Raw genomic sequence first — 54,622 nt, forward strand, 5'->3', positions numbered from 1 at the left:
CCAACAGGCCGGTCTCGATCATGTCCTCGACAGAGACGCCCTGCTTGCCCAGATGCTCTTTCAGCGCAAAGCGCTCGGGTGGCGGCGGCGCATAGCCGAGGCGGAACTGCAACTGCGTCGCAGGCGAGATGGCGCGATCGGCGAGATAGCCCCGCGCCTTGGCGCCCAGGCGCGAAGCCAGCGTCTCGGCAAAGAACTTTGCCGCGAGCTCCATGACGTCATGCAGTGTCCTGCGGCGCTGCTCGTGCCGCGCGGCATCCGGGGTTGCCGCCGGCAGCGGCAGGCCCGCCATGTTGGCAAGCCGCTCGACCGCTTCGCCGAACGGCAGGCCGTCGGTCTCCATCACGAAGGTGATGATGTCGCCGTGCTTGCCGGAGGAGAAGTCGTGGTAAAAACCCTTCTGGTCGTTGACGTAGAAGGACGGCGTCTTCTCCTGCTGGAACGGCGACAGCCCCTTCCACTCCCGCCCCGCCTTCTTCAGCTTCACGCGCTTGCCCACGACTTCGGAGACCGAAAGCCGGGCACGCAGCTCGTCGAGGAATTGGGGCGTGAAGCGCAGCATGGGGTGATTCTAGGCGTGAGTCGGGGCCTTGTGCCAGCCCGCTAGCCATATAGGGCTGGCTCTCGGAAATACGACGGTCGTGGGGTTTCTCCCGGTTATTCACAGGGGCTCTCCCACCACGTCGCGCTTGAACCCCGCGGGGTTCCGCGCTTCCATGTCCCCATGTTCACGACGTTTCGAGGCGGCCACAGCGGGGGTTGGCGCGTCACCTCGGTCTCACCCGTCAAGGGTGATCCCCTGCCATTCATGCCGGCGCTGTCGGTGGTCGACAGCGAGGCGGCGGCGCTGCCGCTTGTGCCGTCGCGCAATTCGTGGCGGCTGGTCGGCGTCGCGAGCTATCTCCGCTACACCGAGCGCGCCGAGAAGGAGCAGCTCGTCGCGGTTCAGGCCGGTCTCGGCCGCACCGAGGCGACCAGCGCGGCGCTGATCCCGATCCGCAAATCGCAGGCCTGGTGGGACCTCACGGCCGAAGAGCGGCGCAGGATATTCGAGGACAAGTCGCACCATATCGCCAGCAGCCTGCGCTTTTTGCCGGCGATCGCGCGGCAGCTCTATCACTGCCGCGATCTCGGCGAGCCGTTCGACTTCCTGACCTGGTTCGAATTCGCGCCGGCGCACGCCTCGCTGTTCGAGGAGCTGGTCGCGATGCTGCGCACGACCGAGGAGTGGTCCTACGTCGAGCGCGAGGTCGACGTGCGCGTGGTGCGCGAAGTGCTCGCAGGCTAAAGCATGATCCGGCCCCGAAGGGCCGCGTTAGCGCAAAGTGTGAAGCGGTTTTCCCTCGCGACAAACGCGAAACGCGTTTGCGCGGAGACCATGCGCAAACAACAACCTAAAGCGCGATGACGATTCATCCTAATCTCATCGCGCTTTAGTGTTCGAGGAAACGGCCGGACGCGATGTGCGGCAGGTCCGTGACCGGCCAGTTGTAGAGGTAGGTCCAGGCCTTCTCGGTCGCGCCATCCGCAGGCGTGACGTCGATCAGCGCGCGCAAATATTCGGTCGGCTCGGGAAAGCCCTCGCCGCAGGCCTCGTACATGTCGAGCTCGCGCAGCAGCTCGTCCGGCGCGCGGAGGCGAAAGAGTTCGCCGTGCACGAGGTCGGACGCGGCCTCCGACAGCAGGAGCCCCGGATAATGCTTCACGAGAACGAGCCGGCCGCGGCAGGTCGCATCCCCAAGGAAATCCGCATGCTCCGCCAAGAGCCGCGCCATCGGATGGTCGAAGCCGCGCATCAAGGTGCCGTAGACGAAGAGACGATCGGTGGTCATGGGGTGTCTATAGCCGCCAATTGTACGGAACAACAGCGCCACTCACCCGGTGTCGGCCTGGCGAAAGCCAGGACCTATAACCACCGAACGTGGGAGCAGGCAACCTGATGACCACGGCGTCGCGCCACACTGACAATCGGGATAATGGGCTTTCGCCAGGACGACACTGAGGAGACGTTGTGCCTGACATCGTCATTGCGATCGTGACGCGACAGCTCACGCCGCCTTCACCACCTCGTCGCTGACGACCTCGAACTTCTTCAATTCCATCCGGCCAAAGCTCGTCGACAGCGCGACGTCGGCGGCGTCGCGGCCCGTCGCCATCAGGATGCGGCCGATGCGCGGGACATTGTGGCGGGCATCGAAGGTGAGCCACTTGCCGGAGAGGTAGACCTGAAACCAGCCGGAAAAATCCATCGGGAACGGTTCGGGCGGAATGCCGATGTCGCCCATATAGCCGGTGCAGTAGCGCGCCGGAATGCCCATGCAGCGGCAGAAGGCGACCGCGAGATGCGCGAAGTCGCGGCAGACGCCGGAACGGCTTTCATAGACGTCGTGCGCCGACTTCATGTGATGGGCGTGCTCATAGCCGAAGGTGACGTGCTGATGCACGAACTCGGTGATCGCGCAGACGCGCGGCCAGCCAGGTTCACTCTTGGCGAACAGCGACCAGGCGATGTCGGTGAGCTTATCGGTCTCGCAATAGCGGCTCGGCATCAGATAGAGCAGAAGCTCGTTCGGCAGGTGCTCGATCGGCAATTGCTGCGCGGTCGGCATCACCTCGTCCGGCAGGCCGGTGTCGCGCACCAGCGCGCTGCCTTTCAGTGTGACGCCGCCCGCGGGCGCGACGAGGCGGCCGCAGATATTGCCAAAGCTGTCGTGATAGAAGCGGATCGGCACGTCCGGCTCGGCCACCACCGTCTCCTTGCCGATGATGTCGGCCTGGCGCGAGGGATGGATGTTGAGCATGATCACCATCGGCGTCGGCTGTGGCGCAGCGTAAGCAATCTCGAAGCCGACCTTGATGTCCATCTACAAAACCTCTGTCTCCAGCTCCTCGTCGCTCTCTTGGTCGTCCGAGACCACCTTGATGTTCACCTCCATGGCCTCGAACGCCTCGGCCGAGCCGAGATAGACGCCATGCAGCGGGATCGCCTGGCGGGGATCGCGGGCCACCGCGACGCGGATCAGATCGCGCGTGCCGACGATGCCGTTGGTCGGATCGAGCTCGATCCAGCCCGCGCTCGGCAGGTACACCTGCACCCAGGCATGGGTCGAGCCGCCGCCGACATGGCGCGTCTCGAGATCCTCCGGCACGAAGATGTAGCCGGAGACGAATCGCGCGGCGATGCCGAGCCGGCGCAGCGCCTCGATCATGAACAGCGCGTAGTCGCGGCAGCTGCCGGTGCCCGTTTGCAGCGTGTCGAGCGGATGCTGCGTGCCCTGCTCATGACGCTTGCGATATTTGAAGGCCTTGCGGATGCCGTGCGTGATCCCGCTCAGGATCTTGAACGTCGGCGTCGGCGCCTCCTCGTCGAGGAAGCTGCGCGCCCATTCCGACAGCTCGCCGTCGGCATCGGCATATTGCGGCGTGATGTAGTGGACGAGGTCGGGGAATTCCTCGTCGTCATAGACGAAGGGATAGAAATAGGCCGGATCATCCGGCGTCAGCGCGAACTCCTCGACCGGATTGTGCTCGACGGTGACGTGCCAATCGAACGTCAAGACCTCCGCGCGCTCATCGAAATTCGCGATCGCGACCGAGTTGCCGAACACGTCGTGGATCCAGTGCAGCGACATCGGCTGGGGCGAAATATGAAGCCGGCTGTCGAGCACGCGCAGATCATGGCTATCGCGCGGGCGCAGCATGATGCGATGCTCGCCGAACGCCACCGGGCGGTTATAGCGATATTCGGTCTTGTGATGAATCGTGAGCAGCGGCATCGTGGGCAATCATGGTGATTTTGGATCGGCTAATCTATAGCGTTGGCTGCCCAATTTTAAGAGCAGAGTGCATTTTCCATAGGCAGTCAGGATGACCTTAGAGGCGGCCGGCGCGACGAATCAGCTTCTCGGCAAGGGCGACATTCCGCCGGTGCATGAGACGAATGCGGCAGGAAGCGCGCCCTTTCTGCTCATTTGCGATCATTACGGGCGGGCGCTGCCGCACGCGCTCGGCGATCTCGGTGTCGCCGAGAGCGAGCTGACACGGCACATCGCCTGGGACATCGGGATCGCCGGCGTCGCCGAGCGGCTGGCACGGATGCTGGATGCACATCTGATCGCGCAGCGCTATTCGCGGCTGGTGATCGACTGCAACCGCCCGCCAGGCGTCGCAAGCTCGATCCCCGTGATCTCGGAGGCAACGGTGATCCCGCGCAATGAGGGGATGTCCACCGATGAGCGCGACGCCCGGCGCCGTGAGATTTTTGATCCCTATCACGGCCGCATCAATGCGGTGATCGACGCGCGTGTTCACGCCAGGCGGCCAACGGTGCTGGTCGCGCTGCACAGCTTCACGCCGGACTATGCCGGCGTCGCGCGGCCCTGGCACATCGGCACGCTCTATCACCGCGACACGGTGCTGCCGCACCTCTTGCTGAAACATCTGCGCAGCGAAAGCGATCTCGTCGTAGGCGACAACGAGCCCTATGCGGTGAGCGACCTCACCGACTACACCATCCCCGTCCACGGCGAAGCCCGCGGCCTCTTCAACACCGGCATCGAGATCCGCCAGGACCTGATCACGGACCAATCCGGCCAGCAGCAATGGGCGGAACGGCTGGCGAGGATTTTTGCAGAGATCGAGAAAGAGCTGAGGGCGGAGGGGCTGGTGTAGCCGCGGCTCGACGCAAGCCGCTGCTCATCTCTTCAATGACCGTGTCGCAACACGACACGCTGCGAGAGGCTATTTGGCGCGGGTCAGCGCCAGCCAGATACCGCCGCCGATCATGAAGCCGCCGGAAACGCGCGACATCATCCGCGTGCGGCGCGCCGAGAAGAATTTTCGGGCGCGGCCGGCAGCGGTGGCGTAGAGCGCGTCCGTCATCGCGGCCGTCACCATGAAGGTCGCGCCCAGCAGCGCGACCTGCGGGAAGTGATCGCGGTTCATGTCCATGAACTGCGGGATGAAGGCACCGAAGAACACCAGCACCTTCGGGTTCGACAGCAGCACCAGGAAACCTTGCAGGAAGAAACCGCCGCGCGGCGGCGCCGGCGGCTCGTCGACCTTGACACCCTCGACCGGCGACCAGATCAGCTTGATACCGAGCCAGATCAGATAGGCGGCACCGGCAAAGCGCACCCAGTCGAACCAGTAGCCCATGGTCGCCATCAGCGAGGTCAGCCCGATCGCGACGACGCCGATCACGATCGCAAGACCGGCCTGCGCACCCGCGACGTTGGTCAGCGCCGCACGGGTTCCATGCCTCAGACCATTGGCGATGACGAGCGTGACGATCGGACCAGGCAAAAGCGCCAGCGCAATGCAGGCGGCAACGAAGGCGAGATAGGCTTGCAAGGACATCATGGGGAGGACTCGCTGAGGGAGTTGCGGGTTATTAATGCATGTTTGGCGCGGGGGCGAAAGCTCGACATGTGCGGCACGCAAACGCCACAAACACCGTCGTCATACCCCGCCACCGGGCCTCGCCTCCGGCGAGCCCGACGACAGGCTCCGGCGCGGTATCCAGTACGCCGCGGCCCCTCCGTATCCCATGACTGTCTCTGGGATACTGGATCACCCGCTTTCGCAGGTGATGACAGCAGCATGGGCGGCGCGATCGCGCCACCCTCACCTTCCATCCAGCGCAGCGATCATCCATCGCTTCAACTCCGGGGTTTCCAGGAACTCCAGCGCCGCGCGCTGCATCGCTCGCACTTCGCCTGCGCCCTGCACGACTGCGACAAGGAGATCGCAGCGACGCGACAGGGCGATGCCGGTGGCGTGGCGCGTGCCGTCGGGCATGTCGAGATCGTAGCGTCTGGCGCGACCATGCAGCTCGCCGACGCGCGACCGGTCGCCCGGCGCTGTCGCTACGAAACGCGGGCTGATCAGGTCGAGATCGGCGACACGATCGACCTCGTCGTCATCGACTACGCCGCGGTCGCAATTACAGAAGCCGAGCTTTGCACGGACATATAGCTCGGCGCCGGCGCAGGCCCCATCGCAGCGGAACGCACGGCCCGCGGGCCAGCCGTCGCGCGGGAACGGCCAGGCGATCTCGCGCCAATGTGCGGATGTCTCCACTGGTGCCGGCGCGAGTTGATACGCGCCGACGCCGGAGGCGCCGAGCGCGATCGCCGCAACCGCTATCGTCGCCGCGCGCCGCATCGTCAGTTCTTCGGCAGGCCGGCGACGGCGCGCGCAGGTCCAGTCAGCTCCAGAACGTGCATTCCGGTATTGGCGCGATCGACGATATAGATGTAGCCGCGGTCATCGGTCTCGACATTGTTGGTCTGGATCGCGACCTTGCAGCGCTCGCCACCTTCGATCGGGATGCAGCGCTTGTCGGTTGCCTGCGTGATCGCCGGGATGAAATAGCCGACCTCCTTGGGGTGATAGGGATCGCGGATATCGAGCGCGCGCACGCCGGCATTGAAGAAGGCGATGAAGGCCATCTTCTTGTAATAGACCGGCGCCATGCTCTCATTCGACGAATGCGAGCCGAAGCGGCCGCCGCGCTGGCAGAACTGCCCGCTCGCCTCGGGCACCGTGTAGCTCGAGATCATCATCGGCCGCGTCTCCGTCGTGACGTCGGCAAACCACACCATCTGCCGCGCCTCACCGCATTCGTTCAAAATCGCCTCGTCGACGATCATCACGATATCGCGGGTCTTGCCGTCCTTGTCCTCGGCGAACTCGGCGACGGGCATGTCGAGCATCGGGAACGTCGTATGCGCGCCGTTGAAGGCGGACATCGGCAGGCGCGCGATCTCGGGATAGCGCAGGTTCTCCGGCGTCGGCTCCTTGCCGCCGTTCAAAAGCTTCTCGCGATCGACGATCTGCAAGATGCCGCCCTTGTTGGTGCCATAGCCGAAATAAACGCGGTTGCCCGTCGGCCCGGTCGAAATCGGTCCGTGCAATTCGGTCGGCACCGCGCCGGTCGCGCCGGGTTCCTGGCCGGGCAGGCCGAAGTCGCGGATCTTCTGCGGATGCGCGGGATCACTGAGATCATAGACCTGCGTCATGCGGCGCGTGCGCCAGTCCGGCGCGCCCGAGACGAGATAGGCAATGCCGGTGTCGCATTCCCACCAGCTCTTGTGCGTGTCCTTCAAGCCACTGATGCGCGTGACGAGCACGGGATTGGCGGGATCGGCGACGTTCCAGATCTCATGCGCCTCGCTGCCGAAGGTGCGGAGCAGATAGACGGCGTTGGCATCGCCCTTTGGCAACGACTTGCCGTCGCAGACCCGCACCATCTGCGCGCCGCCGGATTCATACTTGCCCTCCTGCCCCGGCAGGTGGCGCAGATATTTGGGATGCGCGGGGTCCGTGACGTCGACGATCGAGGTGCCGTTCGGCTCGGCCTGACCCGTCAAGGGATTGACGGGATTGGGCACGTCGTCGGTGCCGCCGTGATGGCCGATATAGGCGATCCAGCGATCGCCCTGATGATGAATGGTCGGCTGATAGGCGCTGCGCGCCTGAAGGTCGTTAAATCCGACCAGCTTCATGTTGGAGGTTTCGGGCGGCGCGCCGATCACCTGCTGCTTCTGGGCGTGGACGCTGCTGCATGCAAAAAGAACGAGGCAGGCAGCAAGTTGGACGCGACGAAACATGTTTCCTCCCGGAACCAATCTTCGTTGGCTGAGATAGGACGCTAACACAGGGACCGTGCCGAAAACATGATCTCGTGATCAAGGCAGTCATTCCGGAAACCGCGTAGCGGTTATCCGGAATCTCGAGATTCCGGGTTCATCGCTGCGCGATGCCCCGGAATGACGACACGCTTGACAGGCAACCATTTGGTTGCATATTATCATCGGCATGGATGAGGTCTTCAAAGCGCTGGCCGACGCCTCGAGACGGTCGCTCTTGGACAGGCTTCACGCCAAAAACGGCCAGACGCTGAACGAGCTCTGCGAAGGCCTGGAGATGACGCGCCAGGCCGTCACCAAGCACCTTGCCATTCTCGAAGAGGCCAATTTGGTCACTACCTTCAGGCATGGCCGCGAGAAGCTGCACTATCTCAATCCCGTGCCGATCCATCAGATCGGCGAACGCTGGATCAGGAAGTTCGAGCGCGGGAAACTTGCCGCGCTCAGCGAGTTGAAACGTCAACTGGAGAAGCGCGATGAGTAAGCCGAGTTATGTCTACGTGACCTATATCGAGACCTCGCCAGAGGCGCTGTGGCAGGCGCTGACCGACGGCGATTTCACCGAACGCTACTGGTTCGGCCATCGCATCGCCTCCGACTGGAAGGAGGGCGCGCCCTACCGCTTCACCAACAACGGCAATCCGACGGTGGAGGGCGAGGTCATCGCCTTCGATCCGACGCGGCGGCTCGCTTATAGCTGGCACAATCGCAAGGCCGAAGCCGCGGGTGAAGGGATCTCGCGCGTCACCTTCGATCTCGAACCACGCGGCAAGGTCGTCAAGCTGACGGTTACGCATGACGAGCTCGGCGAGGACGGCAAGACCCTGCGCGACATCTCCGGCGGCTGGCCGATGGTGCTGTCGAACCTGAAGAGCCTGCTCGAGACCGGCCGCACCATCGAGATCGTGCCGCCGGGTTATTCAAAGAAGGACGCCGCGTGATGCCTCGGCCTGGATTCATCTATGCATTAGCGATCCCGCCGGCCGCGCTGGGCATCGAAGGATTTGCATAATGAATCTCGATCAGTTCAAGCCGCTCACGGTCTACACGATCTACATCGCCTCCACGCCCGAGAAGGTGTGGGAGGCGCTGACCTCGGCCGAGTTCAGCCGGATGTATTTCTTCGGCAATGCGGTCGAGGTCGAGCCGCGGCTCGGCGGCGCCTTCACCGTGCGCACGCCGGACGGCGCGTTGCACATCAGCGGTAAGGTCCTCGCATACGACCCGCCGCGAAAACTCTCGGTCACCTTCAACGTCAACTGGCCTGAGCTGATCGAGAAGCTCGGGCCGACGCTTGTCACCTACGAGATCGAGGAAGCCGGCGACGCGGTCCGACTCACCATGAGCGAAGGCCACGACCGGCCGCTCAGCGACGACATCCTTGCCGGCGGACGGCAGGGCTGGCCTGCGATCCTGTCGAGCCTCAAGAGCGTGCTCGAGACCGGCAAGCCGCTGGTGGTCAAGATGGGCCCGCCGCAACGGATGCTGGACGCGCTGAAGGCGATGGGGATCAAGACGCCGTAGGCTGATCGACGTCATTCCGGGACGCTCGCAAAGCGAGCGAACCCGGAATCCGGAAGTTTTGGCGCGAGATTCCGGGTTCGCGCTGACGCGCGCCCCGGAATGACCGCGCTTAGGCCGGCACCGGCGCCACGATCCGCCGATACAGGTGCCACGTCGCGTGGCCGAGCACCGGCAGCGTCACGATCAGCCCGAGAAAGTACGGCAGCGCCGAGACGATCAGCAGCATCACGATGACCGCGGCCCAGCCGATCATCGGCAACGGGCTGGTGACGACGGCGCGCACGCTCGTCACCATCGCGGTGACGAAATCGACCTCGCGGTCGAGCAGCAGCGGAAACGACACCACGGTCAGCGAGAACAGGATCAGCGACAGCGCGGCGCCGACCGCATTGCCGATCGCGAGGAACAACAGGCCCTCATTGGTGGTGAGCACCACCGTCATGAATTCCTGGAGGCTCGAGAACGAGGCGTGCAGGCCGAGCAACAGCGCAATCAACAGCCGCACCTGATACATCCAGACCACGAACACGAACAAAGTGACGAACGCCATCCAGCCGATCTCGCTGCGCGAGCGTATCGTCGACCAGATCGCACCAAAGGAGACGGGCTCGCCCGCTTCGCGGCGACGGCTGACTTCGTAGAGGCCGATCGCGACAAACGGCCCGATCAGCGCAAAGCCCGCCGCGAGCGGATAGACGAGATAGATCAGCCCGAACGCGGTGAGGCAGAGCATGATGGCGATGCCGCCGGCGGCATAGAGCACGCCGAAACAAAGCCCGTACAGCGGCAGCGCCTGGAAATCCCGCAGGCCTTCGACCAGCGCCTCCGCGATGTCGGTCGCGGCCACAGCGCGCACCACAGGATCGACTTTGCCTGAGATGGACATTGGCTTCCTCCTCATTTGCCGGCGCGATCTTCGTCGCGCGCGGCACTCTTGGCGCCAATGTTAGCCCTCTCTCGAAACGCTTGCACGAGAGAGTTGAGCGGTCAGCAGATACCGCGATTGCCTTTCAGGCAATGTACCGCGCGATCCTCGCCCTTGTCAGGAGCGCAACGCGAGCAGAAGTGCCACACCGAGATTGGCCACGAACAGCGCCGCGTCGATGACGAAGATCCTGAGCATAGGCCCCTTCAACACGGGCCAGTAGGCCACGCCGACGCGCCCACCGCGCATCAGGACCGGAAGATTATAGGCAAACTGGCTGAAGTGGCAGGCGGCGAAGAACAGGAACAAGACCAGCTGCGCTTCGATCGGCTGGAAGAAAGGCGGCCGAACGGCCAGAAGATAGAGCGAAAGAATTCCGATCGGCAGATTGATCCCGCCCAAGAACGCCACGCTGGCCGACAAGGTCGGCGCGATCGGATTGCCCCGCTCCTCGCGCGGCACGAGAATCTTCAGCGTATTGCGCTGGGCAATGCTGAACTGGATGAAGGCACCGCCGAACCAGAGCGCGTTGAGCAGCAGGACGAAATCTGAAAGACGCATTGCTATTTTCCGTAAAAGGCTTCGCTTCGCACGACACGACCGGCATCATCGAAGTCCATGAACTCGCTGGCGCGCGTGTCGCCCAATTGCCACCACACCGTGAGGCGCGCGATCGTGTCGTCCCAGCTCCAATTCAGGATCTTCAGGTCGGCGCTTTCGATGCTGCCATAGGCTTTCCGCCAGTAGGCGCGGATGTTCTCGGCGCCGGTGACGATGGGGGAGTCGGTCAGTTTGAGCGCCAGAGGGCTGCGCATCTCCGCATCGTCGGCGAAATGCGCGACGACCGCGTCGATATCGACCCTGCACCAGTTCGCGCACCATGCCGCGACAAACCGCTCGGCGGCAGCGCGATCCATTATCTGTCCGCTCATGACAACGGGCCCTCCCCTGGCCCGTTGTCAAAAGAGTGGCAAAGCTCGCTTCTCATGTCAACTAAGTTGACTTGAAAATCCGTCAGTTGTTGTCGGCGATCGTCTCCATGACGGCCATCCATGCGGCAGCACCCGGCGTCCCGACGCGATCAAACGCTTCGCGCAGGACCTTGCGCTCATGGTCCGATGCCCTTTGCTCGATGCGTTGCCCCGCTTGCGTCAGGCGCAACTGTTTGGAGCGATGCTGCTCGGGCGACCGCTTCGACGTCAGGAGCTTGCGCTCCAGCAACAGGTTGAGCGGCCGGTTCAAGGCCTGCTTGGAAATGCCGAGTATCTCGATCAGCGTGCCGATTGCGATATCGGGCCGGCGCGCCACCACGTAGAGGATACGATGGTGCGGACGCGACAGGCCCTGCTTCGCAAGATACTCGTCGGCCAGGAGCGTCATCCCGCGCCAGCCGTAATACATGAGCTCCAGCGCCGCATCCAGATCGTGCAGCTTCTCGAGTGAGGCGCGGTGAAGCCCCGCGGCTTGAGACGTCTTTGGCATCATCTGACTGCGTCGAATTGAAAGAATTTATCCCCGCGTCCGCACCGTCGCGAAAAACTTTCGCACGTCGCGCACGAACAACTCCGGCTGCTCGAAGGCGCCAAAATGGCCGCCCTTCTCGATCTCGCTCCAATGGGTGATGTTGGGAAAATTGGGCTCCATCCAGCGCCGCACCGGCGTAATGATCTCCTTGGGAAACACCGCAACTCCCGTCGGCACGTTGACCACCGGCGTCGTGCGGCGCTTGCCAAAGCTCTCCCAATAGAGCCGCGCCGAGGAGGTCGCCGTCTCCGTCACCCAATAGAGCATGACGTTGTCGAGCAGCTCGTCCCTGCTGAAGATGTTTTCCGGATGACCGTTGCAATCGGTCCAGGCCCAGAACTTTTCCAGGATCCACGCCGCCTGCCCGCTCGGCGAATCCGTGAGGCCATAGCCGAGCGTCTGCGGCCGCGTGGATTGTTGCTTGGAATAGCCGGAGTCGAGATCGACATAATGCTTCAGCCCGGCGAGCGCCCGCTTGTCCTCCGCCGTCGGCTCGCCCTCGACCTTTGGTGCCGCATTGAAGGCGAGCGTGATGTGGATGCCTGCGCAATGCTCACCGTCCTGCGCGCCGAGCGAGGTCGTCACCGCCGAGCCCCAATCGCCGCCTTGCGCGCCGTAACGCGCATAGCCGAGGCGGTCCATCAGCTTGGCCCAGGTGGCGGCGATGCGGTCGACGCCCCAGCCGGTCGTATTAGGTTTCGCCGAGAAGCCGAAGCCCGGCAGCGAGGGACAGATCACATGAAAGGCATCGGCGGGTTTGCCACCGTGTGCGGCGGGATCAATCAGCGGCTCGATCACCTTCTGGAATTCGACGATCGAGCCGGGCCAGCCATGGGTGATGATCAGCGGCAGCGCGGCAGATTCTTTCGAGCGCGCATGGATGAAGTGGATATCGAGCCCGTCGATCTCGGTGGTGAACTGATCGAAGCGATTGAGCTTTGCCTCGCGCGGCCGCCAGTCATATTCGTTGGCCCAGTAGCCGCAGATCTCCTTGATCCACGTCAGCGGCGCACCCTGGCTCCAGTCGTCGACCAGCTCCGCCTCCGGCCAGCGCGTGCGCGCAAGGCGCGATTTGAGGTCGGTGAGGATGTCATCGCTGATAGCGATGCGGAACGGCTTGATCGCGCTGGTCATCGGTTGCCTCCCGATTTGTGTAAGGAGAAACTAGGACGGATCGAGGCCGCATCAAAGGTGTCCCTTCTCCCCTTGCGGGAGAAGGTGGCGCGAAGCGCCGGATGAGGGGTTCTATCCGCGCATTCGTTGCGGCAGCTTCATTCGCGGAGAGAGACCCCTCACCCGGCTTCGCTTCGCAAAGCCACCCTCTCCCGCAAGGGGAGAGGGTAAAAGGGCTAGCCCGTCAGCGCCGCCTTCACCAAACCACTGGCCTTCGCGAAATCCATCTGCCCGGTGTACTTCGCCTTCAGCGCCGCGATCACCTTGCCCATGTCCTTCATGCCGGCGGCGCCGCTCTCGGCGATCGCATCGGAAATCGCCTTCTTCACGTCGTCGTCGGACATCTGCTTGGGCAGATAGGCCGAGATGACGGTGATCTCCTCGCGCTCCTGCGCGGCGAGTTCGACGCGGCCGCCCTTCTCGTAAAGCTCGACCGCCTCCTGACGCTGCTTGATCATCTTCTGGAGCACGCCGAGCAATTCGGCATCGCTAAGCGGCGGCTTGCCGTTGCCGCGCGCCTCGATATCGGCGTTCTTGATGGTCGAATTGACCATGCGCAGCGTGCCGAGCTTGCGCTCGTCCTTGGCCTTCATGGCCTCTTTCACCGCAGCGTTGATGTCGTCGCGCATCATGGTCCTGATCCTTTCGATGTATTGTGCCTGATCTAGGCCGTTCGCAGGCCGTACACAACTCAGTTCCTCAGCCATTCCGAGAGCGCCGCGGCGGTCGCCTCGGGCTGCTCGGGCTGGGGCAGGTGCCCGCACTCCCTGAGGATCACGAGCCTGGCGCCGGCGATGCCCTCGGCCATCTCCTTCGAGAGCGCGTTCGGGATGGTGTTGTCGGCGTCGCCCGTCAGCACCAGCGTCGGACATTCGATCGTCGCCAGCATGGGGCGCGAATCGACACGCGCGATGATCGCGGTCTGCTGCCGGAGATAGCCCTCGACGCCGACGTCCTCGTCCTGCGCATGCACGAGCCGCAGCAGGTTCGCATCATGGCGCCGCGATGGATGCACCAGCTCCGGAAACATCTCCTCGCGCACGGCGCGAAGCTCGCCGCGCTCGGCGCGCGCCATGTGCGCACGGCGGCGTGCGGTCGCCTCCGGCGTATCGGGTCGCGCCTGCGTATTGATCAGCGCGAGCTTTGCCACCCGCTCCGGCGCCTGCCGCATGATCTCGAAGGCGACGTAGCCGCCCATGGAATGGCCGGCGAGTGCAAAGCGCGGCGGCGCCTCGGAAAGGATACGCCGGGCGATCGCCGCCATGCTGTCGTCGCGGATATGGTTGGCAACCATCACGGGGCCGAACCGCCACAGCGCGGGAATGACAGGGGCGTAGATGCGGTGCGAGGACGCCAGTCCAGGAACCAGCAGAAGCGGAGTGGTCTGGTTCATTATTGCCTCGCAAGCCCCCGAATTTGCCGGAAATTGTCGATTCCAGCTTAAGTGCCCGAAGAGGCCTGTCAAATATGCAAAAACGCATGTGAATCCGCGCTTCTCCGCTTTGACGGCAGCGCCGCGCCGGACTATGTAGCGGGCTCATGACACAATCCGAAAACGATCCCGCCTGGCCGGACCACAAACCGACCGCGCTCCTCGTGCTTGCCGATGGCACGGTGCTCGAAGGCTTTGGCCTCGGCGCCGAAGGACACGCCGTCGGCGAGGTCTGCTTCAACACCGCGATGACCGGGTATGAGGAGATCCTGACCGATCCCTCCTATGCCGGGCAGCTCATCACCTTCACCTTCCCGCATATCGGCAATGTCGGGACCAACGAGGAAGACATCGAGACGGTGAACATGGCCGCGACGCCCGGCGCGCGCGGCGTGATCCTGCGCACCGCCATCACCGATCCCTCGAACTACCGCGCCACCCGCCATCTCGACCAGTGGCTGAAGGCGCGCGGCATCATCGGCCTCTCCGGCATCGACACGCGCGCGCTGACCGCGCTGATCCGCACCAAGGGCATGCCGAACGCCGTGATCGCTCACGCGAAGAACGGCGAGTTCGACCTGCACGGCCTGAAGGAAGAGGCGCGCGAATGGCCCGGCCTCGAGGGCATGGATCTCGTGCCGATGGTCACCTCGGGTCAGCGCTTCACCTGGGACGAGATGCCCTGGGAATGGAATAAAGGTTTCAGCCGCCAGGAGAATCCTGCGTACAACGTCGTCGCCATCGACTACGGCATCAAGCGCAACATCCTGCGCCTGCTCGCCGGCGTCGGCTGCAAGGTGACGGTGGTGCCGGCGACGACGTCGGCCGATGACATCCTGGCGATGAAGCCGGATGGCGTGTTCCTGTCGAACGGCCCGGGCGATCCGGCTGCGACCGGCAAATATGCCGTGCCGGTGATCAAGGAAGTGATCAAATCCGGCACGCCGACATTTGGCATCTGCCTCGGCCACCAGATGCTCGGCCTCGCCGTCGGCGCCAAGACCAAGAAGATGCATCAGGGCCATCACGGCGCCAACCATCCCGTGAAGGACGAGACCACCGGCAAGGTCGAGATCACCTCGATGAACCACGGCTTTGCCGTTGACGAGAAGACGCTGCCCAAGGGCGCGACGCAGACGCACGTGTCGCTGTTCGACGGCTCCAATTGCGGCATCCAGCTCGACGGCAAGCCGGTGTTCTCGGTGCAATATCACCCCGAGGCTTCGCCCGGCCCGCGCGACTCGCACTATCTGTTCCAGCGCTTTGCCGATCTGATGCGCGAGAGGAAGCGGGCGTAAGGTTTCACGCAATCACTGCCACGACGTCATGCCCGGGCTCGCCCCGGGCATTTTTGTCATTCCGGGCTCGACGCTGCGCGTCGCCCCGGAATGACGGGGAACGTCGACTGACATGCCTCGTTGAACCCTGCTATCCTGATGCAGGAGCCCGCCATGTCCGTCGTCCACGACAATGCCGAGCCGCTCGAGATCGTCTTCGAAGACGACGGTCTCGTGCCGAACAACATCCTGCCGTTCCTGGTCTATCAGGGCGCGGTCAAGCTCGATCCGAAGCGTCCCGAAGAAACCATCGAAGGCCTGTTCGCGGCGAACAGCTGGGGTGGCACCTGGCGCAACGGCGTCTACGATTATCCGCATTATCACTCGACCGTGCATGAGGTGCTCGGCGTCGCACGCGGCCACGCCCGCGTGCGCTTCGGCGGCGATCACGGCCAGCAGCTCGACATCAAGGCCGGCGACGTTGCGATCCTCCCCGCTGGCACGGGGCACCAATGCATCAGCGCAAGCGACGATTTTTGCGTGATCGGCGCCTATCCGCCCGGATCGAAGATGGAGGTCACGCGCCCAACGCCGGAGAACCACGCCAAGGCGCTGAAGACGATTCCGAAGGTCGAGCTGCCGCCGAGCGATCCGGTGATGGGCAAGCACGGGCCGCTGCTGCGGCTGTGGCAACGTCCCTAGCGCCGTTTCAGCACCGTGCTCAGGCGCAGTACAACCGATAGAGCGTCTGCAGCACTTCGCGAACTTCAGGGCTGGCGAGCCGGTAATAAATCGTCTGTCCGTCCCGCCTTGTCGTGACCAGATCCAGCGCGCGCATCTTGCCGAGATGCTGCGACAATGCGGCCGAGGACAGCCCGACAAGGTCGGCGAGATCGCCGACCGACCGCTCCCCGTCGAGAAGGTTGCAGAGCACCATCAACCGCTTTGCGTTCGCCATCGCGGTGAGCAGGCGCGATGCCTCCTCGGCCTTCTCTTCGAGGGCCACTGCTGCGGTTTCGGGAACCTTGCGCTTGTTGTGATTCTTCATGCTTGATAATTTAGAATATTCGAATATAATAATCAACTATAGTTTCTAAGGAGCACCCCATGCCGACTATTTTCACACCGCTGGCCTCGCTTGCGGGCGGGGTCCTGATCGGACTTTCCGCGGTGATGCTGATGGCTGTCAGCGGTCGGATCGCCGGCGTCAGCGGCATCGCCGCGCGCCTGCTGCCGCCCTTCGGCGATAACGCAACCGCGGGCCGCTTCGCCTTCATCGCCGGGCTCATCGCCGCGCCCGCGCTTGCGCGCCTTGTCACCGGCGAGTTTCCACCGCAGGCCATCGAGACCGGCGGCGTGCTGCTGGCTGTTGCCGGCGTGCTGGTCGGCTTTGGCTCGGTGTGGGGAAGTGGCTGCACCTCCGGGCACGGCGTCTGCGGCATATCTCGCCTGTCGACCCGCTCGATTGTCGCCACCCTCGTGTTCATGACCACCGGCTTCGTGACGACCTTCGTCGTCCGGCATCTCGTGTGAGGCCTGCCATGTCCGTCCTGATTCAATTTGCCATCGGCCTGATATTCGGAGTCGGACTCTTGATCTCTGGCATGTCGAATCCCGCGAAGGTTCTCAATTTCCTCGATCTCGCGGGATCGTGGGACCCGAGCCTGATGTTCGTGATGCTGGGTGCCGTCGCCACCGCTTTCATCGGCTTCCGCCTGGTCCTGAAGCGGCAACGGCCGCTGCTCGGCGACACCTTCCATCTGCCGGCCAGGAACGATCTCGATCCGCGCGTCATCGTCGGGCCGGCGATTTTCGGCGTCGGCTGGGGTCTCGCCGGCTTCTGTCCGGGCCCCGCCTTCGTGGCGCTCGGCTACGGCACTTTGGTTTCGGTCCTGTTCGTGATCGCGATGATGGTCGGCATGGCCGCTGCCCGCGCGCTCGCGGAGCGGCAACCGACGCTAGCGACGCCATCCTACGAGTAACGGAGTTCCCAATGTCAGATCTTCCCGCTGCGGTCGATCCATCGGTGAAGCCGGTGATCACCCCGTTCTTTGATCCGGCAACCAATACCGTCAGCTATGTGGTCAGGGATCCCGGCTCCAAAGCCTGCGCCATCATCGATTCCGTCATGGACATCGACTACGCCGCCGGGCGCATCTCCTATCACTCTGCCGATGCGATCATCGACTTCGTTTTGCAGAACGGCCTCACGCTCGAGTGGCTGATTGAGACCCACGTTCATGCCGATCACCTCTCGGCCGCGCCCTACATCCAGGGCAAGCTCGGAGGCAAGATCGGCATCGGCGAAAACATCACCGTGGTGCAGGAGACCTTCGGCAAGGTGTTCAACGAGGGCACCGAATTCCAGCGCGATGGCAGTCAGTTCGACCGGCTGTTTGGGGATGGCGACAGCTACCGGATCGGCGTGATGACGGCGGTTGCCCTGCACACGCCCGGCCATACGCCGGCCTGCGTGACACATGTCATTGGCGATGCCGCCTTCGTCGGCGACACGCTGTTCATGCCCGATGGCGGCTCGGCGCGCGCGGATTTTCCGGGCGGCGACGCTCGCAGCCTTTACCGCTCGATCCGGCGGATCCTGTCGCTGCCAGATCAGACCCGCCTGTTCATGTGCCATGATTACGGTCCGAATGGCCGCGATATCCGTTGGGAAACCACGGTCGCCGAGCAGCGCGCCCACAACATCCATGCCCGCGACGGCATCTCGGAGGAGGAGTTCGTGGCCGCGCGCGAGGCACGCGACCGGACGCTGGAGATGCCGAGGCTCATCATCCCGTCACTGCAGGTCAATATGAAGGCCGGCCAGCTTCCTTCCCCCGACCCCAGCGGAAAGCGCTTCCTCAAGGTGCCGCTCAACGTGCTGTAGCGCACAAGAATAGTGGCAGCGTGTCTCCCGCACTGATGCGTGGGGAATCTCCTGGAGCATGAATTATGGTTGCGCTCTCGCTGGCGCGAATGACGCTCGGTTCGCTCTCCGGCTCACTCGTCGGCTTCTCACTTGGGCTTGTCGGTGGCGGCGGATCGATCCTGGCCGTCCCGCTGATGGTCTATCTCGTCGGTGTCGCTAACCCGCATCTCGCGATCGGAACGAGCGCGATCGCGGTGGCGGCGAATGCGGGGATCAATCTGGCGAACCATGCCAAAGCGGGCAATGTGAAATGGCCATGCGCGAGCGTCTTTGCGGTGGCGGGCATTGTGGGCGCGCTCGGCGGCTCGACACTCGGCAAGATGCTCGACGGCCAGAGACTGCTGCTGATCTTCGCGCTGTTGATGCTCGTCGTCGGAGCATTGATGCTGCGCAAACGCGCGGGCGATGGCGATTTTGCCGTGAGGCTCGGTCGCGACAATTTCCCGGCGCTCCTGGGCCTCGGCCTTGTGACCGGTGCCCTGTCGGGCTTCTTCGGAATCGGCGGCGGCTTCCTGATCGTGCCCGCCCTGATGCTGGCGACCGGGATGCCGATCCTCAACGCCATCGCCTCCTCGCTCGTCTCGGTCACGGCCTTTGGGCTCACCACCGCGACCAACTACGCTTTCTCCGGCCTGGTCGACTGGAGGCTCGCGATCGTTTTCCTTGCGGGGGGCGCCGTTGGCGGCCTGCTCGGCGCGCGGCTGGCCAAGCATCTCGCCGGCAAGAGAGGCGCGCTCAACAACGTCTTCGCCGCGCTGATCTTCGCCGTCGCGATCTACATGCTCTATCGAAGCTGGATGGCCCTTGGCCAATAGACCTAGAGCCTAGCTGGCCGACGCGCGCCCACCATTTTCCACCGTGCAGTGGCACGGCGTTGAAACGGCTTTGTTGCGGCGGAGTACGCCTACGCCGCGTTGCTGCCTTCCTGACGCGAGGCCTCGAACAGGAACCAGGTCCGGCGCTCGGTCTCGTCGATGAAGACCTCGAGCAGGCTCGCACTGGCGACATCGCCGGCTTCGTCGCACACCTCGTGGGCTTTGCGCATCGCGGCTGCGACGTGCTTGTTGTCCTGCATCAGCTCATGCAGCATCTCGCGCGGCGGGACGTAATCCTCGTCATTGTCCTTGATGGTCTTGAGCCTGGCGACCTGGCCGATCGACTTCAGCGTGGCGCCGCCGATCTTGCGGACGCGCTCGGCGAGCTGGTCGGTGGTGGCGAAGATCGCTTCCGACTGCTCGTCCAGCAGCAGATGATAATCGCGGAAGTGCCGGCCGCTGACGTGCCAGTGGAAATTCTTGGTCTTCAGGTACAGCGCAAAGGCGTCGGCAAGCAGCACGTTGAGCGCTGCCGAAACCTTGTCGACCGAGCCGGGCGCCAGATCGGTCGGGGTGTCGAGATCGGATGAGATCTTGTGGTTATCAGGCTTTTTGCTCACGGGAGACCTTCCTGTTAGGACGCGGACATTGACGGCGCGCCGTCGCACCCCTAACGCAGGCGAGCAGCGCCGGTTCCTCCCACCGGAACCGCTTTGCCGGGACCTTCGAAGACCATGGACGATTGGATCGACTATTACGACTCCACGCACACGATCTATGTCAGCAAGCTGCATCGTGATTTGCACTTCCAGATCATCGCGCGGGACATCATCGGCTATATCTCCTCGCCCGACGCGACGGTGCTGGACTATGCCTGCGGCGAGGCGCTGTCGGCGGGCGCGGTGGCGAATGCCTGCGGCAAGCTGATCCTGGCGGAGCCCGCGCCGGGCGTGCGTGGCCGGCTGATCGCGCGCTTTGCGCCGAACACCAAGATCCGCGTCCGCTCGCTTGAAGACGTGCGCAAGATGGCCGAACAGTCCATCGACCTCGTGGTGGTGAACTCGGTGGTCCAATATATGACGCCGCAGGAGCTGGACTCCGCACTCATCGTGATCCGCCGGCTCCTGAAACCTTCAGGCAAGCTGGTGCTCGGCGATATCCTCCAGCCCGAGGTCGGCATGTTCAGGGACGTGATGGCGCTGCTCAGCTTTGGCGCGCGTCACGGCTTTCTGAGGGATGCGCTGGTCGGACTGGTCTCGACCGCGCTGTCCGACTACCGCCACCTGCGCTCGCGCATCGGACTCCAGCGCTACAGCGAGGACGAGATCACCGCAAAGCTTACGGCGGCGGGATTTTCGGTGCAGCGCGCGCACACCAATATCGGCCACAACCGCTGGCGCATGACCTTCATCGCGCGCCCGCCCTTTGCGCGCGGTTAGGGTTAACAGGGAGTGGAGGTAGCCTGCCCGACTGCGATCGGTAATGATCCAGTCGGCCCGGTGGCGGAAGCGTCAACGCGAGGGCGGTGCATCGCTCTTTATCCTGGTTCAAATCCAGGCCGGGTCTCCACGCTTCGCCCCTGCGGGGCTACGCGTGGCGCAGCAACGCAAGGCCCGCAGGGGCGAAGCGTAGCTGGAGCGGAGCGAAAGCGAAGACGGACTGCCCCGCCCAAAACCTCAATCCGCTTCCACCACTTCGCACGCAGAAGGCAGCTGCAGCCGGTCGGCATCTTTAGCTGCCGAGTTGATCACGGCGTCGAGCAGGCCCGGGAAACGCGTGTCCAGATCCTCGCGGCGGAGCCGCATGAAGCGGTTGGTGCCGGCCACGCGCGTCTGCATCAGGCCGCATTCGCGCAACTTGGCGAAGTGGTAGGCGAGATTCGACTTGGCCCCGAGGCCGCTGAAGTCGCCGCAGCAGAGTTCACTGCTGACGCGTTCCTGCTGGGCTAGTTGGTAGATGATCGCCAGCCGGATCGGATCGCTGAGGCAATCCAGAACCATCGGCAGCTCGATCTGCTCGCGGGTAGGGTGGAGAGGTGTGCGGCTCATGACCTGAGAATCATAGCGAAGCGGCCCCAATGTTCAATAGTTCTTGAATCAATTGACTCCTCCCACCTGCGCATTCAATAGTTCAATAAATGTTGAACATAGGGATGTTGTCCAATGAGCGTATTCTGGCTGGCCCTTGCGGCGTTCGCGATCGGCACGGAAGGCTTTGTCATTGCAGGACTTTTGCCATCGATTGCCACTGACCTTTCGATTTCGGTCTCGGCAGCCGGCCAGTTGGTCACCGCTTACGCCCTCACCTATGCGGTTGGCTCGCCGATCCTGGCGGTGACGCTGAACAACATCGACCGCCGCACCGTGCTGGCACTGGCGCTATCGACCTTCATCGCCGGAAATCTCGCTGCGGTGGCGGCATCCAACTACCCCCTGCTGCTGGCCTCGCGGATGCTGATGGCGCTGGGCGCCGGGCTCTGCATGCCGACGGCGCTGGCGGTGTCCGTGGCGATCGCATCGCCCGAACGGCGCGGCCGCGCGGTGGCGCTGGTCACCTCAGGCCTCACGGTCGCGACCGTTGTTGGCGTTCCCGTCGGCAATCTCGTCGGCAGCCTGCTCGGCTGGCGCGCGACCTTCGCCATGGTCGCCCTGCTCGGCGCCGTCGCGCTCGCTGGCCTGCTGTTCGGCCTGCCCCGCGGCCTGCCGCGCAACACCGCTTCGCTCAGCGAACGGCTGGCGGTGGCACGGCACAGCAACGTCTTGATTGCGCTTCTGATCACAATTCTATGGGCGCTCGGCGGCTTCACCGTGTTCACCTACTTCGCGGTCCCATTGCGCGGCCTTGGCTTCGATGCCTCCCAGATCAGCCTCGCATTGCTGGTGTTCGGCGGCGCGGCCGCGATCGGGAACATGCTCGGCGGCGTTCTGGCCGACCGGCTCGGCACGCTCACCACCGCAGCGCTCGGGCTTGCGGGCATGGCGACGGCGCTGATCCTGCATTCGCTGGTGTTGAAGCTGATGCCGGGACAGGCGCATTACGCGGTGCTGGGCGCGATCTTCCTCTGGGGCATTTCGGGCTGGGCGTTCTATCCGGCCCAGATCGCCAGCATCATCCGGATCGAGCCGCAGGCCTCGATGATCGCGCTCTCGCTCAACGCCTCCGCCATGTATCTCGGCTTCGCCATCGGCGGGGCCCTGGGCGGCGCGGTGCTTGCCGCACTCTCACCGACCGACCTCGGCTGGGTCGGCGGATCGAGCGTTGCGGCCTCGCTTCTGGTGCATCTTGCCAGGGGCTGGCAGGCGCGGCCAAAACCCGTGAAAATTGCCGGTTGATGGGCATTTTTCGGGGTTTCGCCGCCCCGAAAACTGGTCTAAGACCCACCCGCGCGCGAGGGAAACCCGCGCTCTCGGCTAAAGGGGACGCGCGGCAAAGCGCGCCCTTTTTTTGTGCCCAAAATCCAGCCCGCGAGCGGTGATGCCCAAACGAACCGACATCTCGACCATCCTGATCATCGGCGCCGGTCCCATCGTGATCGGCCAGGCCTGCGAGTTCGACTATTCGGGCACCCAGGCCTGCAAGACCCTGAAGGAAGAGGGCTATCGCATCGTCCTCGTCAATTCCAACCCGGCCACCATCATGACCGACCCGGAATTGGCCGATGCGACCTATATCGAGCCGATCACGCCCGAGATCGTCGCAAAAATCATCGAGAAGGAACGTCACGTCATTCCCGGCGGCTTCGCGCTGCTGCCGACCATGGGCGGCCAGACCGCGCTGAACTGCGCGCTGTCGCTGCGCCGGCAGGGCACGCTCGAAAAGTTCGGCGTCGAGATGATCGGCGCGACCGCTGACGCCATCGACAAGGCCGAGGATCGCCAGCTTTTCCGCAACGCCATGGAGAAGATCGGGCTGCAGACACCGAAGTCGCGGCTTGCCAACGCCTCCGAGCTGAAGAAGTCCTTCCGCGACAAATATCTCGCCGAGCGCGAGAAGCTGTCCGGCGAAGCCGTGGAAAAACTCGACCAGCAGTGGGCGCTCGGCGAGAACGAGCGTCGCAAGCGCTACCAGGAATATGCGCTGGGCCAGGCGATGATGGCGCTGTCCGAGATCGGACTGCCCGCGATCATCCGGCCCTCCTTTACGCTGGGCGGGACTGGCGGCGGCATCGCCTACAACAAGGAAGAGTTCCTCGACATCATCGAGCGCGGCCTCGATGCCTCCCCCACCAACGAGGTCCTGATCGAGGAATCCGTTCTCGGCTGGAAAGAGTTCGAGATGGAGGTGGTGCGCGACAAGAAGGACAATTGCATCATCGTCTGCTCGATCGAGAATTTCGATCCGATGGGCGTGCACACCGGCGACTCCATCACGGTGGCGCCCGCGCTGACGCTGACCGACAAGGAATACCAGATCATGCGCGACGCCTCGCTGGCGGTGCTGCGCGAGATCGGGGTCGAGACCGGCGGCTCGAACGTGCAGTTCGGCATCAATCCGGCCGACGGCCGCATGGTCGTGATCGAGATGAACCCGCGTGTTTCTCGCTCTTCGGCATTGGCGTCGAAAGCGACGGGCTTCCCGATCGCCAAGGTCGCAGCCAAGCTCGCGATCGGCTACACGCTGGACGAGATCGCCAACGACATCACCGGCGGCGCGACGCCGGCCTCGTTCGAGCCGACCATCGACTACGTGGTGACCAAGATCCCGCGTTTCGCCTTCGAGAAGTTCCCCGGCGCCTCCCACACGCTGACGACCTCGATGAAGTCGGTCGGCGAGGTCATGGCGATCGGCCGCACCTTCCAGGAAAGCCTGCAAAAGGCGCTCCGCGGGCTCGAGACCGGGCTGACCGGTCTCGATGAGATCGAGATCGAGGGCCTCGGCCAGGGCGACGACAAGAACGCGATCCGCGCCGCACTCGGCACGCCGACGCCGAACCGGCTGCTCCAGGTCGCGCAGGCGATGCGGCTCGGCTGGTCCAACGAGGAGATCTTCAACTCCTGCAAGATCGACCCCTGGTTCCTCGCCGAGATGCGCTGCATCGTCGACATGGAGGACAAGGTCCGCAAAAACGGCCTGCCGCAAAATGCCTTCGGCATGCGCACGCTGAAGGCCATGGGCTTTTCGGACGCGCGGCTCGCGGTGCTCTCGGAGAGCACGGAGGCCGATGTGACGGCGAAGCGCCATGCGCTCGGCGTCCGCCCGGTGTTCAAGCGCATCGACACCTGCGCCGCCGAGTTCGCCTCGCCCACCGCCTACATGTACTCGACCTATGAGGCGCCGTTCGCGGGCGCAGTTGCGGACGAAAGCGAGCCGTCGGACCGGAAGAAGGTCATCATCCTCGGCGGCGGTCCGAACCGCATCGGCCAGGGCATCGAGTTCGACTATTGCTGCTGTCACGCCTGCTTCGCGCTGCATGACGCCGGCTACGAATCCATCATGGTCAACTGCAACCCGGAGACGGTGTCGACCGACTACGATACCGCCGACAGGCTTTATTTCGAGCCGCTAACGGCCGAGGACGTGCTGGAGATCATCGCGACCGAGCGCAGCAAGGGCACGCTGCATGGCGTGATCGTGCAGTTCGGCGGCCAGACCCCGCTGAAGCTCGCGCGTGCGCTCGAGGCCGCCGAAGTGCCGATCCTCGGCACCTCGCCCGACGCGATCGATCTCGCCGAAGACCGCGACCGCTTCAAGCGCGTGCTCGACAAACTTCGTCTCAAGCAGCCGAAGAACGGCATTGCCTATTCGGTCGAGCAGGCACGGCTCGTCGCCGCCGATCTCGGGCTGCCGCTGGTGGTGCGTCCGTCCTACGTGCTCGGCGGCCGCGCGATGCAGATCATCCGCGAGGAGAACCAGCTCAACGACTATCTGCTCGGCACGCTGCCGGAGCTCGTCCCCGCCGACGTCAAGGCGCGCTACCCCAACGACAAGACCGGGCAGATCAACACCGTGCTCGGCAAGAACCCACTGCTGTTCGACCGCTATCTCTCTGATGCCACCGAGGTCGACGTCGACTGCCTCTGCGACGGCAAGGACGTCTTCATCGTCGGAATCATGGAGCACATCGAGGAAGCCGGCATCCACTCCGGCGACTCCGCTTGCTCGCTCCCGCCCTACTCGCTCGATGCCCAGACGATCGAGGAGCTGGAGCGGCAGACCCGCGAGCTCGCGCTCGGCCTCGATGTCGTCGGCCTGATGAACGTGCAATATGCCATCAAGGACGGCGAGATCTACGTGCTCGAGGTCAATCCGCGCGCCTCGCGCACGGTGCCGTTTGTCGCCAAGGTGAGCGGCATGCCGGTCGCCAAGATTGCCGCCCGCGTCATGGCCGGCGAGAAGCTCGCCGACTTCAAGCTGAAGAAGGCCCAGCTCAAGCATGTCGGCGTCAAGGAATCGGTGTTCCCCTTCGCCCGCTTCCCCGGCGTCGACACGGTGCTCGGCCCCGAGATGCGCTCGACCGGCGAGGTCATGGGCATCGACCGCTCCTTCGAGGTCGCATTCGCCAAGAGCCAGCTCGGCGGCGGCACGCGGGTGCCGCGCAAGGGCACGGTGTTCGTCTCGGTGCGCGACAGCGACAAGAACCGCATCGCGGACGCGGTGCGGCTGTTGCAGTCCGTCGGCTTCAAGGTGCTGGCGACGTCGGGCACCCAGCGCTTCCTGGCCGACCAGGGCATTCCGACCGAGAAGGTAAACAAGGTGCTGGAGGGCCGGCCTCACATCGTCGACGCCATCACCAATGGCGACATCCAGCTCGTCTTCAACACCACGGAAGGTCCGCAGGCGCTCGCCGACAGCCGTTCGCTGCGGCGCGCGGCCCTCTTGCATAAAGTGCCGTATTACACCACTCTTTCCGGGGCCGTGGCGGCCGCGCAGGGCATCCGCGCTTATCTGGGCGGAGACCTTGAGGTTCGTACCCTGCAGAGCTACTTTTCGGAAACCTGATCGCTAGCGGGGGCTAGGCCCTCGCTAAGTGATTGGCAATGAAGCCACAATGGCCGGAGGAACTGTCCGGCCATTGTGGTTGTTCTGTTCCGGCGCCAGCCCCACATAACGTTCCGGTGGCCGCGTGTTCAGCCCCGGAAATATCGACGAATCAAGGTTGCCGCGCCCTCTGTTTTGTGGGGCGTGCAGCCGAAGGACGAGAGAAGAGATGGAAAAGGTTCCGATGACTTCGGCCGGATTTACCGCGCTCGGGGAAGAATTGAAGCATCGCCAGTCGGTGGACCGTCCGCGGATCATCGAGCATATCGCCGAGGCGCGCTCGCACGGAGACCTGTCGGAGAACGCGGAATATCACGCCGCGAAGGAAGAACAGTCCCACAATGAAGGCCGCATCGCCGAGCTCGAGGACAAGCTCGCGCGCGCCGACATCATCGACATCTCCAAGCTCTCCGGCGACACCATCAAATTCGGCGCCACCGTGACGCTGGTCGACGAGGACACCGAGAAGAAGACGGTGTGGCAGATCGTCGGCGAGGTCGAGGCCGACGCCAAGAAGGGCCGCATCTCCATCACCTCACCGCTCGCGCGCGCGCTGATCGGCAAGAAAAAAGGGTCGACCGTCGAGGTCAATGCACCCGGCGGCGCCAAGGCGTACGAGATCACCAAGGTCGAGTGGCGGTAATCCGTGCCGCGGTACCGAATGGAAAAGCCGCGCGGCAAGCGCGGCTTTTTTGTCTCTGGGTCGTTGCGCGATTGTGAACGGCCGCAATTGTGAACGACGACGTCCTCCGTCATGCTCTCTTGGCTGCATCAAGGGAGGACACGATGGACGTCGATCGTATCGCCGCGCAGAGCCAGCCCTATCTGCTCAGCCTGTTCCGCTTCATCACCGGACTTCTGCTGTTCCAGTTCGGCGTGGCAAAACTGTTCAAGTTTCCGCCGGTCGAGATGTTCGCCGATGTTACGCCGCTGTCGCTCTGGGGCATCGCCGGCATGATCGAGCTGGTGTTCGGCGGCCTGCTGATGCTGGGCCTGTTCACGCGCCTCGTCGCCTTCGTCCTGTCGGGCGAGATGGCGTTCGCCTATTTCATCGAGCATCTGCCGCATAGCTTCTTTCCCCTCGTAAACGAGGGGACGCTGGCGATCCTGTTCTGCTTTGCCTGCCTTTATCTTGCAGCCACCGGCGGCGGTCCGATCAGCGTGGACGCGATGCGGCGCGGATGAGACTTGCGTCAGCGCCGTCCCTTCACCTCGAGCGGCACGGCGGCTTCGTATTTCGAATTGTGCAGCACCAATGACGTACGCACGTTGCGCACATGGGGCGCCGCGGTCAGGTGGGTGACGAAATCCTGGAACGTCGCCATGTCAGGCGCGACGCATTTCAGGATGAAGTCGACCTCACCCGACAGCATCCAGCATTCGCGTACCAGCGGTTCGGCACGCACGAACTCCTCGAAGGCGCGCAAATCCGCCTCCGCCTGGCTCGACAGATGAACGGCAGCGAACACCGTGACGTCGAAGCCGAGCTTTCGCGAATCGAGCAGCCCGCGATAACCGTGGATGTAACCCTCCTCCTCCAGCGCCCGGACACGACGCAGGCAGGGCGGCGGCGAAATGCCGACACGCTTGGCCAGCTCGACATTGGTGATTCGGCCGTCAGCCTGGATTTCGGCGAGAATTTTGAGGTCGATCTCGTCTAGGTTCCGCGACACGTGATTGGAACTCCTGGCCTTATCTGCGGTATCGGGTGGGTTCGTCGCAATCCTCATAACCAGTCCCGCCAAGATGCGCAATTTTATTGCGCGTGCAGCGCAACGATCTTTTGTTCCCGGGGGGAAAAATCCGCCGACATGGGCTGCAATTCTTGCATAGCTCGCCAGAAGGCTTAGATTAGCACTGACATTTCAGCGCCTCCGCGGCGCCTTCCCAGGCACTATCCGCGCCCGCGCTGCAACTCCCCCAAGAGAGAGGCACCGGTCCACATGCGCGCGCCCATCCATGCCAAGGTCGTCATCATCGGCTCCGGCCCCGCCGGCTACACCGCGGCGATCTACGCCGCGCGTGCGATGCTCGAGCCGATCCTGATCCAGGGCATCCAGCCGGGCGGCCAGCTCACCATCACCACCGACGTCGAGAACTATCCGGGCTTTGCCGACGTGATCCAGGGCCCCTGGCTGATGGAGCAGATGGAGAAGCAGGCGGTCCATGTCGGTACCAAGATCGTCACCGACCTCGTCACCAAGCTGGAGACCGCTCAGCGGCCTTTCCGCCTCACCTGCGACAGCGGCGACGTCTATCTCGCCGACACCGTGATCCTCGCCACAGGCGCGCAAGCGCGCTGGCTCGGGCTGCCGTCCGAAGGGAAATTCCAGGGCGGCGGCGTGTCGGCCTGCGCCACCTGCGACGGCTTTTTCTACCGCGGCAAGGAAGTCGTGGTGGTCGGCGGCGGCAATACCGCGGTCGAGGAAGCGCTGTACCTGACCAACCATGCCTCGGAGGTCACCATCGTGCATCGACGCGATCACTTCCGCGCCGAGCGCATCCTGCAGGAGCGTCTGTTCAAGCACCCGAAGATCAAGGTGATCTGGGACTCAGCCGTCGACGAGATCTGCGGCATCGAGAACCCGAACAAGGTCACGCATGTCCGCCTGAAGAACGTCAAGACCGGCGCGCTCACGAACGTGAAGGCCGACGGCGTCTTCATCGCCATCGGGCACGCGCCGGCGACCGAGCTCGTGAAGGGCCAGGTGAAACTCAAACCGTCGGGCTATGTCGAGGTCGCCCCGAACTCGACCGCAACCTCGGTGCCCGGCCTGTTCGCGGCCGGCGACGTCGCCGATGAAACCTATCGCCAGGCCGTCACGGCCGCAGGCCTCGGCTGCATGGCCGCACTCGAAGCCGAACGTTTCTTGGCCCTGCGCGCCAGCGAGCGCGCGGCAGCGGAATAACGACCATGCCTCGAACACGCGACGGATTTACCGATATGGACTGGGACAAGCTGAAAGTATTTCACGCGGCGGCGGAAGCGGGCAGCTTCACGCATGCGGGCGAGCAGCTCGGCCTGTCGCAGTCGGCTGTGTCACGCCAGGTCTCGGCGCTGGAGCAGGAGCTCTCGGTCTCGCTCTTCCACCGCCATGCCCGCGGCCTGATCCTCACCGAGCAGGGCGACCTGTTGTTCCGCACCGCGCATGACGTGTTCATGCAGCTGCAGGCAGCGCGCGCCAAATTGACCGACAGCCGCGAGCGGCCGAGCGGCGACCTCAAGATCACCACCACGCCCGGCGTCGGCATCAACTGGCTGATCCCGCGGCTTGGCGAGTTCACAGCACTCTACCCGGAGATCCGCATTTCGCTGATCGTGACCGACGAGGAGCTCGACCTGTCGATGCGCGAAGCGGATGTTGCGATCCGCACCCGCAAGCCGACGCAGCCGGATCTCATCCAGCGCAAGCTTTTCGCGATGGGCTTCCATGCCTATTGCTCGCCGGAATACATCAAGCGTTTCGGTACGCCGCGCACGCTCGAGGAGCTCGATGCTCACCGCATCATCACGCTCGCAGATGGCAACTTCGCCCCGCATTTGCAGAACCGCAACTGGCTGGTCGAAGCTGCGCGCAACGGCTCGGGTCCGCGCGAGGCTTACTTCAAGGTCAACAACATCCTTGGCCTCGTGCGCGCCTGTCAGCAGGGCCTCGGGATTGCGGCGCTGCCGGATTACCTCGTCGAGGAACAGAGCCGCCTCGTGCAGCTGTTCGGCGAATCGGACTCGATTCAACTCGATACCTATTTCGTCTATCCTGAGGAGTTGAAGACGGTCGCGCGCGTGCAGGTGTTCCGCGACTTCGTGGTGAGCAAGGCGCAGCGCTGGCCGTCCTGATTTCCGCATGACTGACATGCGACCTCGGCTGTTGCTGCAACGCTCTCGCCAAGCTCATAATGCGTACGCACTGAGCCTTCGCGTTGCGCATTTGTCCCCCTCCTCCAGTGGCGCGGGAGTTCAGTAATCCCTCTTGGAAGGTGATTGTGTCGGCCTCACGTGGCCAATACCTAAGCCGGGCTCTTTCGGGCCCGGCTTTTTTTCTGCCAATTCGGCCTTCGCTTTCCGCGTGTATTGACAGTTCCACATATCCCCCGCATCATTTGCACACGATGATCACGAATTCGTGCGCAATCCTCTCGAAGGCGATCGCCTCGAAAAAAGGCCCCCATCCGGGGCCAAGGGATATTTGCGCGCGCTAGACCTTCGTCATCGTCGCGATCCCGAAAACCCCGCCGTCTGGACGGGGTTTTTTCATGTGCCCTCCGTCTCAGACCTCAACTGAAAAGGAGATGGAACATGACCGACCTGAGACAACAATTGCAGGGCCTCTGGCTGCCTCTGGTGACACCGTTTCGCGACGGCCGTCTCGATGAGCGCTCGCTGCGGCAGCTCACGCGGCACTACGCCGCGCAGGAGGTGCGCGCGGTGGACGGCTTCATCCTGGGCGCGACCTCCGGCGAAGGCATGACGCTGAAGGGCGCCGAGCTCGAGCGCCTCGTCGCAATCGTGCGCGAGGAACTGGCCGCACACCGCCGTAGCATTCCGATCGTTCTTGGCCTCTCCGGTGCGGACACCGCGCGGCTGAAGGAAAGCCTGGATGAGACCGCGGACTGGCCGATCGACGGCTATCTGATCGCGAGCCCGTACTATCTGCGGCCATCGCAGCGCGGCCTCTTGGCGCATTTCGAGGCGCTCGCCGATCACGCCGCCTGGCCGATCGTGCTCTACAACATTCCGTATCGCACCTCGGTCAATCTCACGAACCAGACGCTGCTCCGCCTCGCCGAGCATCCCAACATCGTCGGCCTGAAGGATTGCGGCGCGAACCGCGAGCAATCGATCGCGCTGCTCCGCGACAAGCCGGATCACTTTCGTGTGCTGACGGGCGAAGATGCGCAGACCCATGAGGCGCTGAGTGACGGCGCCGACGGCGCCATCCTGCTCTCCGCCCACATCGAGACCGCGACCTTTGCTGCGATCCAAGCCGAGCTGAAGCGCGGCAATGCCGATGCGGCGCTCGCGCGCTGGCGGGAGGTGGCCGAGCTGACGCGGCTGTTGTTCACTGAACCGAGCCCGGCGCCGGCCAAGTACTGGCTGTGGCGAACAGGCCTCATCGACAGTCCCGAGGTGCGCCTGCCGATGGTCGAGGTCGGAAGCGAGCTTGCCGCTGCACTCGACAGAGAGATCGCGCGGAGGTTGGAAAAATCGGCCGATGGAGAAGCGCCGGTGGCTCCACGCCCTGACCGCCGCATGGCAGCGCCTTTCATGCAGACCTGAGCATGGACGAATAGAGACATTTCCGATGTCCGATTGGCTGCGGCGCGATATCGGCCTGACCGAAGACGTCATGACATCGGCATTGGAGCGGATCGACGACATCAGGCAGAGGCACTACGGATGGCTCTAGTGGATGCGAGCCAAGATGCAGTTGACTGCGCAACCTTCACCTCTCCCCGCGCACACTGCTGTCCCTTCTCCCCTCGCAAGGGGAGAGGGGAAGAAGCGTGTCCATGGTTAACCCCGCGTGAGCGGCCTTCGCAGGCGCCGCATGGCGCATCCACGGCTCGTTTACGCATCGCGCCCTATCGTTTCTCCCAAGGACCAATCCATAGGGGGAAACCATGGGACATCGTACCCGGCCGACGGCCGCGGAAGACTTCGCGCCCGCCGATCTCATGCAAGGACTTCTGGTGATCTCGTCGTTCGGCTTCTGGGCCGTGATGCTCGGCCTGATGCCGGTGCTGCTGTTTCGCGTCTGGCTCGCCGGCTGACGCGAGGATAGTTAATCGGCGGTAGCGTCCGTGTTCGAATTGTACGGGAACCAGCGAGGCGGATGTTAAAACGTTTCTAGTATCACTTGACCCCACAAGCGAAGAACTCGCGGGGGCGTTTAGTGAATACTCAAAATGATATGGCGCCTGGTTATCAGGCCGCCGCGCAGCAGGGCTTTACCACCGAGGACATCCTCTGGGCCGCCGGCATCTGGTCGGTGATCCTCACGCTGTCGCCGGTGATCGTGTTCTACATGCTGATGGTGGCGTAACTCTCCTGTGCCAAGCACTCTCCCCTCATCCTGAGGAGCCGCGGAGCGGCGTCTCGAAGGATGGGCCACGGGCGATATCCGGGCCTTCATGGTTCGAGACGCGCGTTCCGCGCTCCTCACCATGAGGGTCTTGCCGGCTCCTGAAACGCAAAACGCGCGGGCCAACCGCGCGTTTTTCGTACCCAGAAAATGAATAATAAAAAAACTACGCGGCCTGCTTGTGCATTGCGCCGGATGCCGACGCCGTGCCACGGATCGCCTTGACCGAACGCTCGATCGCGGCCCACAGCCTTGCGATCTCCTGCGCGGCGCGGCTCTCCGCCTGATATTCCCGTGCACCCTCGCCGTGGCTCAGCGCCATCAAGAGATCCGAGCGGTTGGTGATCTGGCCGCCCCAGACCGGCGCGCGGAACTTGGCGAGCGCCTCGCGGGCGATGGTGACGATCGGGCTTTCGGCTTCGTCGCGGCGGGCGGGTGCGCCGTTGAGCACGACCGCGTAGGGCTTGCGCGCGGCGCGGCACATCTGGATGGTTTCCTGCACCGCGTTGACGTCGAACACGCCAGGCCGCGCCGGAATGACCACCATGGTTGCGTTCTTGATCGCGTCGTCGACCACGGCCGACAGATTCGGCGGCGTGTCGATCAACACCCATTCATAGCCGTCGCGCTTGGCAGCGGAGACGATGCCGCTGACCGAGTTCACGGCGGCCTTGATCTGCGGTTCGTTGGTGCCACGCAGCTTGTGCCACAGCGTGAGCGAGCCCTGCGGATCCGCATCGACGAGCAGAACAGGCTTTGTCGCCTTGATCTGCGCGGCAAGATGAGCAGCAAGGGTACTCTTGCCCGAGCCGCCTTTACGCGATGCAAAAACAATAACGTTCATACCCTTGGCCTCCAGATTGACCCCAGGTACCGAAAATGAATCAGCGCGCTGATTCGTGAAAGAAAAATTTACCGGGAGTTGCGCCAAGGCCACGAAATAACAAGGCGTGTTGGCTTTTGAGTCACACTGCATGCGGCGTCGAGGACATGAACCGCAATGAATAGCGGTTCGCGAGCGCAAATCGTGCGTTTTCTGGGCAATCGTTCGGCAAACAGCGAAACGCAACCTGGCCGAGTAAATCGATTCCCGGCTCTTTTCCGTCGGCCGAGGGCGGAATTGCCGCAAGGCTTCGCGGCGGAGCGTGAACAAAAGGAGTCCTTCAGCTGACGTCACACATCATCACTGAGTCATTTTGATTCAACCCGCCACTTTGGAGGTGCGAGCCGTAGTCTCGGTAACCTCCCCCGCTTGCGGGGGAGGTCGCTGCGCTCGAAGAGCGCGGCGGGTGGGGGTCTTTCCTCTCGGGGGCTCGATTGCGGAGACACCCTCACCCCAACCCTCTCCCGCAAGCGGGAGAGGGAGCGCAGCCTTTATTGCGATGTCAGCTGGCTTCCGATGAGAGCTCTAACAGGCTGTTGAAGAAGTCTCTGGCGAAGCGTTTTGGATCGTGATTCCCTAGGATCAGGATTTTGCTGGGGTGGCACGATGCGGGGAAGTGACGAACGGTCTGGCTCGCTGTTCAGTTATGTTGACCTGGAGGCTCGGGTTCGCGTCGACCACCCGCTGCGGGCGATCAGGGATCTGGCAAATGCGGCGCTGGGCGATCTTTCTGGGGAGTTTGGCAAGCTCTACACGGACTTCGGTCGGCCCTCGATCGCACCGGAGAAACTGCTTCGGGCGATGCTCCTACAGGCGTTCTATGGGGTTCGCTCGGAAAGGCATCTGATGGAACGGATGGAGTTCGATCTTCTGTTCCGCTGGTTCGTCGGGCTTGGGGTGGACGATGCGGTTTGGGACCATTCAACCTTCTCGAAGAACCGCGACCGGCTGCTTGAAGGTGAGATTGCGGCCAAGTTCTTGAACGCGCTTTTGGCGCAGCCGAAGGTGAAGCGTCTTTTGTCGAGCGATCACTTCTCGGTGGACGGCACGCTCATTGAAGCCTGGGCTTCGATCAAGAGCTTCCGGAGGAAGGATGGCAGCGACAAAGATCAGGACGGTCCGGGACGCAATGCCGAGCGCAGCTTCCACAAGGAGAAGCGATCCAACGAGACCCATGAGAGCACGACCGATCCTGAGGCCAGGCTCTATAAAAAGGGCGACGGCCAGCCGGCCAAACTCTGCTATATGGGCCATGCGCTGATGGAGAACCGCAATGGTTTGGCGGTTTTAGGTGGAGTGAGCCAAGCTACTGGCACCGCCGAACGAGAGATTGCGCTTGCCATGATCGACAGGCGCGGGTGTGCGAAGCGGGTCACTCTGGGGGCGGACAAAGCCTACGACGTCACGCAGTTCGTGCATGACCTGAGAGATAGATCGGTTACTCCGCATATCGCGATCAATGGACATCTGAGTAAGACCGGCAAGCGGCGCAAGACGGCGGTCGACGCGCGTACCACGCGTCACGACGGCTATGACATCAGCCAACGCTGCCGCAAACGCATCGAAGAAGTCTTCGGCTGGATCAAGAGTTCCGCTGGCCTGGCCAAGGTCAAGCTGCGAGGCCGCGACCGGGTGGATGCCGTCTTCGTCCTGGCGCTTGCGGCCTATAATCTGATCCGGCTGCCCAAGCTTCTGGCGGCACCGGCATGAGCATCCGAGGTAGATGGCGGGTCGTCGAGACACCAGGCTACGACATGGCCGTGGCGGGCGCCTACATCCTGTTCGATGACGACGGCGGCGAGTTCGCCTTCGATTGCCTCACGGGCTGCATTCATGGAGCCTGTGACGGCGATGCCGTCCAGTTCGGCTGGCAGGGAAACGACGAAATGGAGCCAGCCAACGGTGATGGCTAGGCCGAACTGCGGGATGACGGCTCACTCGAAGGTGAAATCAGAGCTGGCCCCGGTTGTTTGGACAGCGCCCCGCGAAAATTAAGTGGATTCCTGCCGGGTTATGCTGAAGGCGGGGCTTTACGATTTTGCTGTGGCGTCGGGAGGGCGTAAGCCCGACCAGAGCCGCAGCAAAATCGTTGGCGACGATCATGCGGCCGTCACCATCGTTTGCGCGCCGAAGTAAGCCTCGTCGGGCGTGCGTTCGTCAAGGCTCGAGTGAGGACGTCCTCGGTTGTAGAACGCCAGATATTTGGAAATCGATGCTCGCGCCTCGAGCACGCTGTCGTAAGCACGCAGATAGACTTCCTCGTATTTGACAGTGCGCCACAGCCGCTCGACGAACACGTTGTCGCGCCAGGCACCCTTGCCGTCCATGCTGATGGCGATGTTCGCGTCCAGCAGCACGCCGGTGAAGTCGAGGCTGGTGAACTGGCTACCCTGATCCGTGTTGAAGATCTCGGGCCTGCCGTGCTTCGCCAACGCCTCCTGGAGCGCTTCGACGCAGAATATCGTCTCCATCGTGATCGATACGCGATGGACCAACACCCGTCGGCTGAACACATCGACGACCGCCGCGAGGTAGACGAATCCACGTCGCATCGGAATGTAGCTGATGTCCATTGCCCAGACCTGGTTCGGCCGCTCGATCTTCAATCCGCGCAATAGGTACGGGTAGATCTTGTGGCCCGGTGCGGGCTTGCTCGTGTTCGGACGGCGATAGATCGCCTCGATCCCCATGCGCTTCATCAGCGTCGCGACGTGGCGGCGGCCAATCTGCATGCCCTCACGCTGCAACAGCGATCGCAGCATGCGCGCCCCTGCGAAGGGATAATCGAGGTGCAGCTCATCGAGCCGGCGCATCAAGACAAGGTCCTCGGCCGAAACCGGCCGAGGTTCATAGTAAACCGTACTGCGGGCAAGGTTCAGGACCTTCGCCTGGCGCACGACAGACAGATCATGGTCGCGGTCGATCATCGCTTTGCGCTCAGCAGGCCCGCCTTGGTGAGCGCGCCGGACAAAAAATCGTTCTCCAACGCAAGCTCGCCGATCTTGGCATGTAACGCCTTCAAATCGACCGGCGCCTCGGCCGGTCCGTTGTCCTGCCCAAACACTCCGGCGGCGCCTTCCAGGAGTTGGGTCTTCCAGGTCGTGATCTGGTTCGGATGGACATCAAACAATTGCGCCAGCTCGGCCAACGTCTTCTCCCCCTTCACGGCCGCCAAAGCCACCTTTGCCTTGAATGCCGGAGAATGCGTCCGGCGACTCCTCTTCGTCATCTTCGCTCCTGATTCGCGGCAAGAAGCCTCGCCGCTCTCAGGCAGAAAATCCACTCAAGCTACTGTCCGAATTTGCGGAGCCAGCTCTATCTGCCTCCTTAATGGCGACGACATCCCATTTATCGCGCGTCGCTCGAAGACTTCTTCAACAGCCTGCTAAGTCTCGTCGGCCTTGGATTTCTTCGGCTTCTTGCTCGCCGTCGTCTTCTTCGCGGCCGGCTTGCTCGAGGTCTTCTTCTTCGCAACCGGCTTGAGGTTGACGGGCTGGCCGGTAGCCGCCTCGCCAGGTTCCGGCCCCTCGCGGAAGAATGCCCGGCACTGGGGCGAGAGCTGCGACTTCTTCTGGATCATGCAGGCGGTAATTGCATCGACGTTCGGAACGAACTCGCCGCACAGCCGCATCGCATCGGGCGTGCAGGCCTGCTGCTGCTCCGGTGTATAGGCGAAGCTTGCGCGGGGCTGGACGATGACGGCCAGGGCGATCGCGGAGATCGCGGCGGCCAGGAACCTCTCGAAACGAAACGCCAGCATGATCCCCCCAATCTTTCCGAGTCGGTGGGAATAGTGGGTGAAGCCTTCCGCCTTGGCAACCGAGCCGCGAAACGAAAACCGGATGCTGTGCGCTCCATGCAACAGAAGGGTCAGCCCAAAACCGGGCTGGCCAGGGGGCTTAGGTTGGATCGACGTCCTATCGCGAAGCGCCGGGTGGGGACTCTTTCCACATTGAGGGAGCCCCGTTGCGGAAACACCCTCACCCCAGCCCTCTCCCGCAATCGGGAGAGGGAGCGCCACGACTGCCAAAACAAAAACCTCGAAAACAACCCCATGCAAAGTAGCCGGCGGGGCCGGCGCGGAATTTACGGATTTTACGAAATCAATTTGACACGTCGGGCAAATCAGGGGCAATATGCCATCATCGAAAAGCGTGTGGGGTGGTCAGCGGATATCCCCTTAAGGTGAGGGCCGCATGGCTATCGTGTTGATCGTCGCGCCGGTGTTTGCCCTGATCGCGGCCGGCTATGCCGCGGTGCTGTTTCGCTTCGTCTCCGAGACCGCGCACAAGGGCATCTCCGAATTCGCCTTCAGCATCGCCATCCCCGCCCTGCTCTTCCGCACCATCGTCGTCTCGGAATTCCCGTCGATCAGCCCCTGGCGGATGTGGGGCGCCTATTACGGCGCGCTGGTAATCACCTGGATCGCGGCGCTGGCGCTATCAGCCCTGCTGCGCGAGCGGCGCGAGGATCGCGAGGACGGAGTCGTGTTCGCGATCGGCTCGGTCTACGGCAACATCGTGATGCTCGGCATTCCCCTCACGCTCTCGGCGCTGGGCAACGAGGCCGCAGGGCCGATGGCGCTCATCCTGTCGGTGAACACGCCGCTGCTGTGGCTGTGCGGCACGCTGCAGATGGAGTTGGTCGACCGCAAGCAGAAGGGCTCGGCGCTGTCGGTCATCCTGCCCGTCATTCTGGATCTTTCGCGCAACCCGATCATGCTGGCGATCGGCTTCGGCCTTATCTGGCGCCTTACCGGATTCGGCCTGCATCCGGTCGTCGACAGGACGATCGAGCTGCTGGCGCAGGCGGGATCGCCGGCAGCGCTGATCGCGCTCGGCATCAACCTGTTCCGCTTCGAGGTCAAGGGCGAGAAGCTCGGCATCGTCGTGATGTCCGCGCTCAAGCTGCTGGCGATGCCGGCGGCCGCGTTCGTGTTGGCCAAGCTGTTGAACCTGCCGCCGCTGGCGGCCGGCGTGGTCGTGCTGTTCGCGGCCATGCCGACCGGCGCGAACGCGTATATCTTTGCGGTCCAGTATCAGCGGCTGGTCAACCCGGTGTCTGGCGCGGTTGCGCTGGGCACGCTGCTGGCTGCGGTGACGCTGCCGGTGGTGGTGGTGATCGTGGCGGGGTTGAATTAGGGACCAAGCGATAGCCGCATGCACACGCGCAATCGATTCTGGTCGCTATAGCGGCCCTCAGCTTGCTGCCCCTTTTTACAGATCGTTGCGCCGAGTTGAGCGGCAATCGAGAAAGCGACAAGGCCGTTGCAGATTGCAACCAAGCGATATTGGACCAATCGGCAACTTAGGTCAGCACAACGATTTCGACGCGGCGGTTCTTCTCACGCCCATAAGGATTGTCTTTTCCGTCCGGCCGCGTATTGGGTTCGATAGGTTTGGTCTCGCCCTTTCCGATCACGATGACGTCGGCGGCGGTGCAGTATTTTTCCGCAATGAACCAATTCGCCACGGCTCGGGCGCGTCGCAGTGAAAGGCCCATGTTGTATTCAGGGCTTCCGATGCTGTCAGTATGCCCGGTAATCTGGACCTTGCCTCCGGTGTCTTTGAATGTCCTGATCCAATCTCCGGCGTCCTGAAGCGCCCATACCGCCGTTTGCTTGAGATTATCCCTGTCAAAATCAAAGAGAGCATCGGACGGCACTTTGTATCCGATCTGCGCACTGAACTGGGCTTTCGTGCGCACGTCTTCCTTCTGCTTCAAGTTTATGTTGATCTCGATATCGACGTCTCCAACCGGCTTCCCGTCGCTGAACATGATTTCCGTGATGCCGTGTTGTTTGCCCGCACCGGGAAGAGCCCAGGTCCGCCCATCCATTTTCGTTGTTCCAAGGACCGGACTGGTCGGCGAAGCACCGTCCCGAAAAGTCACCTTGTTCCATGCATAGACGGCCAGATTCAGCTCGCCCACTTCGACCCAGATCCCGTTGAAGTCGTGAAAGTTCACTTCGCGGCTGGTCTTGAAGTAGCCGTAGGGGGAGGCACTGAAGGAAGCTGAAACGGGAAGGGAAACGCCCGCGCCGCCGCCTTTCATCGCCATTCGGTGGGCCCGACCGGTTTGCCGATTGACCAAATCGAACATGCCCAAGCCCGCACTCGCCACGCCTACGCCGACACCGACCGATGCAAGTGCCGAGACAGCCCATAGCGTTGACTTCTGTGCATCGATTGGGAGCGGCTTGCGCTTATAGTGCGTCATTGCCGGGTGCCTTTCAGGCTCGCGGCCCCATGCTGATCTGTCGCAACGCCACCGCGCGCGGTTCAACTTACCGGACGGCAGGACGGCCAGTTCCGGTGCGCACAGTTTGCGAGGTTTGCCAAAGCGGCTGCTCGCATCAGATGGGCAAGCCACACTCCGACCAATCCGCCAGCGAACTGCACAGCGATGTAGGCGGAAGCAGTCTTTCAAGCGATGCGGTTCCTGATCGCAAACGCCAAGGTCACCGCTGGATTGAATGAGCGCGCGCGGCCGATGTCAGGCCGCGCGCGCCGAGCGATGTGCGAGGACTTCGTTCAGTTCTGCATCAGCTGCTTCGCGTTGTCGGGCGTGATCGCGGTGGTCGGCACGGTCACCACGGTCGGCACCTTCTCGGCGCAATCGAGCAGAACCGACTTCGCCATCTCGATCGCCTCCGGGCCTCCGGTCGGATAGGTGAAGGTTGCCGCCCACTCGCCTTCCGCAACTGCGCGGATGCCGCCGGCAGGCCCGGGCAAGCCATCGGTCCCGAGGATCTTCACTTGATCGAGCTTACCGGCGCCCTTCGCCGCGAGACGCGCACCGGCGGCCATCATGTCGTTGCTCGCATAAACGGCCTTGATGTTCGGATGGGCCTGGAGCATCGCGGCGAACGCGGTCTGCGCCTTGTCCGGCAGCCAGTCGGCGGCCTGCTCGGCGACGACCTGGACCTTTGGATTGTCCTTCACGCCGGACTTGAAGCCGTTGAGCCGTTCGACGGCGGGCGTCGAGCTTGGCAGGCCCTGGAGCACCGCCACTTCGCCGCCTTGCGGCAGGAGCTTGTCAGCGACGTATTTGCCCGCCTCCTCGGCGATCTTGAAATTATCCCCGCCGATGAAGGCCGTATATTCCTTGCCGGCCTCGCCGACCGTCTTGCGGTCGAGCTCGATGACGGGAATGCCGGCCTTCATGGCCCGCGCGACGACCGGCGTCAGAGGCGCGGCCTCGAACGGTGAGATCAGGATCAGGTCGACCTTCTGGGTGATGAAATTGTCCATCTGCGAGGTCTGCGTGTTCACGTTGCCGGCGCCGTCGGCAATCTGCAGCTTGAATTGCGGCACTTTCTTCGCCGCAGCGGTCAGCTGGTCGTTGACGTGCTGGCGGTAGGGCTCGGCATTATTGGCCTGCGAGAAGCCGATGACGAACTCCCCGGTCTTACTGCACTCCTTGACCAGCGGCGCCGCCTGCGCTGCACCAGCGACGAGCGTCGCCGTGCCGGCGCCCAGCACCAGATTGGACCAGAACCTTGCCTTCCTAGATGCGCGTCGCATGATTTCACTCCCCTGTTTGCTTCGAACATTCCGCCACTGACGAGCGGTCTCCTCCCGGCGGGGCTTCGCCGCCCGGTCTTTACGTCGCCATTGGGGTCAACGACCCAATCCCTCGCGGCGACGAACGAGAGATTGAAGAACCGCGGCCACGACGATGATCGCGCCGGTCGCGAGCAGTTGCAGGGCCGCATTGATGTTGTTGAGCTGGAGGATGTTGGCCAACGCGCCGAGCATGATCGCACCTGCGATCGTACCGATCATCGAGCCTGCGCCGCCGAACAGGCTGGTGCCGCCGATGACCACCGCCGCGATCGCGGTCAATTCATAGCCCGTGCCGTCGTTGGCGCTGCCGAAATTGAACTGGCCGGCGTGGACGATGCCGGCAATGGCCGACACCAGACCCGTGATCGCGTAGACCGAGATCTTGACCAGCGTGACCGGCACGCCGGACAGCCGTGCCGCCCGCTCATTGCCGCCGACCGCGAAGACGTAGCGGCCAAAGCGCGTGAAGTTCAGCACGAAGGTGGCCACGATCGCGACGACGAGAAACACCAGTGTCGCGACCGGAACCGTGTTGTTGAACAGACGATCGCCCAGCACCGAGAAAATCGGCGGCGCAAGACCCGGACCATTGCCGTAGGAGATGTTGATGTACTGGTTGTTGGAGATCACCAGCGCCAGGCCGCGCGCGACCTGCAGGCCCGCCAGCGTCACGATGAACGCCTCGAGGCGGAAGCGGGTCGAGATCGCGCCTTGCGTGCAACCGAACAGGGCGCCGCAGGTCATCACGAACAAGAGGGTCGGAACGAGCCCCCAGCCCCAGGTCGTCATGATCGTGGCGGTGAGCACGCTGCACAGGCTGAGCAGCGCGCCGACCGACAGATCGATCCCCGCGGTGATGATGACGAAGGTCATGCCGACGGCGATGATGCCCGTCTCGGAAATCGCCCGTACGATGTTCGCGATGTTGTCCGGCGCCACGAACAGGATGGAGCCGTGCCGCCGCGGCGAGAAGATGATGCCGCCGATCGCAACAAGGATGAGGCCAATGACGCTCTGAAAGCGGACCGCGATGGCGAAGAAGTCGAGACGGCGTGCCCGTGCGGGCTGCACGCGCGTGGATTTCACGAGTGTTGCGGCGTCATTCATCGCTGTCATCCTGACTGGATTCGGCTACCGCAAGGATGTCGTCCTCTGCGGCACCACCGGGAAACTCGGCAACCGTACGCCCGCCCCGCAGCACGACGATGCGATCGCAGAGGCCGATCAGTTCCGGCATTTCGCTGGAGGCGACGAGAATGCCGACGCCTTGCGCGGCGAGTTCGCGAATCCTGGCGTAGATTTCGCCCTTCGCGCCGACATCCACGCCGCGCGTCGGCTCGTCGAGCAGAAGCAGGCGCGGCTCACCAAGCACCTCCTTGGCAAGCGCGACCTTCTGCTGGTTGCCTCCGGAGAGGGCGCCGACCGCGAGCTCCGGCCGCGGCGGCCGCACGTCGAACGCCTTGATCGCTTGACCGGCAAGCCTGGCCTGGCGCGCTTGCGACATCAGAAAGAACGGCGACACGCGCCGTAGCACCGAGGCGACGAGATTGCGTTCGACGCTGTCGCGCAGCATCAGGCCGGCGCCCCGGCGATCGTCACTGACAAAGGCGACGCCGGCGCGGCGAGCCTCCGGAATCGAGGTCAGCCTCGCCGGCCGTTCCTCGACCTCGACGCGGCCCGACCAGGCGCCGGGACCGCCCGCGCCATAGAGCGCGGAGAGCAACTCGGTCCGTCCTGCTCCCATGATGCCGGCGAGCCCGACGACCTCGCCGGCGCGCACCTCGAGCGAGACCTCGCGCGGCGCGCGCCAACCGGCCCGATCCCGGCGCGGGCGCCAGGCGGCCCGCTCCAGATGCAGCACACGGCGGCCGAATGCGCCGCTGCGGCGCGGATAGAGCTCCGTCAACGGCCGTCCGACGAGTAACGCCACCAGATCGGATTGCGGCGCAGCCGGCGGCGCCGTCCCTGCGATCCTGCCGTCGCGCAGGACCGTCACGCGGTCGGCGACGCGCGGAACCTCTTCCAGCCGATGCGAGATGTAGACGATGCCGACACCGCGCCTTGCGATGTCGCGCATCACATGAAACAGCCGCTGCACCTCTGCGGCGGTCAACGCGGCCGTCGGCTCGTCCATCACGAGTATCCGCGACGCGTAGGTCAGGGCCTTGGCGATCGCGACGATCTGCCGCCGACCGACCGACAATTCACCGACCGGCTGATCGACGTCCACATCGAAGCCGATCTCGCCAAGCCTTGCCCGCGCCGCGCGGCGCATCGCGCCGCCATCGAGCACGCCTGCCCGCGTCAATTCCCGGCCGAGGAACAGGTTGGCAGTCACATCGAGGCTCGGGACGAGATCGAGCTCCTGAAAGATCGTCGCGACGCCGGCGGCCTGCGCGGTACGTGGATCGGTGAAGCGGACGGCGGCCCCGTCGATGCGGATCTCGCCCTGATCCGGCGCGATGACGCCGGAGAGAACATTCATCAGGGTCGACTTGCCCGCGCCGTTCTCGCCAAGCAGCGCGTGGATTTCCCCGCTCTTGAGATCGAAATCGACGCCGCGCAGCGCCTGTGCACCGCCAAAGCTCTTGACGATGCCACGCATGGCGAGCAGCGGGGTCTGGGCGCCGGTATTCATTGCGGCCTCCCGCAGGATTCGCGCTCGATGATAACAGCGTCGAGTTGAATGGTGCGCCGCGCCCCTTGCGGAGCGGCAATGCGCTCCATGAGCAGGAAGGCGGCGCGCCGGCCGATCTCCGCGCAGGGCTGCGCGACCAGCGTCAGGCGCGGCTCGAAGCAATCGGCCCATTCGAAGTCGTCGAAGCCGACGACCGAGATGTCTTTCGGCACCCGCAATCCGCGCCTGTGGATCGCTTTCATGATGCCGATCGTCGCGAGATTGTTGCCGCCGACCAGCGCGGTCGGCGGCTGATCGAGATCAAGCAGCCGCTCCGTGGCCTGCATCGCGCTGGTCGTCGTCGCGCTGCCGGTGACGAGAAGGCGTTCGTCGATCACGTCGCCGGCGCCGGCCAGACCCTCGCGATAGCCGGCAATACGCTCGAGCGTGGTCGCGAATCCGGGATTGCCGCCGACATAGCCGATACGGCGATGACCGAGCGCGGCGACCCGCGCGACGAGATTGCGCATCGCCTCGCGGTTGTTGATGCCGACCTGATCGAAGGCGGGATCGGGCATGCGATCGACAAGCACACAGGGCAGCCCGACGTCGCGCAGATAGGCCAGCGCGCGACGCCCGGGATCGGGGCTGGGCGCGAGAATGATGCCGTCGACGCGCCGCTGATGCAGCGCCATGACGACGTCGAGCTCACGGCCCGGGTCATCCTCGGTGTCGGACAGAAACACCATCATGCCGAGGCGCGCGCACTCGGTTTCGATCGCACAGATGATGTCGCTGAAATAGGGATTGGAAATCGAGGAGATGGCGATGCCGACCGAGCGGGTCGAAGCGGCCTTCAGGCTCCGCGCCATGATGTTGGGACGGTAGCTCAAGGAGGTGATCGCCGCTTCCACCGCGCGCGCCGTGTCCGGCGCGACCCGCCGCGTGCCGTTTACGACATGCGAAACGGTCGAGACCGAAACGCCCGCTTTGCGGGCTACATCGGCGATGGTCGCCACGTCCCCTCCCGTGCCTGGATCTTGTTGAGCGATCCAAATTCTCAGGGATTATGGCATACGAAAACGTTTGCGCAATCGTTTTTCTGGCTTTTTATGAAATCGTCCGCGAGGGATGGCCTCCAACCCTTCGCATTGCGTGCGCCCGCGCGACGGCTCAACGGCAGAGCGGTTGAACCTGCCGGCGCTAGCGGCCGGCGTGGTCGTGCTGTTCGCGGTGATGCCGACCGGCGCGAACGCAAAATTGGCGCCCGGTGTTACGATTTTGCCTTTGCACGCGAAGGTAGCTACCCTGCCCTGAGGCGTGTTGGAGGAGGCGGATATGGGACATCGCGAAGACATGCTCGACGTCATCAGAAGCGCTTACGCGGCGCGCGGTCGCGGCGACGCAAACGGCCTCGTGGCAGCTTTTCATCGCGAGGGTGTGTTCACCTTGGTCGGCGACAACAGCGCGCTCGAACTGACCGGAAGCGCTCAGGGGCACCCAACCTTGCAAGCGGCTTTCGGTCAATTCATCGCCAATTTCGAGTTCGTGGAGCGCGATATCCTGGACGAGTTGGTTGACGGGGAACGGGCTGCAGTACGGTCGCGCCTCCTCGTCCGATACGTTCCGACCGGGAAAACCTTCAGCACCGAGGTCCTGGATCTGTTCAGATTTCAGGATGGCAAGATCATTGAGCTGATCGAGTTTGCGGACACTGCGCAGATCAAGGCCGTGATCTCATAGCGCCAACGCTTGCTCAGGCGCATAGGTCGCCAAGCAGTTTTTCCGCTGCCGACAGCTAAAGACGAAACCAAGGCAGGGTGAGATAGACGCAAGCGATCATCGAGAGCGTAGGAATTACCCACACCCAACCCAACCAAACGTATCGCGCCGGGCCTCCGCGGAACGACGCAGCAACAAGGCCAACCATCAATGCCCCGAGTGCGGCCGTCGCAGCCCACCCGTACCAATAAATCGCCGGAGCAAGAAACCCCATCGCAGGGTCGGCCACGTCTCGTGAGTGATGCGTGCCCGCGAGCACGATGCCGAGCGACGGGAAAACGGTGAAGAGAGCAAGGTCCTTGGCAAGTGCGACCACGTAGAGGAAGGCAAACGTGGTCCCGAACGCGAATGCAAAGCGTCTGAATGGGGCTGAGGAGGTCATGAGCCGAAACCCATGATGTTGTTAGCGACGTGACCGGACAGAAAGCCCCACCAAATGATGAAGGCAAGTATCGAGGTGAGCGCCGTGCGCGTCTGAGCAGGTTCGTTGGCAAGCGGCCGTCGCCAGCAAACCCAGTAGGCGGGCAGCAACGCCAACCCGATTGCTGCGAAATGTTCCTTGAGGTCGAAGAAGCCGAGGACATGCCAGTGACCCGCACGCTCTAATTCGGGCCTGACATCCACACGGAAATAAAGGTAAATGATCCCGCCCAGCAGCGTGGAAACGGCATACAGGACTACCACGGCGTTGGCGAACGAGGCCGACGGTATGGAACGAAAGCGGCCAAAGAACGAGCCGGGTCGCGCGTCCGCCGACCCCCATGCCGCTAAAGTCTGGTGTGTTATCGCGCCAAGCAGTGCGACCGCGACCAAGCCGTGAATGATCAGAATAGCTGTCGCCAGAACCTCACTCCCGTAAACACTGGCATCCTGCTCACCTAAAGAGTTCCTCAGTCCCGAATGGCTCTGCCGACCACGGCCGGAAGCGATTGAGGGTGAATTTCGTCTTCTGGCCGGGTTCAACGTCCACCAGCACGTAGTTGTACTCCTCTTGCGGAGGCTGGCCCTTCCAGTAAAGGTCCTGGGGATAGTCAGCGGCCACCTTGATGCTGGTTCGCCCCGGCAGGATTGGGTCTTGTTCTGCGCCCCCACCGCCCAACATCAGATACCTTACGCCATCTACGTCGTAGATTTCCGTGGTGTGGACGTGCCCGTTCAATACGACCACCTCCATGTCCTTGGCATACGACGCAATCACCTTGTGCGGGTTATCGGGAGCCGGGATCGGGCCTAAGCCTGACCGCGCAAACACGGGATAATGGAAGACGATAAACGCCTTCCGAATGCCATTGGCCTTCGCCTCGTCCATCCACTTTTGAAGCTGGGTCATCTGCTCGGCATATTTTGGCCGATCAGCGTCCCACAGCGACGGCGAACGGTAATCGTACTTGCCACTCCAGAGATAGATGAAGCGGGTGCCCTTGAAGTCGAATTTGTAGATGAGGTTTTCCGGCGTGACGCCGAATTTTTTCAGATACGGCACAGCCGAAAGAACGCCCTCAATCTTTGGGTCGGCCCACACCTCATGATTGCCCACACTCATGAAAAAGCGCCCATCCAGACCGGCTGCGCGCATCTCGTCATCGGGCGCGGGTAGCTTCTTCAACATCGTATCATTCACGCGCTTCCAGTATGGGCTGTCACTGACGGTCAAGCCCTGATTGCCCCACCAGACGGCGTCACCGCTATTGACCACGAATTTGGCGCGACCGGATTGAACGTCCTTCACGATTTCACGGGTCACCCATTCGCCGCCCTGAAGCCGGAACATCGTCCGATGCACTCCAGGAAGCAGTTTCAAGTCTTCTACGGATGCCTCGGTGACCCAACCTTTATCTACCGTCAGGGTCATCACTTCCGTCTTGGATGCAAACGGCATGACTACCTTGATCAGGTCCTTTGTGACCGGATCGAAGATCATCTTCACATCCTTCGCTACGACGGCCTCGGCAACCTTTTCCGGCATGACCAACCCGAACATCTCGACGAAGAACTTACTGAGGTCCGGTTGTCCCTCTTTCAACGGTAGGTACATCATCGGTCGGGTATCGCCGACCGCCGCGAACGAAAAGCCGCTCCCGGTGGGAACGGGTGCTTGCGCGGTTGTTGTTTGAGCCTGCGCATTGGCAATGAGCGGCACGGAGAATGCTGGCAGAGTTGCAAGTGCGCTGAGAACAAGGCGACGACTTGCATCGTTCGGCCGGGAGTATGGCATGATGATCCCCGCTGATTGAGGGAGCGAATACGCCACCGCACCGTTCGCGGCTCATTGGCATTGTCGAGGCGGTTGCTGTCACACCCTTGAGGCAAATCAACGCTTTTGCGCCGGCTGCCCGCTTGGTTGGGTGAGTACCGCCAAACCCCAGCATTCACATTGATAAGACTTAGGAATTTTTGCTGCCTTGAATTTCGTTTGTATCAGGTTTTTGTATTCTGCGAAACTGGCCAACGGGGGGTCGTGTGCCGCGCAACCGTTACGATGAGACTTGGCATCGTTTGCTCGAATGGACGAAGGGTCAAACACCGTCAGAGCGACTGGCGGCGCAGGTTTTGATCTATGAGAAGTTCACCTCTTTAGACCCGAGCCATCCCCTTGGTGGCCCTGATGGAGGCAAAGATGCGCTGGCAAGGCGAGAAGGTCGCACCTTTGCGATGGCCGTGTATTTCCCCCGGGGACGCCAATCTTTCTCTGCCATCGCGTCCAAGTTTCGATCTGATCTCGCAGGGGCGATAAAGTCTGGAGCGGACGGCATCGCGTTTGTCACCAATCAGGAATTGACACTCGGCGAACGTGAAGAACTGGCAGAAACTGCCGGGACGATGGTCACCGAGCTTTTTCATCTGGAGCGGCTCACTACCATCCTCGATGATCCGTCGATGGCCAAGGTTCGCGAGCAGTTCTTGGACATAGCGGCCGATCAAGCGCCTCCTCTTCAGCTCGGCGGTATTGGCGGTTTAGCTCTCGGCTCTGGCGGAGGCGGTGGAGCGGCAATAGGCGGCAATGCGTCTGGCGGGGCCGGTGGACCAGGCGGCAACATAACGTTCCTCGAAGGTAGTCCAGGACAGGCACCCGGTGCCGGTGGCGGGGGAGCGGGCGTGGTCGGCGAGGGAGCCATCGGAGGAGAAGGTGGCGGCGGCGGAGAAATCGTTCAGGGAGTTTTCGGCCCTGAAGAACTCGGCGGAGTTCATCACCTTCAATTTCACGTTGGGGATGGCGGCAAGGGCGGCCCCGGCGAAGACACCATCGTCAACCTTTGCGCGGAGGACGGTACTGTTCTGCGTCAAATCCGGGCCAAGGGCGGCAAAGCGGGCTCAGCGCCCTACTGTCCGCAATCAAGTAGAATGCCTACGCAAGACGATTTGGATGCAGGTTTGAAGGTTACGGGGATGCTGGCGGCTGAATTCGTTCGGTCGCGCGACGGCTTGTGGACGGTCGTTGAAGGTGGTTGGGACTGGATACAGGTAACGATAGTCCCATTTCGTCAACCGCTGCCTCTCTTTGTCGAGTTGGAGACTGGCACGATAGATCCACCCGGCACCAACCTTGAGCTCACTCTAGTCGTCCTGCGTCCCGATGGCTTCGAGGCCTTCAAGGAGAGCCAGATCATTAGAGTGGAGGACGGCCTAGTTAGGCGTTCGCGTTTCGCCAGAGCTTTGGAGCTTGTTGGTTCTCAAGGAGGGATTTGGCATGCGCAGGTGAGAGCGGGTCAGAAGGTGATTGGCGACTTTCCAATTGAAGTGCGGCTTCCCGAAACAACAGCTGACGTTGCGCATGCAACCGAGAAGTAATGGTCCCGTTATCCGCGTCTCGACCTCGGCGGACCACTCGGCAAGCTGCTTCTTCGCTTCATGCTTTGCCGTCTGACCGGGTATCCGAAGCTGTGCTTCCCATCGCACGCCGTGCAGGCGCTCGTACTCATCTCGCACATCTGCCGGGATGCCTTTTCGAGCAAACCACTCGCCATTTTTCGCTCGACTTAACCCGACCATCCGCAATGCCATTTGTTGCGCCTTTTGTATTTTAGGCGGCGCAAATACGTCAGGTCTATCAGTAAGATGCTGGAGATGCGGGGCAATTCAACTGCGCTGGTACAGTTGGGTGGGCTCGAACCACCGACCTCCTGTTCCACAGACAGTATCTTGCCGCCGCCGCATTTGCGAGCCACCACGCCTGAATTCTATTAATATAGATATTTCAATAAAATAGATCACCACCACCACGCTGTCATTCGCCTCGTTTTGCGCTACCGTGGTAGCTATTTGGTAGCTAGCGGCACGAACGGGAGTTCGCATGGCATCGGCAAGTATCACGATCAGGGCTGTGCAGGGCCTCGCCCCGGGTGAAGCCATCTGGGATGCGGGTCATAAGGAGGCGGTGCGCGGCTTTGGCGTACGGCGTCAGCGCGACCAAGCGACCTATGTCCTCAAGTACCGGTTGTTCGGCCGCCAGCGGTTCTTCACGATCGGACCGCACGGGTCGCCCTGGACGCCTGAGAAGGCGCGCCGGGAAGCCAAGCGATTACTGGGACTGGTCGCGGACGGGAAGGACCCGGCAGACACCAAAGCAGAGGCCAACCTCCAAGCGGCCGACACACTCCGCAAGGTTACGGACGAATACCTCGGCGTTGCAAAGAAGAAGCAGCGACCCCGGACGTACTCCGAGACCGAACGCTACTTGTTGATCGCGTGGAAGCCCTTGCACTCAATCTCGGTGTTCAAGATCACCCGCCGCCATGTTGCGGCGCGAGTCGCTGATGTTGCAGCGCAGCAAGGGGCGGTCTCCGCCGCTCGCGCTCGGACAGCCCTATCCACACTGTTCAATTGGGCCATTCGAGAGGGCCTCGACATTCCGGGAAACCCGGTCCTCGGCACCAACCGCCCCGATCAGCCGACGTCCCGAGACCGGGTGCTATCCGATGCAGAACTAGCCGAGGTTTGGCGGGCATGTGGTGATGACGACTACGGACTTATAGTGCGCTTGCTGATCCTGACAGCTCAGAGACGGGACGAGGTCGGGGGAATGCAATGGCCCGAGCTCGACGCAGCAGCCGAGCGTTGGAACCTCCCCAGCGCTCGGACCAAGAACCACCGTGAGCACGTACTGCCACTCGTCCCAGCTGCCTTGGCTCTGTTACCGTCCCGCCGGGATGATCGCGACTGGGTCTTTGGTGATGGTCCTCGCCGAAAGGGCGACAAACACCGTGGGTTCTCCGGCTGGTCGAAATCAAAGGCCGCGCTTGATAGGCGCATTCTTGCCGCGCGGCAGACGGTAGATGAGGACGCTAAGCCCCTACCCCATTGGACCGTACATGATCTCCGTCGCACGGCTGCAACCGTGATGGCGGATCGGTTGGGCGTCTTGCCGCATGTCATAGAAGCGATCTTGAACCACGTGAGTGGCCACCGAGCAGGCGTGGCCGGGATTTACAATCGGGCTCGTTACGAAACCGAAATGCGAGATGCGCTGGAGCGCTGGACTGAACACCTAGCTTGGATTGTGCCGCAATGCGGTGCTCTATCGGCAGGCCCGCCACCCAACGAGCCAAGTGGCTAATTCCGTTCACCGGAAGCGCTCCATCACTCGCGATCGCGGAACGGAGATAGGTTCAAATCATGGAGACGTAACACCGATTTCTGCGGAATGGGGTCGCAAACCTGGAATCGTCGGAACCGGTGGTTTAGGGTGCTCGGAACAACAGATTTCTGCAGTTGGTCGAATGCGAAGTCCCGAGGTTCGCTGCTCGATGGCTGGACTTTCCTGTGAACCGCAGCAAACGAGACAGAGCGCACCGAAAGCAGAGCCAACCACGGTTAGACTAGGCGACCGAAACGACGTTTATTGGGTGGCGAGCCAGGACATCGCGCAGAGTCTGGAACACCTCGGAGAGTGCGACAATATCTCTTGCCGCGCCAAGGCAGATGCGGGTTGCGCTGGGATCCTCCTCGCCGACCGCGGACGCGATGCGTGGGATCACAAGTATGCCACGACCTCGGGCGGTGGCAGTTCGTTTCTCGAAGCATTGTTGTGGATCGCACGCACGGCAGCCCGTGGAGAGACCTTCCGCCAGTTATATCCAGCCAGGGAGGCATTTCACCGCGCGCCAGCAGCGCTGTCGTGCATGGTTTCCAGTCTCAGCCCCGGTGTCTCGTCCGAAAACCGCCCCCAGCTTAGCCGCATTGCCTGCGACCATGACGTTGGTGGCCTCGTGTCCGTTCAGGACCCGCGCGCTAGCGACGGAGTCCAATCGCCCGGTTCGGGTTTCCGCATTAGGTAGCTGACAACCATGTCGACGAGATGGGCCTGCCGGCGCTCGATATTCTCGGGCGCCCCCAGCTTTCGCTTGAAGAGGATGGATAGCGTGTGCTGGTTCGACAGATAGAAGTATCCCAGAGCGGACATAGAGATGTACAGCTCGACAGGATCGACGCCTTGGCGAAAGATTCCCTGCTGGACCCCGGCTTGCAGAATTTCGCGCAGGTTTTCCGATAGCTTGTCGTACATCGTCCGGATGATCGTTGATTTAACAATGTGCTTGGCGCGATGCAGGTTCTCGGTATTCAGGATCACGATGACGTCAGGCTCTTCGACAAAGACCCGAAAAGTGTTCTCGCACAAGCGGATCATCGCATTGAGTGGATCGAGGCCATTGACTGACACGTCGCTCTGACGCCTGCGCAAAGTCTCATAGGTCCGCTCGAGAATGCGGATGTAGAGATCCTCTTTGCTGCGAAAATAGTGGTAGAGCAGATTCTTGCTGATCTTGGCCCGCTCCACGATGGCGTCGACACGGGCGCCATCGAATCCGCGGCGTGCGAACTCGACCTGCGCTGCCGCGAGGATCTTTTCCTGCGTTCGGATCGAATCTCGGATAGCGGGTTTTTCCGCCATCTGCCCTCCATCGTTTCAACCGACAGTGCGCTCAGCACGGAGCCTTCTGTCGTTCACCGACCAGCGGCGCGCAGCGGTCGACCGCCACGGCAACTGTTTCGTCACCATCACGAAGCCACCAGTCGAACTTGGAAAACAGTTCGATCTCGAACGGCCCGTCGTAACCCATCTCGTCGAGAACCGCTCGGTAAGCCCCAAAGTCGACTACACCATCGCCGACCATGCCTCTGTCATGGTATACATCGCGCGTCGGCACAAGCCAGTCGCCCAGATGGAACGTCAGGATATTTTCCGGCCCCGCCTGGCGCAGCCCCGGCACGAATTCCGGATCCCACCAGCAGTGATAGGTGTCGGCGACGATTCCTGTTCCTTGGCCAAGCCTGCGGCAAATGTCGAGGCACTGAGCAAAGGTGTTCAGACAGGAGCGGTCTGCGGCATACATCGGGTGCAGGGGCTCGATGCCCAAAACCACACCGACCTCCAGCGCATAGGGTAAGAGCTGTTCGAGCGCACCAAGGACCCGCGACCGCGCCGCGGGCAGATCCTTTTCACCGGTCGCAAGGCTCCCGGGAACGACAACCAGGGCCGTTGCCCCGATCTCGGCGGCCGCATCGAGACGCCTGCGGTTCTCCGCGACGGCGGCATCAAAGCCGGCGCGATCCGCAATATTGACCCAGGCGCTCGTGCAAAGGCTGGGCACGAACAGACCAGCATCGCGGATCAGCCTTGCGCCCTGACGAACGCCACAGGCATCCAGGTATTCCATCCAGACACCGATGCCGGCGACGCCCTGTCGGGCATAGCCGTTCACGGCTTGCTCGAGGGTCCAGTCCCGTGTCGTGATCTGATTGATCGCGAAACGACGCAAGTCAGCCATCATGCCATCTCCGTCTGCAGGTTGCGCAGGTCGGCGGTTGCCTTTTGGTCGATGCGACCGTCCTTGATCACGACGCGGTAGTATTCGCTGGCGAATTCCGGTGTGATCTTGCCATCAAGCGCGTCGTCCAGCACCGCTTCCAGCGGGCGCTTCATCGGGTTGCCGTAGCCGCCCCCGCCCGCCTGCTCATGACGGATGACATCTCCACGCGAAACGTTACGCGTCACCTTGCTATCCAGCAGCTCGAACTTGCTGCCGTCGACGCTGAGCAAGTTGCGCGAAGCCGCTCCCTCGTTGCCGCCGAAAAGCCCGTAGGGACGATGGTGGTAACGGTCCGAGCGCAGCTGCATGACCGCGTCTTCGGCCAGAAGGCGGTACTGCCGGACCACGCCGAGCCCGCCGCGACGCTCGCCGGCGCCGCAGGAGTCGGCGCGCAGGGCATACTCCTCGATCCGGATCGGATAGGTCGATTCCATCAGCTCGACCGGCATGTTCGACATGTTCTGCGAGGGATTGGTGATCGCGTCGATGCCGTCCTTGGTGGCGCGCGCTCCCAGCGCGCCATTGATCATGTCCACCATGACGAACGGCAGCCGCGTCACCTTGTCATAGCCGCCAAGGCAGACGACCGAGTTTCCACCCTCGCCCGCCGCCGCAACACGTTCGGGAACGATCTGAGCCAGGGCGCCCAGCACCGCGTCGACGACACGATAGCCGGTCAACGCGCGTGCCGCGACAGGTGCCGGGAAGTGTGGGTTCAACAACGTACCGAGCGGTGCCGATACGTCGATCGCACGGTAGACGCCGGAGTTGTTCGGCACCTCGGCGTCGAGAACGCAGCGGATCGCCAGATAGCTCGCGGACTTCACGAACGACAGCGTCGAGTTGATCGCGCCCTTCACCTGAGGCGAACTGCCGTTGAAGTCGACATCGAGGTGGTCGCCCTTCACGGTAATCGCCACCTTGATCGGGATCGGCGCCTCATCGAACCCGTCACCGTCGATGTAATCGGTGAACTCGTAGCGCCCGTCGGGCCAGTTTGCGATCTCGTTCCGGGTCAGACGCTCGCCATAGTCCAGGAAATCTCCCAGGAAGCGGTTGAACGCAGGTGCGCCATATTTGTCGACGATGCGCAACAATTCTCGCTCGCCCATGGCGCAGGTTGCGAGTTGCGCCTCGAGATCGCCGATCACCAGATCCGGCAGGCGAACGTTCCGCCCAATGATCTCGAAAACGATCTCGTTGCGTACGCCACGATCATAAAGCTTGAGCGGCGGAAGACGCAGGCCTTCCTGGAAAATCTCCGTCGAGTCGCTCGCATTGGAGCCGGGCACGCGGCCGCCGACGTCGCAGTGATGGCAGATCACCACCGAAAAGCCGATCTGCTCGTCGCCATGGAAGATCGGCTTGAACATGAAGATGTCCGGCAGATGCATGCCGCCCTCGTACGGATCGTTGAAGATGATCACGTCGCCGGGGTGCAGATCGCCGCCGAAGCGCTTCAGCAGCGCATCCATGGCGTCCGGGACTGCGCCCAGATGCAGCGCCACGGTCTTCGCCTGCGCGAGGATACGGCCCTTGGCATCGCACATCGTTGTCGAGTAATCGAGAACGTCGCGGACGATGGGCGAACGGGCCGTTCGCATCACCGTGTAGGCCATGTCATCGACAATGGATTCGACGGCACTTTTCAG

The 54,622-nt window shown here is 62.8% G+C and carries 59 protein-coding genes (2 of these 59 only partly in view); 27 read left to right on the plus strand and 32 right to left on the minus strand.

The features are described from left to right. A protein-coding gene (dnaG, locus tag NLM33_RS23900) for a DNA primase (protein ID WP_254099302.1) crosses the window boundary here: on the minus strand, window positions 1-562 show its start. It extends 1,448 nt beyond the left edge of the window; the window shows 562 of its 2,010 coding nt (coding positions 1-562); the start codon lies at window positions 560-562; the stop codon falls past the left edge of the window. A 162-nt stretch (window positions 563-724) separates the two neighbouring features. Here dnaG and NLM33_RS23905 point away from each other — a divergent pair, with 162 nt between their 5' ends. Further along, complete coding sequence (locus tag NLM33_RS23905) at window positions 725-1,288, plus strand: chlorite dismutase family protein (RefSeq protein ID WP_254099304.1); 564 nt, start codon at window positions 725-727, stop codon at window positions 1,286-1,288. Between the two features lie 145 nt (window positions 1,289-1,433). On the opposite strand, the gene NLM33_RS23910 is transcribed toward NLM33_RS23905, so the two are convergent. From NLM33_RS23910 to NLM33_RS23920, 3 genes are all read right to left on the minus strand, one after another. Next, window positions 1,434-1,832: a gamma-glutamylcyclotransferase gene (locus NLM33_RS23910; protein WP_254099306.1), complete on the minus strand. Its 399-nt coding sequence runs from the start codon at window positions 1,830-1,832 to the stop codon at window positions 1,434-1,436. A gap of 216 nt (window positions 1,833-2,048) precedes the next feature. Next, a complete protein-coding gene (locus NLM33_RS23915; protein WP_254099308.1) occupies window positions 2,049-2,864 on the minus strand; it encodes a transglutaminase family protein in 816 nt (271 codons plus the stop codon). Continuing rightward, window positions 2,865-3,776, minus strand: a complete 912-nt coding sequence (locus NLM33_RS23920; protein ID WP_254099316.1) for a transglutaminase family protein — start codon at window positions 3,774-3,776, stop codon at window positions 2,865-2,867. Between the two features lie 91 nt (window positions 3,777-3,867). Between NLM33_RS23920 and NLM33_RS23925 the strand changes: the two genes are divergently transcribed. Next, a complete protein-coding gene (locus NLM33_RS23925) occupies window positions 3,868-4,671 on the plus strand; it encodes an N-formylglutamate amidohydrolase (protein ID WP_254099318.1) in 804 nt (267 codons plus the stop codon). Between the two features lie 69 nt (window positions 4,672-4,740). On the opposite strand, the gene NLM33_RS23930 is transcribed toward NLM33_RS23925, so the two are convergent. The 3 genes from NLM33_RS23930 to NLM33_RS23940 all read right to left on the minus strand — a co-directional run bounded on the left by NLM33_RS23930 (window position 4,741) and on the right by NLM33_RS23940 (window position 7,613). Next, window positions 4,741-5,361: a LysE family translocator gene (locus tag NLM33_RS23930; protein ID WP_254099320.1), complete on the minus strand. Its 621-nt coding sequence runs from the start codon at window positions 5,359-5,361 to the stop codon at window positions 4,741-4,743. Window positions 5,362-5,625: 264 nt separating this feature from the next. Continuing rightward, a complete protein-coding gene (locus tag NLM33_RS23935) occupies window positions 5,626-6,165 on the minus strand; it encodes a hypothetical protein (RefSeq protein WP_254099322.1) in 540 nt (179 codons plus the stop codon). 2 nt (window positions 6,166-6,167) lie between these two features. Continuing rightward, a complete protein-coding gene (locus NLM33_RS23940; RefSeq protein WP_254099324.1) occupies window positions 6,168-7,613 on the minus strand; it encodes an LVIVD repeat-containing protein in 1,446 nt (481 codons plus the stop codon). Between the two features lie 208 nt (window positions 7,614-7,821). Between NLM33_RS23940 and NLM33_RS23945 the strand changes: the two genes are divergently transcribed. From NLM33_RS23945 to NLM33_RS23955, 3 genes are all read left to right on the plus strand, one after another. Next, entirely contained in the window at window positions 7,822-8,136 is a 315-nt protein-coding gene (locus NLM33_RS23945) for a helix-turn-helix transcriptional regulator (RefSeq protein WP_254105869.1), read from the plus strand. Beyond that, window positions 8,129-8,593 carry an SRPBCC family protein gene (locus NLM33_RS23950; RefSeq protein ID WP_254099325.1) on the plus strand — a complete coding sequence of 155 codons (465 nt, stop codon included), beginning with the start codon at window positions 8,129-8,131 and terminating at the stop codon, window positions 8,591-8,593. Before NLM33_RS23945 ends, NLM33_RS23950 begins: the two co-directional genes overlap by 8 nt. A gap of 70 nt (window positions 8,594-8,663) precedes the next feature. Beyond that, on the plus strand, window positions 8,664-9,176 hold the full coding sequence (locus tag NLM33_RS23955; protein ID WP_254099328.1) for an SRPBCC family protein: 513 nt from the start codon (window positions 8,664-8,666) through the stop codon (window positions 9,174-9,176). Between the two features lie 109 nt (window positions 9,177-9,285). Here the strand turns inward: NLM33_RS23955 and NLM33_RS23960 are convergent, their stop codons facing one another. From NLM33_RS23960 to NLM33_RS23990, 7 genes are all read right to left on the minus strand, one after another. Beyond that, on the minus strand, window positions 9,286-10,062 hold the full coding sequence (locus NLM33_RS23960; protein ID WP_254099330.1) for a DUF2189 domain-containing protein: 777 nt from the start codon (window positions 10,060-10,062) through the stop codon (window positions 9,286-9,288). 156 nt (window positions 10,063-10,218) lie between these two features. Next, complete coding sequence (locus NLM33_RS23965) at window positions 10,219-10,662, minus strand: hypothetical protein (RefSeq protein WP_254099332.1); 444 nt, start codon at window positions 10,660-10,662, stop codon at window positions 10,219-10,221. 2 nt (window positions 10,663-10,664) lie between these two features. Then, on the minus strand, window positions 10,665-11,033 hold the full coding sequence (locus NLM33_RS23970; protein ID WP_254099334.1) for a nuclear transport factor 2 family protein: 369 nt from the start codon (window positions 11,031-11,033) through the stop codon (window positions 10,665-10,667). Window positions 11,034-11,115: 82 nt separating this feature from the next. Further along, window positions 11,116-11,583, minus strand: a complete 468-nt coding sequence (locus NLM33_RS23975; protein ID WP_254099343.1) for a MarR family winged helix-turn-helix transcriptional regulator — start codon at window positions 11,581-11,583, stop codon at window positions 11,116-11,118. A 27-nt stretch (window positions 11,584-11,610) separates the two neighbouring features. Further along, a complete protein-coding gene (locus NLM33_RS23980) occupies window positions 11,611-12,759 on the minus strand; it encodes an epoxide hydrolase family protein (protein ID WP_254099345.1) in 1,149 nt (382 codons plus the stop codon). Between the two features lie 215 nt (window positions 12,760-12,974). Next, the gene (locus tag NLM33_RS23985; protein WP_254099347.1) at window positions 12,975-13,430 is read right to left on the minus strand and encodes a GatB/YqeY domain-containing protein; all 456 of its coding nucleotides are present in this window, start codon (window positions 13,428-13,430) and stop codon (window positions 12,975-12,977) included. Between the two features lie 59 nt (window positions 13,431-13,489). Continuing rightward, window positions 13,490-14,191 carry an alpha/beta fold hydrolase gene (locus NLM33_RS23990; protein ID WP_254099349.1) on the minus strand — a complete coding sequence of 234 codons (702 nt, stop codon included), beginning with the start codon at window positions 14,189-14,191 and terminating at the stop codon, window positions 13,490-13,492. Between the two features lie 146 nt (window positions 14,192-14,337). On the opposite strand from NLM33_RS23990, the gene carA reads away from it, so the two are divergent. Next, window positions 14,338-15,528, plus strand: coding sequence for a glutamine-hydrolyzing carbamoyl-phosphate synthase small subunit (gene carA / locus NLM33_RS23995; RefSeq protein ID WP_254099351.1), 1,191 nt, complete (start codon window positions 14,338-14,340; stop codon window positions 15,526-15,528). Between the two features lie 153 nt (window positions 15,529-15,681). Beyond that, entirely contained in the window at window positions 15,682-16,209 is a 528-nt protein-coding gene (locus NLM33_RS24000) for a cupin domain-containing protein (protein WP_254099353.1), read from the plus strand. A gap of 19 nt (window positions 16,210-16,228) precedes the next feature. Here NLM33_RS24000 and NLM33_RS24005 read toward each other — a convergent pair whose 3' ends face one another. Next, entirely contained in the window at window positions 16,229-16,555 is a 327-nt protein-coding gene (locus NLM33_RS24005) for a helix-turn-helix transcriptional regulator (protein ID WP_254099355.1), read from the minus strand. 59 nt (window positions 16,556-16,614) lie between these two features. Between NLM33_RS24005 and NLM33_RS24010 the strand changes: the two genes are divergently transcribed. The 4 genes from NLM33_RS24010 (at window position 16,615) to NLM33_RS24025 (ending at window position 19,251) form a co-directional block, all read left to right on the plus strand. After that, complete coding sequence (locus tag NLM33_RS24010; protein WP_254099357.1) at window positions 16,615-17,040, plus strand: YeeE/YedE family protein; 426 nt, start codon at window positions 16,615-16,617, stop codon at window positions 17,038-17,040. Window positions 17,041-17,048: 8 nt separating this feature from the next. Further along, on the plus strand, window positions 17,049-17,489 hold the full coding sequence (locus NLM33_RS24015) for a YeeE/YedE family protein (protein WP_254099359.1): 441 nt from the start codon (window positions 17,049-17,051) through the stop codon (window positions 17,487-17,489). 11 nt (window positions 17,490-17,500) lie between these two features. Then, on the plus strand, window positions 17,501-18,394 hold the full coding sequence (locus NLM33_RS24020; RefSeq protein ID WP_254099361.1) for an MBL fold metallo-hydrolase: 894 nt from the start codon (window positions 17,501-17,503) through the stop codon (window positions 18,392-18,394). 65 nt (window positions 18,395-18,459) lie between these two features. Further along, entirely contained in the window at window positions 18,460-19,251 is a 792-nt protein-coding gene (locus NLM33_RS24025; protein WP_254099363.1) for a sulfite exporter TauE/SafE family protein, read from the plus strand. 89 nt (window positions 19,252-19,340) lie between these two features. On the opposite strand, the gene NLM33_RS24030 is transcribed toward NLM33_RS24025, so the two are convergent. Next, window positions 19,341-19,871, minus strand: a complete 531-nt coding sequence (locus tag NLM33_RS24030) for a Dps family protein (RefSeq protein ID WP_254099365.1) — start codon at window positions 19,869-19,871, stop codon at window positions 19,341-19,343. A gap of 114 nt (window positions 19,872-19,985) precedes the next feature. On the opposite strand from NLM33_RS24030, the gene NLM33_RS24035 reads away from it, so the two are divergent. Continuing rightward, a complete protein-coding gene (locus NLM33_RS24035) occupies window positions 19,986-20,690 on the plus strand; it encodes a class I SAM-dependent methyltransferase (RefSeq protein ID WP_254099367.1) in 705 nt (234 codons plus the stop codon). A 237-nt stretch (window positions 20,691-20,927) separates the two neighbouring features. Here the strand turns inward: NLM33_RS24035 and NLM33_RS24040 are convergent, their stop codons facing one another. Further along, on the minus strand, window positions 20,928-21,299 hold the full coding sequence (locus NLM33_RS24040; protein WP_254099369.1) for a helix-turn-helix transcriptional regulator: 372 nt from the start codon (window positions 21,297-21,299) through the stop codon (window positions 20,928-20,930). Window positions 21,300-21,413: 114 nt separating this feature from the next. On the opposite strand from NLM33_RS24040, the gene NLM33_RS24045 reads away from it, so the two are divergent. From NLM33_RS24045 to NLM33_RS24060, 4 genes are all read left to right on the plus strand, one after another. Beyond that, on the plus strand, window positions 21,414-22,583 hold the full coding sequence (locus NLM33_RS24045) for an MFS transporter (protein WP_254099371.1): 1,170 nt from the start codon (window positions 21,414-21,416) through the stop codon (window positions 22,581-22,583). Between the two features lie 142 nt (window positions 22,584-22,725). Next, window positions 22,726-26,190, plus strand: a complete 3,465-nt coding sequence (carB, locus tag NLM33_RS24050) for a carbamoyl-phosphate synthase large subunit (RefSeq protein WP_254099379.1) — start codon at window positions 22,726-22,728, stop codon at window positions 26,188-26,190. Between the two features lie 208 nt (window positions 26,191-26,398). Next, on the plus strand, window positions 26,399-26,872 hold the full coding sequence (gene greA, locus NLM33_RS24055; protein WP_254099381.1) for a transcription elongation factor GreA: 474 nt from the start codon (window positions 26,399-26,401) through the stop codon (window positions 26,870-26,872). A 143-nt stretch (window positions 26,873-27,015) separates the two neighbouring features. After that, window positions 27,016-27,414, plus strand: coding sequence for a DoxX family protein (locus tag NLM33_RS24060; RefSeq protein ID WP_254099383.1), 399 nt, complete (start codon window positions 27,016-27,018; stop codon window positions 27,412-27,414). An 8-nt stretch (window positions 27,415-27,422) separates the two neighbouring features. Here NLM33_RS24060 and NLM33_RS24065 read toward each other — a convergent pair whose 3' ends face one another. Next, on the minus strand, window positions 27,423-27,902 hold the full coding sequence (locus NLM33_RS24065) for an Lrp/AsnC family transcriptional regulator (RefSeq protein WP_254099385.1): 480 nt from the start codon (window positions 27,900-27,902) through the stop codon (window positions 27,423-27,425). Window positions 27,903-28,172: 270 nt separating this feature from the next. Between NLM33_RS24065 and trxB the strand changes: the two genes are divergently transcribed. From trxB to NLM33_RS24090, 5 genes are all read left to right on the plus strand, one after another. Next, window positions 28,173-29,138 (plus strand): thioredoxin-disulfide reductase, encoded by a 966-nt coding sequence (gene trxB, locus NLM33_RS24070; RefSeq protein WP_254099387.1) that lies wholly within the window; start codon window positions 28,173-28,175, stop codon window positions 29,136-29,138. Between the two features lie 5 nt (window positions 29,139-29,143). Continuing rightward, complete coding sequence (locus NLM33_RS24075; protein WP_254099389.1) at window positions 29,144-30,067, plus strand: LysR family transcriptional regulator; 924 nt, start codon at window positions 29,144-29,146, stop codon at window positions 30,065-30,067. 459 nt (window positions 30,068-30,526) lie between these two features. After that, a complete protein-coding gene (locus NLM33_RS24080) occupies window positions 30,527-31,507 on the plus strand; it encodes a 4-hydroxy-tetrahydrodipicolinate synthase (RefSeq protein WP_254099391.1) in 981 nt (326 codons plus the stop codon). A 344-nt stretch (window positions 31,508-31,851) separates the two neighbouring features. Then, window positions 31,852-32,001 (plus strand): hypothetical protein, encoded by a 150-nt coding sequence (locus NLM33_RS24085; RefSeq protein ID WP_198031829.1) that lies wholly within the window; start codon window positions 31,852-31,854, stop codon window positions 31,999-32,001. Window positions 32,002-32,123: 122 nt separating this feature from the next. Continuing rightward, window positions 32,124-32,273, plus strand: a complete 150-nt coding sequence (locus NLM33_RS24090; RefSeq protein ID WP_254099393.1) for a hypothetical protein — start codon at window positions 32,124-32,126, stop codon at window positions 32,271-32,273. Window positions 32,274-32,478: 205 nt separating this feature from the next. On the opposite strand, the gene NLM33_RS24095 is transcribed toward NLM33_RS24090, so the two are convergent. Further along, window positions 32,479-33,156, minus strand: coding sequence for a ParA family protein (locus NLM33_RS24095; protein WP_027525213.1), 678 nt, complete (start codon window positions 33,154-33,156; stop codon window positions 32,479-32,481). Window positions 33,157-33,801: 645 nt separating this feature from the next. Here NLM33_RS24095 and NLM33_RS24100 point away from each other — a divergent pair. Both NLM33_RS24100 and NLM33_RS24105 read left to right on the plus strand, forming a co-directional pair. Then, window positions 33,802-34,905 carry an IS5 family transposase gene (locus NLM33_RS24100; RefSeq protein ID WP_254094633.1) on the plus strand — a complete coding sequence of 368 codons (1,104 nt, stop codon included), beginning with the start codon at window positions 33,802-33,804 and terminating at the stop codon, window positions 34,903-34,905. Beyond that, complete coding sequence (locus NLM33_RS24105; protein WP_254094631.1) at window positions 34,902-35,108, plus strand: hypothetical protein; 207 nt, start codon at window positions 34,902-34,904, stop codon at window positions 35,106-35,108. The genes NLM33_RS24100 and NLM33_RS24105 overlap by 4 nt, the downstream gene beginning before the upstream one ends. A gap of 186 nt (window positions 35,109-35,294) precedes the next feature. Here the strand turns inward: NLM33_RS24105 and NLM33_RS24110 are convergent. Both NLM33_RS24110 and NLM33_RS24115 read right to left on the minus strand, forming a co-directional pair. Further along, window positions 35,295-36,424 (minus strand): IS3 family transposase gene (locus NLM33_RS24110; RefSeq protein WP_254095161.1). Its coding sequence is split into 2 segments (ribosomal slippage): window positions 35,295-36,172 and window positions 36,172-36,424, totalling 1,131 coding nucleotides; the frame shifts between segments, so codons are not numbered across the junction. Window positions 36,425-36,580: 156 nt separating this feature from the next. Next, the gene (locus tag NLM33_RS24115) at window positions 36,581-36,955 is read right to left on the minus strand and encodes a hypothetical protein (RefSeq protein ID WP_254099395.1); all 375 of its coding nucleotides are present in this window, start codon (window positions 36,953-36,955) and stop codon (window positions 36,581-36,583) included. A 436-nt stretch (window positions 36,956-37,391) separates the two neighbouring features. Here NLM33_RS24115 and NLM33_RS24120 point away from each other — a divergent pair, with 436 nt between their 5' ends. Beyond that, the gene (locus NLM33_RS24120) at window positions 37,392-38,336 is read left to right on the plus strand and encodes an AEC family transporter (RefSeq protein WP_254099397.1); all 945 of its coding nucleotides are present in this window, start codon (window positions 37,392-37,394) and stop codon (window positions 38,334-38,336) included. 166 nt (window positions 38,337-38,502) lie between these two features. Here the strand turns inward: NLM33_RS24120 and NLM33_RS24125 are convergent, their stop codons facing one another. From NLM33_RS24125 to NLM33_RS24145, 5 genes are all read right to left on the minus strand, one after another. Then, a complete protein-coding gene (locus NLM33_RS24125) occupies window positions 38,503-39,414 on the minus strand; it encodes an OmpA family protein (protein ID WP_254099399.1) in 912 nt (303 codons plus the stop codon). 314 nt (window positions 39,415-39,728) lie between these two features. Then, a complete protein-coding gene (locus NLM33_RS24130; RefSeq protein WP_254099401.1) occupies window positions 39,729-40,721 on the minus strand; it encodes a substrate-binding domain-containing protein in 993 nt (330 codons plus the stop codon). A 96-nt stretch (window positions 40,722-40,817) separates the two neighbouring features. Continuing rightward, entirely contained in the window at window positions 40,818-41,870 is a 1,053-nt protein-coding gene (locus tag NLM33_RS24135) for an ABC transporter permease (RefSeq protein WP_254099403.1), read from the minus strand. Next, on the minus strand, window positions 41,863-43,401 hold the full coding sequence (locus NLM33_RS24140; protein WP_254099405.1) for a sugar ABC transporter ATP-binding protein: 1,539 nt from the start codon (window positions 43,399-43,401) through the stop codon (window positions 41,863-41,865). The genes NLM33_RS24135 and NLM33_RS24140 overlap by 8 nt, the downstream gene beginning before the upstream one ends. After that, the gene (locus tag NLM33_RS24145; protein ID WP_254099407.1) at window positions 43,398-44,399 is read right to left on the minus strand and encodes a LacI family DNA-binding transcriptional regulator; all 1,002 of its coding nucleotides are present in this window, start codon (window positions 44,397-44,399) and stop codon (window positions 43,398-43,400) included. Before NLM33_RS24145 ends, NLM33_RS24140 begins: the two co-directional genes overlap by 4 nt. A 319-nt stretch (window positions 44,400-44,718) precedes the next feature. On the opposite strand from NLM33_RS24145, the gene NLM33_RS24150 reads away from it, so the two are divergent. Next, on the plus strand, window positions 44,719-45,123 hold the full coding sequence (locus NLM33_RS24150) for a nuclear transport factor 2 family protein (RefSeq protein ID WP_254099409.1): 405 nt from the start codon (window positions 44,719-44,721) through the stop codon (window positions 45,121-45,123). 55 nt (window positions 45,124-45,178) lie between these two features. Here NLM33_RS24150 and NLM33_RS24155 read toward each other — a convergent pair whose 3' ends face one another. The 3 genes from NLM33_RS24155 to NLM33_RS24165 all read right to left on the minus strand — a co-directional run bounded on the left by NLM33_RS24155 (window position 45,179) and on the right by NLM33_RS24165 (window position 47,377). Continuing rightward, window positions 45,179-45,544, minus strand: a complete 366-nt coding sequence (locus tag NLM33_RS24155) for a DUF1446 domain-containing protein (protein ID WP_254099410.1) — start codon at window positions 45,542-45,544, stop codon at window positions 45,179-45,181. Beyond that, window positions 45,541-45,975, minus strand: a complete 435-nt coding sequence (locus NLM33_RS24160; RefSeq protein ID WP_254099412.1) for a hypothetical protein — start codon at window positions 45,973-45,975, stop codon at window positions 45,541-45,543. Before NLM33_RS24160 ends, NLM33_RS24155 begins: the two co-directional genes overlap by 4 nt. A 61-nt stretch (window positions 45,976-46,036) precedes the next feature. Continuing rightward, complete coding sequence (locus NLM33_RS24165) at window positions 46,037-47,377, minus strand: metallophosphoesterase (protein WP_254099414.1); 1,341 nt, start codon at window positions 47,375-47,377, stop codon at window positions 46,037-46,039. Window positions 47,378-47,622: 245 nt separating this feature from the next. Here NLM33_RS24165 and NLM33_RS24170 point away from each other — a divergent pair, with 245 nt between their 5' ends. Together NLM33_RS24170 and NLM33_RS24175 are read left to right on the plus strand one after the other, a co-directional pair. Next, complete coding sequence (locus NLM33_RS24170) at window positions 47,623-48,951, plus strand: hypothetical protein (RefSeq protein ID WP_254099416.1); 1,329 nt, start codon at window positions 47,623-47,625, stop codon at window positions 48,949-48,951. Window positions 48,952-49,453: 502 nt separating this feature from the next. Continuing rightward, complete coding sequence (locus NLM33_RS24175) at window positions 49,454-50,716, plus strand: site-specific integrase (RefSeq protein ID WP_254099418.1); 1,263 nt, start codon at window positions 49,454-49,456, stop codon at window positions 50,714-50,716. A gap of 660 nt (window positions 50,717-51,376) precedes the next feature. Here NLM33_RS24175 and NLM33_RS24180 read toward each other — a convergent pair. The 3 genes in view from NLM33_RS24180 to NLM33_RS24190 are tightly spaced (at most 31 nt apart) and all read right to left on the minus strand, a layout consistent with a single transcriptional unit that may run on beyond the window. Then, window positions 51,377-52,051, minus strand: a complete 675-nt coding sequence (locus NLM33_RS24180) for a TetR/AcrR family transcriptional regulator (RefSeq protein ID WP_254099427.1) — start codon at window positions 52,049-52,051, stop codon at window positions 51,377-51,379. Window positions 52,052-52,082: 31 nt separating this feature from the next. Beyond that, complete coding sequence (locus tag NLM33_RS24185) at window positions 52,083-52,928, minus strand: sugar phosphate isomerase/epimerase (RefSeq protein ID WP_254099429.1); 846 nt, start codon at window positions 52,926-52,928, stop codon at window positions 52,083-52,085. After that, window positions 52,928-54,622 carry the 3' portion of a hydantoinase B/oxoprolinase family protein gene (locus NLM33_RS24190; RefSeq protein ID WP_254099431.1) on the minus strand. The gene runs 42 nt beyond the window's last position, so only the last 1,695 of its 1,737 coding nucleotides appear in the window; the start codon falls outside the window, past its right edge — the gene reads right to left on this strand; the stop codon is at window positions 52,928-52,930. The genes NLM33_RS24185 and NLM33_RS24190 overlap by 1 nt, the downstream gene beginning before the upstream one ends.

This window comes from Bradyrhizobium sp. CCGUVB1N3 (genome assembly GCF_024199925.1).
Lineage (GTDB): Bacteria > Pseudomonadota > Alphaproteobacteria > Rhizobiales > Xanthobacteraceae > Bradyrhizobium.

What these genes read in the sequence shown, in the direction of transcription:
- NLM33_RS23905 (WP_254099304.1), top strand. Translation starts at nt 725, where the DNA reads ATGTTCACGACGTTTCGAGGCGGCCACAGCGGGGGTTGGCGCGTCACC.
- NLM33_RS23910 (WP_254099306.1), bottom strand. Translation starts at nt 1,832, where the DNA reads ATGACCACCGATCGTCTCTTCGTCTACGGCACCTTGATGCGCGGCTTC.
- NLM33_RS23915 (WP_254099308.1), bottom strand. Translation starts at nt 2,864, where the DNA reads ATGGACATCAAGGTCGGCTTCGAGATTGCTTACGCTGCGCCACAGCCG.
- NLM33_RS23920 (WP_254099316.1), bottom strand. Translation starts at nt 3,776, where the DNA reads ATGCCGCTGCTCACGATTCATCACAAGACCGAATATCGCTATAACCGC.
- NLM33_RS23925 (WP_254099318.1), top strand. Translation starts at nt 3,868, where the DNA reads ATGACCTTAGAGGCGGCCGGCGCGACGAATCAGCTTCTCGGCAAGGGC.
- NLM33_RS23930 (WP_254099320.1), bottom strand. Translation starts at nt 5,361, where the DNA reads ATGATGTCCTTGCAAGCCTATCTCGCCTTCGTTGCCGCCTGCATTGCG.
- NLM33_RS23935 (WP_254099322.1), bottom strand. Translation starts at nt 6,165, where the DNA reads ATGCGGCGCGCGGCGACGATAGCGGTTGCGGCGATCGCGCTCGGCGCC.
- NLM33_RS23940 (WP_254099324.1), bottom strand. Translation starts at nt 7,613, where the DNA reads ATGTTTCGTCGCGTCCAACTTGCTGCCTGCCTCGTTCTTTTTGCATGC.
- NLM33_RS23945 (WP_254105869.1), top strand. Translation starts at nt 7,822, where the DNA reads ATGGATGAGGTCTTCAAAGCGCTGGCCGACGCCTCGAGACGGTCGCTC.
- NLM33_RS23950 (WP_254099325.1), top strand. Translation starts at nt 8,129, where the DNA reads ATGAGTAAGCCGAGTTATGTCTACGTGACCTATATCGAGACCTCGCCA.
- NLM33_RS23955 (WP_254099328.1), top strand. Translation starts at nt 8,664, where the DNA reads ATGAATCTCGATCAGTTCAAGCCGCTCACGGTCTACACGATCTACATC.
- NLM33_RS23960 (WP_254099330.1), bottom strand. Translation starts at nt 10,062, where the DNA reads ATGTCCATCTCAGGCAAAGTCGATCCTGTGGTGCGCGCTGTGGCCGCG.
- NLM33_RS23965 (WP_254099332.1), bottom strand. Translation starts at nt 10,662, where the DNA reads ATGCGTCTTTCAGATTTCGTCCTGCTGCTCAACGCGCTCTGGTTCGGC.
- NLM33_RS23970 (WP_254099334.1), bottom strand. Translation starts at nt 11,033, where the DNA reads ATGAGCGGACAGATAATGGATCGCGCTGCCGCCGAGCGGTTTGTCGCG.
- NLM33_RS23975 (WP_254099343.1), bottom strand. Translation starts at nt 11,583, where the DNA reads ATGCCAAAGACGTCTCAAGCCGCGGGGCTTCACCGCGCCTCACTCGAG.
- NLM33_RS23980 (WP_254099345.1), bottom strand. Translation starts at nt 12,759, where the DNA reads ATGACCAGCGCGATCAAGCCGTTCCGCATCGCTATCAGCGATGACATC.
- NLM33_RS23985 (WP_254099347.1), bottom strand. Translation starts at nt 13,430, where the DNA reads ATGATGCGCGACGACATCAACGCTGCGGTGAAAGAGGCCATGAAGGCC.
- NLM33_RS23990 (WP_254099349.1), bottom strand. Translation starts at nt 14,191, where the DNA reads ATGAACCAGACCACTCCGCTTCTGCTGGTTCCTGGACTGGCGTCCTCG.
- carA (WP_254099351.1), top strand. Translation starts at nt 14,338, where the DNA reads ATGACACAATCCGAAAACGATCCCGCCTGGCCGGACCACAAACCGACC.
- NLM33_RS24000 (WP_254099353.1), top strand. Translation starts at nt 15,682, where the DNA reads ATGTCCGTCGTCCACGACAATGCCGAGCCGCTCGAGATCGTCTTCGAA.
- NLM33_RS24005 (WP_254099355.1), bottom strand. Translation starts at nt 16,555, where the DNA reads ATGAAGAATCACAACAAGCGCAAGGTTCCCGAAACCGCAGCAGTGGCC.
- NLM33_RS24010 (WP_254099357.1), top strand. Translation starts at nt 16,615, where the DNA reads ATGCCGACTATTTTCACACCGCTGGCCTCGCTTGCGGGCGGGGTCCTG.
- NLM33_RS24015 (WP_254099359.1), top strand. Translation starts at nt 17,049, where the DNA reads ATGTCCGTCCTGATTCAATTTGCCATCGGCCTGATATTCGGAGTCGGA.
- NLM33_RS24020 (WP_254099361.1), top strand. Translation starts at nt 17,501, where the DNA reads ATGTCAGATCTTCCCGCTGCGGTCGATCCATCGGTGAAGCCGGTGATC.
- NLM33_RS24025 (WP_254099363.1), top strand. Translation starts at nt 18,460, where the DNA reads ATGGTTGCGCTCTCGCTGGCGCGAATGACGCTCGGTTCGCTCTCCGGC.
- NLM33_RS24035 (WP_254099367.1), top strand. Translation starts at nt 19,986, where the DNA reads ATGGACGATTGGATCGACTATTACGACTCCACGCACACGATCTATGTC.
- NLM33_RS24040 (WP_254099369.1), bottom strand. Translation starts at nt 21,299, where the DNA reads ATGAGCCGCACACCTCTCCACCCTACCCGCGAGCAGATCGAGCTGCCG.
- NLM33_RS24045 (WP_254099371.1), top strand. Translation starts at nt 21,414, where the DNA reads ATGAGCGTATTCTGGCTGGCCCTTGCGGCGTTCGCGATCGGCACGGAA.
- carB (WP_254099379.1), top strand. Translation starts at nt 22,726, where the DNA reads ATGCCCAAACGAACCGACATCTCGACCATCCTGATCATCGGCGCCGGT.
- greA (WP_254099381.1), top strand. Translation starts at nt 26,399, where the DNA reads ATGGAAAAGGTTCCGATGACTTCGGCCGGATTTACCGCGCTCGGGGAA.
- NLM33_RS24060 (WP_254099383.1), top strand. Translation starts at nt 27,016, where the DNA reads ATGGACGTCGATCGTATCGCCGCGCAGAGCCAGCCCTATCTGCTCAGC.
- trxB (WP_254099387.1), top strand. Translation starts at nt 28,173, where the DNA reads ATGCGCGCGCCCATCCATGCCAAGGTCGTCATCATCGGCTCCGGCCCC.
- NLM33_RS24075 (WP_254099389.1), top strand. Translation starts at nt 29,144, where the DNA reads ATGCCTCGAACACGCGACGGATTTACCGATATGGACTGGGACAAGCTG.
- NLM33_RS24080 (WP_254099391.1), top strand. Translation starts at nt 30,527, where the DNA reads ATGACCGACCTGAGACAACAATTGCAGGGCCTCTGGCTGCCTCTGGTG.
- NLM33_RS24085 (WP_198031829.1), top strand. Translation starts at nt 31,852, where the DNA reads ATGGGACATCGTACCCGGCCGACGGCCGCGGAAGACTTCGCGCCCGCC.
- NLM33_RS24095 (WP_027525213.1), bottom strand. Translation starts at nt 33,156, where the DNA reads ATGAACGTTATTGTTTTTGCATCGCGTAAAGGCGGCTCGGGCAAGAGT.
- NLM33_RS24100 (WP_254094633.1), top strand. Translation starts at nt 33,802, where the DNA reads ATGCGGGGAAGTGACGAACGGTCTGGCTCGCTGTTCAGTTATGTTGAC.
- NLM33_RS24105 (WP_254094631.1), top strand. Translation starts at nt 34,902, where the DNA reads ATGAGCATCCGAGGTAGATGGCGGGTCGTCGAGACACCAGGCTACGAC.
- NLM33_RS24115 (WP_254099395.1), bottom strand. Translation starts at nt 36,955, where the DNA reads ATGCTGGCGTTTCGTTTCGAGAGGTTCCTGGCCGCCGCGATCTCCGCG.
- NLM33_RS24120 (WP_254099397.1), top strand. Translation starts at nt 37,392, where the DNA reads ATGGCTATCGTGTTGATCGTCGCGCCGGTGTTTGCCCTGATCGCGGCC.
- NLM33_RS24125 (WP_254099399.1), bottom strand. Translation starts at nt 39,414, where the DNA reads ATGACGCACTATAAGCGCAAGCCGCTCCCAATCGATGCACAGAAGTCA.
- NLM33_RS24130 (WP_254099401.1), bottom strand. Translation starts at nt 40,721, where the DNA reads ATGCGACGCGCATCTAGGAAGGCAAGGTTCTGGTCCAATCTGGTGCTG.
- NLM33_RS24135 (WP_254099403.1), bottom strand. Translation starts at nt 41,870, where the DNA reads ATGAATGACGCCGCAACACTCGTGAAATCCACGCGCGTGCAGCCCGCA.
- NLM33_RS24140 (WP_254099405.1), bottom strand. Translation starts at nt 43,401, where the DNA reads ATGAATACCGGCGCCCAGACCCCGCTGCTCGCCATGCGTGGCATCGTC.
- NLM33_RS24150 (WP_254099409.1), top strand. Translation starts at nt 44,719, where the DNA reads ATGGGACATCGCGAAGACATGCTCGACGTCATCAGAAGCGCTTACGCG.
- NLM33_RS24155 (WP_254099410.1), bottom strand. Translation starts at nt 45,544, where the DNA reads ATGACCTCCTCAGCCCCATTCAGACGCTTTGCATTCGCGTTCGGGACC.
- NLM33_RS24165 (WP_254099414.1), bottom strand. Translation starts at nt 47,377, where the DNA reads ATGCCATACTCCCGGCCGAACGATGCAAGTCGTCGCCTTGTTCTCAGC.
- NLM33_RS24175 (WP_254099418.1), top strand. Translation starts at nt 49,454, where the DNA reads ATGGCATCGGCAAGTATCACGATCAGGGCTGTGCAGGGCCTCGCCCCG.
- NLM33_RS24180 (WP_254099427.1), bottom strand. Translation starts at nt 52,051, where the DNA reads ATGGCGGAAAAACCCGCTATCCGAGATTCGATCCGAACGCAGGAAAAG.
- NLM33_RS24185 (WP_254099429.1), bottom strand. Translation starts at nt 52,928, where the DNA reads ATGGCTGACTTGCGTCGTTTCGCGATCAATCAGATCACGACACGGGAC.